This window comes from Enterobacter sp. 940_PEND, from assembly GCF_001059415.1.
Lineage (GTDB): Bacteria > Pseudomonadota > Gammaproteobacteria > Enterobacterales > Enterobacteriaceae > Enterobacter > Enterobacter cloacae_M.
Genome location: NZ_JUMS01000088.1, coordinates 1 through 57,671 on the forward strand (window position 1 = coordinate 1; position 57,671 = coordinate 57,671).

A 57,671-nucleotide genomic window follows, 5' to 3' on the forward strand; every position below is an offset into this window, starting at 1 on the left:
ACTTTCAAATGACTCTGAATCTCCTTTTTGCACCAGGCATCATGCATTTCTGTAACGAGGAAGCCTTTGTAGGCCGGGTAAGGCGCAGCCGCCACCCGTAAACAGAAACCAGAAGCCTACATCGGCGGCAAACGACGCTTCACCGGCGAACTCTTCACAATCGACGTATTGCACTGGGCATGCTCCGCCAGGCCGTCCAGCAACCCATCCAGCTGCTCTATCGATCGCACCACCAGCCTAATCACAAAGCAATCTTCCCCGGTGACTTTGTCGCTCTCAATACACTCCGGCATCGCCTGAATGTATTTATCCACCTTATGCAACAACCCCGGCAAAGGCCGCACGCGCACCAGCGCCTGAAGCGTATACCCCAGCGCCGCCAGATTCACCCGTGCGCCATACCCCTGAATCACACCGCGCTCTTCCAGCCTTTTCAGGCGTTCTGCCGTGCTGGGGGAAGTCAGACCGATGCGTCCGCTGAGCACCTTCAAAGACATGCGCGCATCTTCGACCAGACAGGCTAAAATTTGTCGGTCGATATCATCGAGAAGGTATTCCATCCTTTTCACCTAATTTTAAAAAGCCATCACTGCATTTCACCTTATCTCATCCCTGTAAAACCCGACAGCTATTTTCGACAATAGCGTCATACAATCAGGAGGTGGATAATGCGTGATTTCCATAAAGGCGTCTGGCAAATGAGCCTGGCGATGTTAATTTCCGGCTCTATCGGTGCGTTTGTTTTACTCAGCGGTCTGCCGGTGACGGAAGTGGTGTTCTGGCGCTGTCTTATCGGGGCAATGGCGCTTTTTATTTTTATCCGGGTAAGTCAAAAGCCCTTCAGTCCCCTCACCCGCACCACGCTCCTGCTGGCCATTCTCGGTGGCGTAGCGCTCGTAGTGAACTGGCTGCTGCTCTTCGCAGCCTATGAGCGGATCTCCATTGGTCTTTCGACGGTGGTCTATAACACCCAGCCGTTTATGCTGGTCCTGATGGGAATGTTTTTAGGTGAACGCGTCAGCCTCGTGAAATGGGGCTGGCTGTTCCTCGCCTTCGGCGGCGTGGTGATCTTGCTCTCCAGCGAGCTGACCGGCGCGCACGGCAGTGAATGGCTCGCCGGAATCGGCCTGGCGATGGCCGCGGCTTTCTTCTATGCGGTCACGGCCATTATTGCCCGCAAGCTCAGATCCGTTGCGCCGCAGCATATTGCCTTTATCCAGGTGCTGACGGGCGTCGTGATACTTTTGCCGTTTGCCAGCATGCCGTCATTTTCCGGTGATTTCCCCTGGTCGATCCTGCTGACGCTGGGCATCGTCCATACCGGCATTATGTACCAGCTGCTCTACAGCGCGATCCAGAAGCTGCCTACGCCCATTACCGGCTCCCTGTCGTTTATCTATCCGGTGGTGGCGATCGTTGTCGATAATCTGGTGTTCGGACACTCGCTGAACCTGACGCAGCTCGCTGGCGGCGCGCTGATCCTGTTTGCTGCCGCGGGCAATAACCTGGGCTGGGGCGAAAAAAAACCCCGCGAGTGCGGGGTGAGTGTCAAAACGGTGAATTAGCGACGGGCGCGCACAATCTGGTATTTGCGCGTAAGGTACTCCACCGGCGCGCTCCAGATATGCACCAGACGAGAGAACGGGAACAGCACAAACAGCGTCATCCCCAGCACCAGGTGAACGCGGAAGATAAACGCCACGCCGTCCAGGTGCGCGGATGCTCCGCCGTGGAAGGTCACCACGGACTGCGCCCAGCCGACCAGCTTCATCATTTCGCTGCCGTCCATGTGCTGTGCCGAGAACGGAATGGTCAGCAGGCCCAGCGCGCACTGCACCATCAGCAGGGAGAGGATCAGGATGTCCGCTGCGGTGGTAGTAGCACGCACGCGCGGGCTGAACAGACGACGTTTCAGCAGCAGCAGGCCACCGACCAGAGTCATCACGCCGCAGGCACCGCCGGCGATCATCGCCATCTTCTGCTTCACCTCAATCGGCAGCCACGCTTCATACATCCAGTGCGGCGTCAGCATCCCCAGGAAGTGACCGGCAAAAATCCCCAGAATACCGATGTGGAACAGGTTAGAGCCCACATGCATCCCTTTGCGATCCAGCATCTGGCTGGAGGCCGCACGCCAGGTGTACTGGCCGTAGTCGTAACGCAGCCAGCTTCCCACCAGGAACACGGTGCCCGCGATATACGGGTAAATGTCAAAGAAGAACATATTCAGGAAGTGCATTAGTGCCGTCCTCCGTTAGAGATATTCAAATATTGCGGGGCAACCGCGCCGGAAAAACGACGCTGGTGAGCGGAGATTTCAGACTCGCCGCAGTTCTGGTCAGCAAAGAATTTCACCTGCTCTTCTTCCCAGACCGCATCCAGCGCTTGTGGCGTATCATCGCGGGCTTCATCCGCAATTTTCTCCGCCACTTTTTCACTGTCGACCGAGGCGTTGGCCAGCTTCACCAGCAGATCGAACAGCACCGCATAGCGGCTCTCCCGCTGCTGAAGACGCGCCCCGAGCAGCGCCAGGATCGGCGCGATGTCCTGCAGACCGCCCAGCGCCTCTTCTTTCGGCAGCTGCGCCAGGTACTCCAGATACAGCGGGAGATGGTCCGGCAGCTCGCGGCTGTCGAGCTGCAGGCCGTGCTGTTCGTACTGGGCCATCAGGTCCACCATCGCCTGACCGCGGTCACGGGATTCACCGTGAACGTGTTCAAACAGCAGCAGCGAGGTCGCACGACCCCGGTCAAACAGCTGGCTGTAGTCCGACTGGGCATCCAGAAGGTCGCGCGCCAGCAGATCGCGGAGGAAAACACCAAGCCGCTGGGCATCGTCTTTATCCAGGTTTTCAGATGACGCGAGTGCATCAAAGAGTTCCTGCTGATGCTGCGCAAGCGCAGCATCCGGGTACTCGAGCAGACGCGAAACAATGACGAGTTCAATCATTGGTGCGGCTCCGTTTTGCTGGTCACATCCATGGCATCGATGCGACGGCTGTTGAACAGGTTGAATTTGCTGTCTGACCCGTGGCAGCCGTCGCCAAAGGTAAAGCCACAGCCGTTTTTCTCCGGGAAGGCTTCGCGAGCCAGCTCACGGTGGCTGCTCGGCACCACGAAACGGTCTTCGTAGTTAGCGATCGCCAGATAGCGGTACATCTCCTGCGCCTGCGCTTCGGTCAGACCGACCTCTTCCAGCGCGCGGGTATCGGTCACACCGTCTACGGTTTCCGCGCGTTTGAAGTGACGCATCGCCAGCATACGCTTCAGCGCGAGCAGGACCGGCTGGGTGTCCCCTGCGGTCAACAGGTTCGCCAGGTACTGAACCGGGATACGCAGGCTTTCCACGTCCGGCAGGATGCCGTTGCTGCCCAGCTCGCCCGCGTCAGCCGCAGACTGAATTGGCGACAGCGGCGGCACGTACCAGACCATCGGCAGGGTGCGGTATTCCGGATGCAGCGGCAGCGCGAGCTTCCAGTCCATCGCCATTTTGTACACCGGTGACTGCTGCGCCGCGTCAATCACGCTCTGCGGCACGCCGTCTTTCAGCGCCTGCTCAATCACCTTCGGATCGTTCGGATCGAGGAACACGTCCAGCTGACGCTGATACAGATCTTTCTCGTGCTCGGTGCTCGCGGCGTTTTCAATCGCGTCCGCGTCATACAGCAGCACGCCGAGGTAGCGAATACGGCCTACGCAGCTTTCTGAGCAGACGGTCGGCATTCCGGCTTCAATACGCGGGTAGCAGAAGATGCACTTCTCAGATTTACCGCTCTTCCAGTTGAAGTAGATTTTTTTGTACGGGCAGCCGGTGATGCACATGCGCCAGCCACGGCACTTGTCCTGGTCGATCAGCACGATACCATCTTCTTCACGCTTGTAGATGGCGCCGCTCGGGCAGGTCGCCACGCACGCCGGGTTGAGGCAGTGTTCGCACAGGCGCGGCAGATACATCATGAAGGTGTTTTCGAACTGGCCGTACATCGCCTTCTGCATATTCTCGAAGTTCTGGTCTTTGGCGCGTTTCTCGAACTCGCCGCCCAGAATCTCTTCCCAGTTTGGACCGCTGGTGATCTTGTCCATGCGCTGACCGGTGATCAGCGAGCGAGGACGGGCGATCGGCTGGTGCTTGCTTTCCGGCGCGTTGTGCAGGTTCTGGTAGTCGTAGTCAAACGGCTCGTAGTAATCGTCGATGCCCGGCAGATGCGGGTTAGCGAAGATTTTACCCAGCAGCATCGCGCGGTTGCCCATGCGCGGCTGCAGCTTGCCGTTGATTTTGCGGATCCAGCCGCCCTTCCACTTCTCCTGGTTTTCCCAGTCGGTCGGGAAGCCGGTGCCCGGCTTGCTTTCCACGTTGTTGAACCAGGCGTACTCCATACCTTCGCGGCTGGTCCAGACGTTTTTACAGGTGACCGAGCAGGTATGACAGCCGATGCATTTATCCAGATTCAGCACCATGCCGACTTGTGAACGAATTTTCATTTTACGCTCTCCTGTACCTGGTCATTACCTTCGCCGTCTAACCAGTTAATATTCTTCATTTTACGTACCACCACGAACTCATCGCGGTTCGATCCTACGGTGCCGTAGTAGTTAAAGCCGTAGGCCAGCTGCGCATAGCCACCGATCATGTGGGTCGGCTTCGGCGTAATGCGGGTCACGGAGTTGTGGATCCCGCCGCGCTGCTCGGTGATCTCTGACCCCGGCAGGTTAACGATACGTTCCTGAGCGTGGTACATCATGGTCATCCCGGCCGGTACGCGCTGGCTCACCACCGCACGCGCCGTCAGGGCACCGTTGCTGTTGAACACTTCGATCCAGTCGTTATCTTCAATGCCCAGATCTTTGGCATCCGTTTCGCTCATCCAGACAATCGGACCGCCGCGCGACAGCGTCAGCATCAGCAGGTTGTCGCTGTAGGTGGAGTGGATACCCCACTTCTGGTGCGGCGTCAGGAAGTTCAGCGCCTTCTCTGGGTTACCGTTCGATTTCGCGCCCATAACTGCGGTCACGGAGCGGGTGTCGATTGGCGGACGGTAAACCAGCAGGCTTTCACCGAAGTCGCGCATCCACTGGTGATCCTGATACAGCGACTGACGGCCGGACAGGGTGCGCCATGGGATCAGCTCGTGAACGTTGGTGTAGCCCGCGTTATAGGACACATGCTCATCTTCCAGGCCGGACCAGGTCGGGCTGGAGATAATCTTGCGCGGCTGGGCCTGAATATCGCGGAAGCGGATTTTCTCTTCCTCTTTATTCTTCGCCAGGTGCGTGTGATCGCGTCCGGTAAACTCGCTCAGCGCCGCCCAGGCTTTCACCGCGACGTGGCCGTTGGTTTCCGGGGCCAGGGTCAGGATCATCTCTGCCGCATCAATCGCCGTGTTCAGCATAGGCTGGCCTTTCGCCGGGCCGTCCGCTTTGGTGTAGTTGAGCTTGCGCAGCAGATCCATTTCGCTCTGGGTGTTCCAGGCGATCCCCTTCCCACCGTTACCGATTTTCTCCATCAGCGGGCCGATAGAGGTAAAGCGCTCGTAGGTTGCCGGGTAGTCGCGTTCAACCGGAATAATGTGCGGCGCGGTTACGCCCGGGATCAGGTCGCATTCGCCTTTTTTCCAGTCCTTCACGTCCAGCGGCTGCGCCAGCTCGGCGGCGGAGTCGTGCTGGATTGGCAGCGTCACCACGTCGGTCTCTTTGCCGAGGTGCCCTACGCAGACTTCGGAGAATTTCTTCGCGATGTCTTTGTAGATATCCCAGTCGCTTTTTGATTCCCACGCCGGGTCAACGGCCGCAGACAGCGGATGAATAAACGGATGCATATCCGAGGTATTCATGTCGTCTTTTTCGTACCAGGTCGCGGTTGGCAGCACGATATCGGAGTACAGACAGGTGCTGGACAGACGGAAGTCGAGCGTCACCACCAGATCCAGCTTGCCGTCGAGACCGTTGTCTTTCCACTCCACCTCTTCCGGCTTCACGCCGCCCTGCTTGCCAAGATCTTTCCCCTGGATGCCGTTTTCGGTACCGAGCAGGTATTTCAGCATGTACTCGTGGCCTTTACCGGACGAGCCCAGCAGGTTGGAGCGCCAGATGAACAGGTTGCGCGGGTGGTTTTTACCGTTCTCCGGCTGTTCCGCCGCGAAGCGGATTGAGCCATCCTTCAGCGATTTCACGGTGTAATCCACCGGAGACATGCCCGCCTGCTTCGCCGCTTCCGCAATGCGCAGCGGGTTAGTGCCCAGCTGCGGCGCCGACGGGAGCCAGCCCATGCGTTCCGCACGCACGTTGAAGTCAATCAGGTGGCCGCTGTAGCGGGATTTATCCGCCATCGGCGAGAGCAGCTCCTGCGCGGTGACCGTTTCGTAGCGCCACTGGCTGGAGTGGTTATAGAAGTAGGAGGTGCTGTTCATATGGCGTGCCGGACGCTGCCAGTCGAGGGCAAACGCCAGAGGCTGCCAGCCGGTCTGCGGACGCAGTTTCTCCTGGCCGACGTAGTGCGCCCAGCCGCCGCCGCTCTGACCGACGCAGCCGCAGAAGATCAGCATGTTGATCAGACCGCGATAGTTCATATCGAGGTGATACCAGTGGTTCAGACCCGCGCCGACGATGATCATCGAACGCCCGTGCGTCTTGTCCGCGTTTTCTGCAAACTCACGTGCGATACGGGTAATGTGCGCGCGAGGCACGCCGGTAATCTGTTCCGCCCAGGCCGGAGTGTAGGCCTTCACGTCGTCATAGCCGGTTGCGCAGTTTTCATCGCCCAGACCGCGCTCCAGACCGTAGTTCGCCATGGTCAGGTCATAAACGGTGGTGACAAGCGCGGTAGAGCCGTCGGCCAGCTGCAGGCGCTTAACCGGCAGCTTGTGCATCAGGACGTTTTTCAGTTCAACCTTGTTGAAGTGCTCGGAACCTTCACCGCCGAAGTACGGGAACCCGACCTCGGCGATCTCATCCTGGCTGCCCAGCATGCTGAGGCGCAGCTCAGTCTCTTCGCCGGTGGTGCCGTTACGTTGCTCAAGGTTCCACTTGCCCTTCTCGCCCCAGCGGAAGCCGATAGAGCCGTTTGGCGCCACCAGCTCGCCGTTGCTGTTATAGGCAACGGTTTTCCACTCAGGATTATTTTCCTGGCCCAGCGAATCCACCAGATCGGCTGCGCGCAGCGTACGTCCTGCGGCATAGTACCCGTCACGCTCTTCCAGCATGACCAGCATTGGCATATCGGTGTAGCGGCGAACGTAGTCGGTAAAGTACTGGCTTGGCTTATCAAGATGGAATTCGCGCAGCATGACGTGGCCCATCGCCATCGCCATCGCGGCGTCGGTACCCTGTTTCGGTGCCAGCCACAGATCGCAGAGCTTGGCGATTTCCGCGTAGTCAGGGGTTACCGCCACGGTTTTGGTGCCTTTGTAACGGACTTCAGTAAAGAAGTGCGCGTCCGGCGTACGGGTCTGAGGAACGTTTGAACCCCAGGCGATGATGTAGCTGGAGTTGTACCAGTCCGCGGATTCCGGCACATCGGTCTGCTCGCCCCAGGTCTGCGGAGACGCCGGCGGCAGGTCGCAGTACCAGTCGTAGAAACTCAGGCAGGTACCGCCGATAAGTGACAGATAGCGCGCGCCGGAAGCGTAAGAGACCATCGACATCGCCGGGATCGGCGAGAAGCCCGCGACGCGGTCCGGACCGTAGGTTTTAACGGTGTAGACGTTGGAGGCGGCAATCAGCTCGTTTACCTCTTTCCATGAGGAGCGAACGAAACCACCGCGACCGCGAGCCTGCTTGAAGCTTTTTGCTTTGTCAGCGTCTTCTATGATGGACGCCCAGGCATCCACCGGATCGCTGTGCTGCACTTTCGCCTCACGCCACATTTTCATCAGACGCTTGCGCATCAGCGGATATTTCAGACGGTTAGCGCTGTAGAGATACCAGGAGTAGCTGGCACCGCGCGGGCAGCCGCGCGGTTCATGGTTTGGCATATCCGGGCGGGTGCGCGGATAGTCGGTCTGCTGCATTTCCCAGGTCACCAGACCGTTTTTTACGAAAATCTTCCAGCTGCATGAGCCAGTACAGTTCACGCCGTGGGTCGAACGGACGACTTTGTCATGCTGCCAGCGCTGACGGTAACCGTCTTCCCAGTCCCGGTTGGTATCCAGAACCTGGCCGTGCCCATCGGCAAAAGTTTCGCCCTTCTGTTTGAAGTAGCGAAACCGGTCCAAAAATTTGCTCATCGGGTATCTCCTGTGTGGAGCCTGTGGCTCTCTAAATCGACATTGCTGATTTGCAGCGAAGGTAACGCCCTGAAAGAGGGGGAGAATTGATAACGATCAAGACGAGGAGGGACTTTTCGGGGAGGGGTTATACCAAATACCACCAAAGCGGTATCTTCAAAAAATTTATATCAATATGAAATATATAGTTATTTTTAATTTATCGTACAAAAAACCAGTCAACATTTAACATCTCAGGTATTAAGGGGTAGACCCATCTGCAAAGCGATGGCGATCACAGTGCCGCCGCAGGCGTCTGCCGTAAAAGCCGTAAGTATGTTGTAACTATTATGCTGAAAAAAAACGCGGCCCGAAGGCCGCGTAAACGGATAATCACACTTACTTATTTTTCTTGGTATTACGGCCATATACCAGCCACGTAATCACGACGCAGGCGATATAGAAGACGAGGAAAACTTTCATGGCGCCGGCCGGTGAGCCGGTCAGATCCAGAGAGATACCGAACGCTTTCGGGATAAAGAAGCCGCCAATCGCGCCGATGGCAGAGATAAAGCCCAGCGCTGCGGCCGTATCCGTCGCCGCTTCGCGCATGGCCTGCTCTTCGCTCCCGCCCTGCGCCTTCACGCGATCCATGGTCAGCTTACGGAAGATCACGGAGATCATCTGGAAGGTGGATGCACTCCCCAGCCCGGCCGTCAGGAACAGCACCATAAATACGCCGAAGAAGGCGATGAAGTTACCACCCTGTCCGTCGGCGGGCAGCGTCAGGAACAGCAGCGCGCAGAAGACTGCCATCACGACGAAGTTGACCAGCGTCACGCGGGTACCGCCCAGGCGGTCAGAGACCATGCCGCCCAACGAGCGAGCAAGGGCGCCAATAAATGGACCGAAGAAGGCGAACTGCAGGATCTGCACGCCCGGGAACTGCGTTTTCGACAGCATCGCGAAGCCCGCCGAGAAGCCGATAAACGAACCGAAGGTTGCCAGATACAGCAGCGCCATCACCCAGAGGTGTCCACGCTTCAGCACCGGAAGCTGCTCGCTCAGAGACGCTTTCGACGCGGACAGGTCATTCATAAAGAACCAGGCTGCGAGGGTGAAGATCACCAGGAACGGCACCCAAATCCACGCTGCGTTTTGCAGGTACAGATAAGAACCATTCGCCTGCTCAACGCCACCGCCGCCAAAGGCCGCAAAAATGGAGACCGAGATCGCCAGCGGGGCAATGAGCTGCATCACGCTAACGCCCATATTCCCCAGGCCGCCGTTAATACCCAGCGCGCCGCCCTGCTTCGCTTTCGGGAAGAAGAAGCTGATGTTCGCCATGCTGGAGGCGAAGTTCGCGCCCGCAAAACCGCACAGCAGGGAGATAATCACAAATACGCTAAACGGCGTAGAGGTATCCTGCACCGCGAAGCCGAGCCACACGCAGGGGACGATCATGATGCCCGTACTGAACGCCGTCCAGCGACGACCGCCAAACACCGGCACCATAAACGCGTAAGGTACACGCAGCAGCGCGCCGGACAGCGACGGCAGCGCGGTCAGCATGAACAGCTGATCGGTCGTAAATGTGAAGCCGACTTTCGGCAGGTTTACCGCCACCGCGCTAAACAACATCCATACGCAAAACGCTAATAACAAGCACGGCACGGAAATCCACAGATTCCGGCTAGCTACACGATGGCCGCGCTGTTGCCAGAACGCCGGATCCTCTGGACGCCAGTCAGTAATAACGGCACCATTTTCCCTTTCGGGAGCGGATGAGTGACTCATAGACACCTCTGATTCTCGAATGATGCTGCAAACATTAGGGTTTTAGGGCGGCGGTAAGTTGATATAAATCAAAGGAAAAGTGGGAGGATTTGCGGCGCAAAAAAAGGTCTTATCCTTAGTGAGTAGGCAAATTCGGTAAAAAAGACGTGGTTTTTCACGGCACTGAAGGTTCCTGGCTACCTCCACCTCCTTCCCCCTACTCCGTTGGCAATTTAGGGGTAATCCTTTATTGGTATGGGTATACTCCAGGGTATGCACCAGAATAGCGCCATTCCTGCAAGCAGGCCACGTCAGGAGCACGCCACCTCTATGTTAAAAAGATGTTTATCTCCGCTGACGCTCGTGAATCAGCTCGCTCTGATTGTTTTGCTGTCCACCGCCATCGGCGTGACCGGCATGGCGATCTCCGGCTGGCTGGTACAGGGCGTACAGGGTAATGCGCATGCCATCAACGAGGCAGGCTCGCTACGCATGCAGAGTTATCGCCTGCTGGCGTCGGTCCCCCTGACGCAGGACGATCGGCCCCTGATTGATGAAATGGAGCGCACGGTCTTCAGCCCCGAGCTGGAAAACGCCGCCATCCGCGCCGGTCAGCAATCCCAGCTTAACGCCCTTCAGGGCTACTGGCACACCCAACTGCAGCCCGGGCTGAAACAGGCGCGAAGCACAGAAACCGTTGCGCAAGACGTCGCGGGGTTCGTCTCACGTATTGATGCGCTGGTCTCCGCTTTTGACCAGACAACCGAATTACGCATCGACCGGGTGGTGATGGTGCACCGCGCAATGGCGCTGTTTATGGGGCTACTGCTGATCTTCACCATCGTCTGGCTCCGCGCGCGGCTGCTGAACCCGTGGAAACAGCTGCTTGCAATGGCCCGCGCGGTGACCGCACGCGATTTTACCCAGCGCACGCACATCAGCGGGCGCAACGAGATGGCCATGCTCGGCCAAGCGCTCAACACCATGTCGGCAGAGCTCTCCGAGAGCTACGCGGTGCTGGAACAGCGCGTTCAGGAAAAAACGGCCGGACTGGAGCAGAAAAACGAGATCCTCTCCTTCCTGTGGCAGGCCAACCGTCGTCTGCACATGCAGGTGCCGCTCTGCGAGCGTCTCTCTCCGGTGCTGAACGGCCTGCAAAATCTGACCCTCCTTCACGACCTTGAGCTGCGCGTCTACGACGTGGAAGACGAAGATAACCATCAGGAATTTACCTGTCAGTCGGATATGTCCTGCGATGACAAAGGCTGCCATCTTTGCCCTCGCGGCCTGCCGCCTCTGACGTCCGGCGGCACCACCCTGAAGTGGCGCCTGACCGACAGCCACACCCAGTACGGTATTCTGCTGGCAACGCTGCCAGCCGGGCGTCACCTGAGCCACGACCAGCAGCAGCTGGTTGATACGCTGGTCGAACAGCTCACGGCCACGCTGGCGCTCGACAGGCATCAGGAAAAGCAGCAGCAGCTGATCGTCATGGAAGAGCGCGCGACCATCGCCCGCGAGCTTCACGACTCAATTGCCCAGTCGCTCTCCTGTATGAAAATGCAGGTGAGCTGCCTGCAGATGCAGGATGCGGAGATGCCCGAAAGCAACAAGCAGCTGCTGAGCCAGATCCGCAACGAGCTGAACACCTCCTGGATACAGCTGCGCGAGCTGCTGACTACCTTCCGTCTGCAGCTGACCGAGCCGGGGCTGCGCCCGGCGCTGGAATCCAGTTGCCAGGAATTTAGCGCCCGACTTGGCTTCCCGGTGAAGCTGGATTACCAGCTGCCGCCGCGGCTTGTCCCTTCCCATCAGGCGATTCATCTGCTGCAGATCGCCCGCGAAGCGCTGAGCAACGTGCTTAAACACGCTGAAGCAACAGCGGTCACGGTCACCGTCAGCCAGCACGACAATCAGGTCAAACTGACGGTTCACGACAACGGCCGCGGCGTGCCGGAAAATGCCGAACGCACTAACCACTATGGTTTAATTATTATGCGAGACCGCGCCCAAAGCCTGCGCGGTGATTGCCAGGTTCGCCGGAGAGAGACGGGCGGCACGGAAGTTGTCGTCACCTTTATTCCCGAGAAACCGCTTACAACTGCTCAAGGAGAAACCCATGACTAATCAGGAACCGGCATCCATCCTGCTGATCGACGACCATCCGATGCTGCGTACTGGCGTGAAACAGCTGGTCAGCATGGCACCCGATATCACCGTGGTGGGCGAAGCCAGCAACGGTGAACAGGGCATTGAGCTTGCCGAATCCCTCGATCCCGACCTGATCCTGCTCGATCTGAATATGCCCGGCATGAACGGTCTGGAAACCCTCGACAAGCTGCGGGAAAAATCGCTTTCCGGGCGCATCGTCGTCTTTAGCGTGTCGAACCATGAAGAGGATGTGGTCACGGCGCTGAAGCGAGGGGCGGATGGTTATCTGCTCAAGGATATGGAGCCGGAAGACTTGCTTAAGGCGCTGCAGCAGGCCGCGGCGGGCGAGATGGTTCTCAGCGAAGCCTTAACGCCGGTGCTGGCCGCCAGCCTGCGCGCCAATCGCGCCACCTCTGACCGCGACGTCAGCCAGTTAACGCCGCGCGAGCGCGATATTCTCAAACTCATTGCCCAGGGGCTGCCTAACAAGATGATCGCCCGCCGCCTGGACATCACCGAAAGCACGGTTAAAGTGCACGTGAAGCATATGCTGAAGAAAATGAAGCTAAAATCCCGCGTTGAAGCCGCGGTGTGGGTGCATCAGGAACGCATTTTTTAAGGATTACTCCTCCGGCAGAAGCTTCCAGCGCGGGTCGTTGTCGGGCAATGCGACCAGCGGCTGCACGACGGTCAGCACGATCTCATTGGACGAGACGCGCTGGCCTTTCTCATCTTCCACCACCGCCGACAGGTGCCAGCGGTTTGTTGCCCCTTCACCGTCATTCCAGGCAGGCATAATCACACTCCAGCCGTCGCTGCTGTTGCTTTTGGCCGGCGACGTCAGGCTCAGCGCCTGCGTATCCCCCTGCCAGTGGATCTGACGAATGCCGTTCGCGCTGCGAACCTGAAGCTTCAGCATAACGGTCTCGCCCCCTTTCAGATCCCACGGCGGCGTTGCAAGCCAGACGGACAGCGTTTTACGCTGGCGGAACTCCATCACCGGCAGGCTATTGCGCTCCGGCGAGTCGTAGCGGCTTCCGCGCAGGGAGCGCGTGGCGGCGACTTCACCGGCGGAAAGCTGCTTCACCAGCGGCACGCCAAAGCGATAGTTGAGCTTCAGCCCAAGGTTATTCTGGCTCTCGCCACTTTCGCCCTGCTTGTGCGCGGCGGTCAGGGTGACCAGCGGAACGGGGGTATAGTTAAGCCCCAGATTCACCGCCACCGGATTGTGATAGCCCGTTCCGCTGTTGAAGAGATCGACGTTATCGCCAAAGTATTGCTCGAAGCTCACGCTGGTATTCAGATGATGGAACCACGGCAGCCAGGCTTTAGCGGTGACGTCATATCCGCGCGCCATACGCTGCTCCTGGACGTCGGAGCGGTCGCGCCAGCCGGCAAAGGGCTGATAATAGTTCGCTGACAGGCGCAGATTTTCCCCCCACGCTTCCGCGCCCAGCCCGGCACGCTGCAGATTTTCATCCAGGAGGTTATCGTAAAAGGTGTTGTAACCCAGCAGCCATTTCCCGGCGATCCAGCGCTGACCAATTCCTGCGTTACTGACCAGGCCATCCGTCTGCTGGGTCAGGCCAAGCTGGCTCCAGCTCAGATAACGGTTGTTATCGTTCCAGGGGATAAACCAGCTCCCGCTGCTGCCGTTAAATTTGCCATCGTTATCCACCAGTAGGTTCACGCTGGCGTTCCCCCAGGGCGAAAGCCAGGATTCAATCTGCTGGTTCACTTCGCCGCTCACCGCGTCGCGCACCTGGCCAAACGCAAACTGACGCGCCTGCTCGCCCGTTGTCAGGCCGTTGTCGGTCATGCTGGCTTCACCAAAGGCTTTCGCCATTTCGGCCAGGTGTTTTTCCCCCTCCCCGGTTGGGGCGGCCATACCGAGGTCAGGCAGATTATCCCCGTCATTATCAAAGGGATTTTGTGCCTGCTGGATAAAGGAATTCGGCGCACCGTGAACGGCTCCGACCGTAAGAAGGGGGAGTAAAAACAGCAAACGAATGCGGGACGATACAGCCATCAACGTCGTCAATAAGAACCTGTGTTTATGAATAAACTCTTATTATGTTAACGCGATAAGCCCTGAAATGCAGTCCTGGCGGACATTTCAGGATTATCCTGAAACAGCCCTTTCAGCTCCGGCACGCAGGAACCACAGTTCGTACCACAGCGCAGCGTCGCCCCCAGCGCGTTGATGGAATCACACCCTCCGACGATCGCCTCCCGTATCGTATTCTCCCCGACGCTGAAACAGCTGCAGATGATGCGTCCCGGATCCGCTTCCTTCCCGACGCTCTGTCCGTTCAGCAAGGCGTGACGTTCTGAGGCCAGCACGGGTGGGGATTGAAAAGCGGCTTCAATCACCGTATGCGCCAGCGCCGGTAACGCAGTGCCCTCCCAGAAGCCCAGCATCAGCTGGCCTTCATGCCAGGCCAGCACGCTGCTGCGTTCGCCGGTTTGCGCAACGTGCAGCTGCCAGCCCCGGACGCCGGCGTAATCCATTACCCACGACAGCAGCGGTTGATCGCCCGCCACCGTCAGGCGTGAGGCTTTACGCCACCAGTAAGCCGAAGAGGGCATTTCCGGCCATTCCCGGGCATAGAGTTCCCCCTGCCAGGCGGGCTGCCACGGCAGAATTCTGACCGCGGTTTGTTTACTCTCCGGCTGGCCAGAAACCGGATCGCAGCGCCCTTCCACCAGCGCATTCACCTTTCCCTGGCGGGAAAACTCAGCGTTCCAGTGCATCGGGGCAAACGCCTCGCCTTCCCGTATCCCGTCATTGATTCGTACTCTGACGACCATCACGCCGCGCGGCGAGCTGATGCGCGCCAGCTGGCCGTCGCACAGGGAAAACCGAACCGCGTCTGCGGGGCAAACCTCAACAAACGGTTCGGCGATATGCTGCATCAGTCTGGCCACGTATCCTGTTCGCGTCATTGTATGCCACTGATCGCGGATGCGTCCGGAGTTGAGAATCAGCGGGTACAACGCGCTGACCGTCGCACCGTGCGACAGAGGGTTAACGGGAACGATGTTTCGGCGCGGAAAATTCCCCGTCGGCCACTGATAAGGCTCAAGCTGATCCCACTCCTCACGGGTTAGCGCAGCCAGTTCATGAAGATTAAATGCCCGCGCGCCGTCATTTTCAAAGGCCGTCAGCGCCGCATGTTCGCAAAAAATCTCGTGCGGATGTTGCCAGGCAAAGGCCTCGCCGTAGCCCAGCCGTTTCGCCATCTGCGCGACGATCCACCAGTCCGGCTTCGCTTCGCCCGGCGCGGGCAGAAACGCGCGCTGGCGTGAAATGCGCCGCTCGGAATTGGTCACCGTCCCGTCCTTTTCTCCCCAGCCCAAAGCCGGAAAACGGATATGGGCGAACCGGCTGGTGTCGGTATCGTTCATCACCTCAGAGACCATCACCAGCGGGCAGCCCGCCAGCGCCTGACACACCGCGTGGCTGTCCGGGAGCGACACGGCAGGGTTGGTGCCCATAATCCACACCGCCTTCACCTCACCGCGGGCAATCGCGTCAAACAGCTCCACCGCCATCAGGCCCGGCGTCTGCGCCAGCCGTTCCGTTCCCCAGAAACGCGCCACCCGCGAAAGATCGTCCGGCTCAAAGTTCATGTGTGCCGCCAGCTGGTTCGCCAGTCCGCCAACTTCCCGTCCGCCCATCGCGTTTGGCTGTCCGGTCAGCGAAAACGGGCCGCAGCCCGGACGGTTGAACTTCCCGCTGGTAAGATGAACGTTAATGATGGCGTTACACTTGTCGCTGCCGCTGGTGGACTGGTTGATCCCCATGGTGTAGAGCGTGATGGCCCGGGGCGCCGTCATAAACCAGTCGTAAAAGGTGCCAATATCCTGCGGCGAGAGGCCGCAAAACGCCGCCACGCGCTCAACGGGCCACTCATCCGTTCCCTGAATCACATTAAGCAGACCGACAAACAGCCCGGAGTCGCTGCCGGGGGCGAGCGCCAGATGCAGGTCAGCAATATCACAGGTGGCTGTTCTGCGGGGATCGATTACCACCACCTTCATCTGCGGGTTGTCGTGCTTCGCCTGCACCAGCCGCTGATAGAGCACCGGATGCGTCCAGGCCGCGTTCGAGCCAGCCAGCACCACCAGATCGCTGTTTTCCACATCCTCATAGCTGCACGGCACCACGTCTTCGCCAAAGGCGCGCTTGTAGCCCACCACCGCCGAGGACATACAGAGCCGGGAGTTAGTATCGATGTTTGCCGCACCGATAAATCCTTTCATCAGCTTGTTGGCGGCATAGTAATCCTCGGTCAACAGCTGGCCGGAGGCGTAAAACGCCACCGCCTGCGGTCCCCATGTGTCGATAATCTCCCGCAGACGCTCCCCCGCCGCGTTCAGCGCCTGCGCCCAGTCCACCTCAAGTCCGTCAACAGCGGGGCGCAGCAATCGCCCCTGTAACCCCGTCGTTTCCCCCAGGGCCGATCCTTTCACGCACAGGCGACCCAGGTTCGCAGGATGGGTTTCATCTCCCCGAACGCTGACCGCTTCACCTTCCACGCTGGCAACTACGCCGCAGCCGACCCCGCAGTAGGGGCACGTTGTCCGGGTTTCCGTCATGAAGCCTCCGCACGCATTACCAGGGCGTCGCTGCCAACCCATACCTTGCCGTTTTCAATTTTCACCGGCCAGGCGCGCACCGCGGGTTCGCCGTTCTCTACCTGACAGCCGTCGCGCAGGCGAATGCGCTGCTTATACAGCGGTGAAATCACCACCGGCTCGCCCGACGCATCGCCAAGAATGCCGCGTGAAAGCACGTTCGCCTCGCCGCCCGGCTCCCGATCGTCGAGGGCGTAAACGGTTTTGCCAAAGCGGAAGAGCGCAATCGGCTTACGTCCAAGCCGCGCGCCGATGCCCGCCTGCTCGGGGATATCGTCGATGCCGCAGATTTCCTGCCAGCGCTTGCTTTCATCCGGCGCGGTCTCGTTCACCGTCGTGCGGAACAGCGCCAGGCGGTTGGGATTGCTGAGCGTGGTTTGCCATTCGCACTGGTAGGTTTCCACCACCCGGGCCATCTCCTGCTCCAGCTCGTGGGCGATGCCAAGGCTGTCGTTGAGGATCACCTCGCGCAGATAGTCGAGGCCACCCTCAAGGTTGTCCATCCAGGTGCTGGTGCGCTGCAGGCGATCCGCCGTGCGGATGTAAAACATCAGGAAACGGTCGACGGTGCGGATCAGCGTTTCGTCGTCCAGATCGCTGGCGAAGAGATCCGCGTGGCGCGGCTTCATCCCGCCGTTGCCGCACAGATAGAGGTTCCAGCCTTTATCGGTGGCAATCACCCCCACGTCTTTGCTCTGCGCCTCCGCGCACTCGCGGGTGCAGCCGGAGACCGCCATTTTGATTTTGTGCGGCGCGCGCAGCCCCTTGTAGCGGTGCTCAAGCCTGACCGCGAGGCCGGTGGAGTCCTGCACCCCGTAGCGGCACCAGGTTGAACCGACGCAGGATTTCACCGTGCGCAGGGATTTCCCGTAAGCGTGCCCGGTTTCAAACCCGGCCTCGACCAGCGCCTGCCAGATCTCAGGCAACTGTTCCAGAGTGGCGCCGAAAAGGTCGATTCGCTGTCCGCCGGTAATTTTGCTGTACAGGCTGTAGCGTTTCGCAATCTGGCCGATGGCGATCAGCCCGTCGGCGGTCACTTCCCCTGCGGGCATGCGCGGCACGATGGAGTAGGTGCCGTCCTTCTGGATGTTGGCGAAGTAGCGGTCGTTGGTGTCCTGCAGCGGCAGGTGTGCCGGTTTCAGCAGATACTCGTTCCAGCAGGAGGCGAGCACCGATCCCACCAGCGGCTTGCAGATCTCACATCCGTGCCCCTGTCCGTAGCGGCTGATAAGCTGGTCAAAGGTGCGGATATGGTTGACGCGCACGAGGTGGTAAATCTCCTGGCGCGAGTACGGGAAGTGCTCGCAGATGTCCTTTTTCACCTCCACGCCCTGCTCCGCCAGCTGGAACTCCATCACCTGCTTCACCAGCGCGCTACATCCCCCGCAGCCGGTCGCCGCTTTGGTGCACTGCTTAACGGCGCCGATATCCGTCGCGCCCGCGCTCACCGCCCGGCAGATATCGCCTTTGCTGACGTTATGACACGAACAGATCTGCGCGCTTTCCGGCAGCGCCGCCACGCCGAGCGCTTTTGGCGCGCTGCCTGACGACGCGGGTAATATCAGCGTTTCCGGCTCTTTTGGCAGGGCTATCCCGTTAAGCATCATCTGCACCAGCGTGGCGTATTCGCTGGCGTCACCCACCAGCACGCCGCCGAGCAGCGTTTTGCCGTCGTGGCTGACCACGATTTTCTTGTAGATTTGCTGCGGACCGTGCGTCCACTGATAGCTCAGCGCCCCCGGCGTGCGCCCGTGAGCGTCGCCGAACGAGGCCACGTCCACGCCCAGCAGCTTGAGCTTAGTACTCATATCCGCGCCGGTGAAGGTTTTATCCTCTCCCGCCAGCGCGGCGGCGGCCACCCGCGCCATCTGATAGCCGGGCGCAACCAGCCCGAAGATTTTCCCCTCCCACAGGGCGCATTCACCAATGGCCAGCACGTCCGGATCGGAGGTGCGACAGCCGTCGTCAATGCAGATCCCGCCGCGTTCGCCGATAGCCAGCCCGCTGCTGCGCGCCAGCGCGTCCTGCGGACGAATGCCGGCAGAAAAGACCACCATGTCCGTTTCCAGCTGTTCGCCATCGGCAAAGCGCAGCACCAGCCCGCTGTCCGCCGTGGCGATCTCCGTTGTCGCTTTACTGGTGTGAACGCCGACGCCCAGCGCCTCAATTTTCTTGCGCAGCATCGCCGCGCCGTCGTTGTCGAGCTGGACCGCCATCAGGTTGGGCGCAAACTCAACCAAGTGGGTTTCCAGCCCGAGCTGCTTCAGGGCATTCGCCGCCTCCAGCCCGAGCAGGCCGCCGCCAATCACCACGCCGCGGCGCGAGCCCGCCGCATGTGCAGCAATGTTGTCCAGGTCGTCAAGGGTGCGGTAGACAAAACAGCCCGGCAAATCGTTGCCCGGCACGGGCGGCACGAACGGGTATGAGCCGGTCGCCAGCACCAGCTTGTCCCAGTGGGTTTCGTGCCCGCTGGCGGTGCGCACCACGCGCGCGTCGCGATCGATAGCGACGACCTGCTGCGACAGGCGCAGCTCAATGCCGTTGTCGACAAAGAAATCCCCTTCCACCAGCGAAAGCGACGCCGCGCTGCGGCCGCCAAAATATTCCGACAGATGCACGCGGTCGTAGGCGGCATAGCGCTCCTCGCCAAAGACAACGATCTGATACTGCTGATGCAGATTGCGGTTCACGCAATCTTCGAGGAAATGATGGCCGACCATACCGTGCCCAACCACCACCAGAGTAGGTTTTGTCATAGCATTGTGTCCTGCAACCTGCGGTTGCGTAGTGAAACGATCGAACAGCCAGTCCGCGTGGGCGGGCGCAGCCGTTGCCAGTAAATCGGTAAATGTTGCCGCGCTGCGGCAGTCGCCCATCAGCAGTACGCCAGCCAGCGCCTCTTGATTGATCAGTAAACGGCGATAGTGACGGGTCAGCGGATCCCATGCGCTCCAGACCACGTCGCCCTCCTGCACTGCCGCGCGACCGAGACTGAACAGCTCCACGCCGGTCACCTTGAGGCGCATCCCGCTGTCGGTCAGGGTAAACGGCGCGGTGACGTCTCCGGCCAGCCGGGCGGCAAGGATATCCGCCTGCGCCAGACAGGGGGCGACCAGGCCAAACGTCTGGCCGTCAATTTCGCAGCACTCGCCAATGGCGTAGACGTCCGGCTCGGAGGTTTGCATCTGGCGATCCACCACGATGCCGCGCGCGCAGCGAATGCCGCTGGCCTGCGCCAGCGTGACGCTGGGCTGCACGCCGGTCGCTAGCACCACGCGCGCGGCGGCGATACTGCGTCCGTTAAGCAGCGTCACGCTATCTCCGTTCACCGCTGCGATGCCAGAGACGAGCTCACAGCGCACGCCCCGCGCCGCCAGCGCCTCTTCCAGCAGCATTCCCGCCTGCCGATCCAGCTGCTGCTCCATCAGCCACGGACCGCGATGAACAAGCGTGACCTCGTCACCTGAACGCGCCAGCGCAGCCGCCGCCTCAACCCCGAGCACGCCGCCGCCCAGCACCACCGCCGGACCGACGATCGCCTGAATGGCCCGGGTATCTGCCAGGGTACGGAACGTGAAGACATGCGGCGCATCGCAGCCGGGAATTGGCGGAATAGAGGGCGTTGATCCGGTGGCATACACCAGCGCATCCCAGCCCAGCGTGCGGGCGGTGGTTTGCACTTCCCGCGCGTCCACGTTCACGGCGAGCGCCTTTTCGCCCCGCAGCACCGTCACGCCGCGCGACTGGTACCATTCGTCACCCTGAAGGCAGATGTCTGCAGCCTGCTTTTCACCGCCCAGCACCGGCGAAAGCTGGATGCGGTTATAGGCATGCTCCGGCTCATCACCGATGACGGTAATTGCGAAACGATCGGCAGCACGCCCGGTGAGCGAGGCAATCAGCCGCGTGGCCGCCATGCCATTTCCGATAATGACCAGTCGCATCAAAGCCCCCTCGCTACGCCGCTTTTGGCTGCTTTTCATAGAGGAAATGCAGGATCTGCTGGCGCATGTGGTGATAGCGGCTGTCGTCCGCCAGCTGCACCCGGTTGCGCGGGCGCGGCAGGTCAACGTGCAGGATCTCCCCGACGGTCGCCGCCGGGCCGTTGGTCATCATCAGCACGCGATCGGAGAGCAGCACCGCCTCGTCCACGTCGTGGGTAATCAGCACGATGGTGGTGTTCAGCGCCTGCTGGATCTGCATCACCGAGTCCTGCAGATGGGCGCGCGTCAGCGCATCCAGCGCGCCGAAGGGTTCATCCATCAGCAGGACTTTCGGCTTCATCGCCAGCGCGCGGGCAATCCCGACGCGCTGCTTCATGCCGCCGGAGATCTCCCCCGGGCGCTTGTGCAGGGCGTGCCCCATCTGCACGCGGTCGAGGTTGTGCTCAATCCACTCCCGGCGCTCCGCCTTGCTCATGCTGTGGCGAAACACGTGATCGACCGCCAGGGCCACGTTGTCGAAGCAGGTGAGCCACGGCAGCAGCGAATGGTTCTGGAATACCACCGCGCGCTCCGGGCCCGGCCCGGCAATTTCGCGGTTGTCGCAAATCAGCCCGCCTTCCGTCGGCAGCGTGATCCCAGCGATAAGGTTAAGGAGCGTCGATTTACCGCAGCCGGAGTGCCCAATCAGGCTGACGGTTTCGCCCTCATGGATATCAAAGGAGACGTTCTGCAGCGCCAGAAATTCGCCGCTGGCGGTGGAAAAACGCTGGCTCACGGCCTGGACCTGGATTAATGGTTTCATGTTCGCTCCTTATTTTTCCTGCCAGCTAAAGCGACGGGCGATCAGCATCAGCCCCTGCTCCAGCAGCAACCCGACCACGCCAATGATGACGATGGCGATGAGAATGTTTTCGACGTTGAGGTTGTTCCACTCGTTCCAGATCCAGAAGCCGATCCCTAAACCGCCGGTGAGCATCTCGGCGGCGACGATCACCAGCCAGGCGATGCCGATGGACAGACGCACCCCGGTCAGCACCGCGGGCAGCACCGTCGGGAAGAGAATGCGGCGCATGATGGTCCACTCGGAAAGCTGCAGCACCCGGGCGACGTTAAGGTAGTCCTGCGGAATACACCGCACGCCTTCGGCGGTGTTGATCACCATCGGCCAGATGGAGCAGATAAAAATGGTCCAGCTCGACGCGGGCTCCGCTTTCTGAAACAGCAGCAGGCCGATGGGCAGCCAGGCCAGCGGGCTAACCGGGCGTAACAGCGCGATCAGCGGGCCGAACATGCGAGAGAAAAAGGTGAAGCGACCAATCAGGAAGCCGAGCGGGATCCCGGCGAGCGCGGCCAGGCCAAACCCCACCGCCACGCGCTGTAATGAGGCGAGCACGTTCCAGCCGATGCCCATGTCGTTTGGCCCGTCGCGATAAAACGGATCGGCAAACAGGGTGATGGCGGAATCGAGCGTGCTGAGCGGCGTCGGGAAACCTTTGCTGTTAATCGCCGCCAGCTGCCAGAGCACCACCAGCAGTCCCAGACCGAGAAACGCCGGGATGATGCGCTGAAGGATCGCATTAATCCGACGCGCAAACGTCGGCGTACGGCGGCGAACCTGCACCGAAGGCAGGAGAAACACCTCTCCACTCTCCGGCGTCTCGTGTGAATTCGTCTTTTGCAGATGCTGCATAATCAGGCCCCTTTACGGTGAATAGCGAAACGGCTGGCGTATCCTTCCGGATCGGTACCGTTCCAGACGGTGCCGTCCATCAATGTGCTGCTGCGTAATGGTGAAGTCGGTGTGCTGATGCCCCCCAACGCCGTGGCGGCATCCTGCCAGACCGCGGTCTGGTTAATGCGCTGTGCAATACCCGCGTAGTCCGGCGCGGATTTGAGCAAGCCCCAGCGGCGGAACTGGGTTAAGAACCACATGCCGTCTGAGAGATATGGGTAGCTGACGGCCCCCTCGTTGAAGAAGCGGATCGGGTGCGCGTCCTGCCAGCGCTGGCCCAGGCCGTTGTCGTACTCGCCGAGCATGCGGCCGGTGAGATACTGTTCCTTGCAGTTGAGCCACGCCCGGCGGGAGAGGATCCTCGCGGTCTCGCGCTTGTTTTCCGGGGAGGCTTCGATCCAGCGCGCCGCCTCCAGCACCGCGCTGACCAGCGCCCGCGCGGTGTGCGGGTTTTTCTCCACCCAGTCGCGACGCGTGCCGAGGATTTTTTCCGGATGATCGGCCCAGATGGACTGCGACGTGGCGGCGGTAAAACCGATGCGGTCGTTGATGGCACGTGCGTTCCACGGCTCGCCGACGCAAAAGCCGACCATGTTGCCAACGCGCATGTTCATCACCATCTGCGGCGGCGGCACCACTACCGTGCGCACGTCGTCAAAGGGGTTAATGCCCGCGCTGGCCAGCCAGTAGTACAGCCACATGGCGTGCGTCCCGGTCGGGAAGGTGTGCGCGAAGGTGTAGGTGCCGGGCGCCTGCTGCCCAATCAGCTTTTTCAGCCCATCGAGATCGCGAACGCCCTTCTCCGCCAAATCGCTGGAGAGCGTGATGGCCTGACCGTTCTGGTTGAGGGTCATCAGGTTAGCCATCTGCTGCGACTTGCCGGCGATGCCCAGCTCCAGGCCGTACAGCAGGCCGTAAAGAATGTGTGCGGCGTCCAGTTCTCCCGCCACCAGCTTGTCGCGCACCGCCGCCCAGCTCGCCTCTTTGGTGGGCACGATGGTAATACCGTATTTTTTATCAAAGCCTTTCAGCGCTGCGATAACCACCGGGGCGCAGTCGGTCAGCGGGATAAACCCGATGCGCACCGTTTCCTGCTCCGGTTTATCCGAGCCTGCCGCCCATGCGGCCTGCATGATACCCGGTAACAGCATTGCACCACTCGCCAGCACGCTGGCCTGCAAAAAACGCCGTCTCGACAAATCCGCCATGACCACTCCTGAAAAAAAACCAAAAAAAAAAGCGCCCACGATGCCGAAGCACCAGTGGACGCCTTTATCCCGAAGACGCATGCGCCGCCGTTGGCGCATCGTCAAAAATGGTTAATCTGATAATGCAAAGTGAATGCCAGGTTTTAACCCGCTTTTTCCGGGGCGCTAACCGAACTCCCCTCGCCTGCACGCACCTTAATCAGGCATAAAATGCCCGCTGACCGTGCAGCTACTCCTTTGGTATTATCTGCCATAAATTCTTCACCATCAGCAGCGCGCGGGCGATATCCACCATCCTTTGGTTCTTGTCCATCGCCATTTTGCGCAGCGCCGTCCAGGCCTGTTCCTCACTCATATTCTGGTGGGTCATCAGCAGGCTTTTCGCTTTATCAATGACTTTGCGCTCTTCAAGCGTGTCGCGCAGCGATGCAAGCTGGCGCGAGAGCTGTTCTATCTCGCGCGCCTGCTGGCGCACCAGGGTGAGCAACGGTTTTTCCGGATACTGTATCAGCGGATCGTCCTGCTCATCGGCGGGAGGCACGTACTCATCGTTACGGTAAATACGCTCGTCCACCGCCGTCATCAGATCGGCGATGAGCGTCTCCTCCAGCGTGCGCAGATGCTCAAGGCGCGCGGTTTGCAGAGCAAACCAGGCCAGAGCGGTAAGGCCATCATCCGCGGCAGGCTGGCGGGTGCAGGCCACGCGCCGGAGTTGCTCCGTTTCAAGATCGGGCTGACAGTGCAGAGAAAAGGTGGTCTGGACGTCAGCGGAGCTGTGTGAGAGAAAAATTTCAAAGCAGGCCTGCTGCCCGTCGATGCGGTCAACCAGCCTCTGGCGAGTCACATCATCGAAAAAGCCCTGCGTGAAGCCAATCGCTCCCAGGGCCCGTTCCTGTCCCGCCAGCTCTTTCCCCTGCATCAGGCTATAAAGGGCAACAAAACGCCCGGCGATTTGCGGATCGTCAATGCTGTCATTGAGCTGCGGTACGATACTGAGCAGATGGCGAAGCATGCGGGAGTAGTGTTCCATCGCCTGCGGCGCCGTTACCGTTTGCTGAATAACACCGTCGCGCAGCGCGGGAAGCATATCAAGGCTCAGGAGCGCGCCGCCGATGCGTTCACAGACCGTACTTCCCGGGATCGGCGACTGTTTTTCAAGAATGTCATAAAGTGCAGCGAGGTTTTCATCCACCAGCGCCCGGCTGGCTTTGCATTCAGGAGCGTAGAGCTTACCCTGTGAACAGAGCCAGACGTTGGACGCCCCACGCTCGCACTGTAACATATGCACCAGTTGGCTAATGCCGTGCACAAGCACGCCAAGCTGTGCCAGCTTGCTGAGCTGCTCCCGGCGCATCATCCTTGCGCGCTCGAGCCATTCGCCAGCGCCTGGCGAAATGCCAGCCATTAATGTCATGCTTACTCTCCAGAACAGCTAAACTTGGAAAAGCTAAGCAATATTCGTGCCTTTATAAGAACAGGAGTCAACATGCAAAAGATTGTGATCGTCGCCAACGGTGCGGCTTACGGCAGCGAATCCCTTTTCAACAGTCTGCGCCTGGCGATTGCGCTGCGTGAAAAAGAGAGCGACCTGGCGTTACGACTCTTTTTAATGTCGGACGCGGTCACCGCGGGGCTGAAGGGTCAAAAACCGGCAGAGGGCTATAACATTCAGCAGATGCTGGAGATCCTCACCGCGCAAAACGTGCCGGTGAAGCTGTGCAAGACCTGCACCGACGGCCGCGGCATTACCGGTCTGCCGCTGATTGATGGCGTAGAGATTGGTACGCTGGTTGAGCTGGCCGAGTGGACGCTGTCCGCCGATAAAGTATTAACTTTTTAATAATAAACCCGTAAAAATATTATTTTCTTATGGACGCGGTTTCAGCATCAAGTTTACCTGCGGGGTTGCCGATAGGCATGGAAACAACACAGCAGGTATTTCACTTATGTTCAGATCGATTCGTGCACGCATCATCGCGGCGACGGCAGGCTGTCTGGTCGTCGCCCTTCTCCTTAATACCGTTATCAACTTCCAGGTCACGCGCCAGGATAACCAGCAGTCCCAGCGCGATATCCTGACCAGCACCAGCGCCAGCCATAACATGGCGATTGCCGACTGGGTAAAAAGCAAGATGACGGTGATCGCCTCCGCGCAGACCGTTGCGCTGAGTGACGACCCGGTTCCGGTGTTTAAACAGCTTGCTCAGGCGGGTGGATTCACCAACGTCTATGTTGGCTACGCCAGCAAAACGGCGAAATTCTCTGAACCGGCGGGCGTTCCGGCGGACTATGACCCGACTATTCGCCCGTGGTATCAGCAGGTGGTCAGCACGGACGGTCCGGTTGTCACCGCGCCATACGTTGACGCGGGGACCGGTAAACTGGTGGTTACCTTCGCCGTGCCGGTGAAAGAAAATGGCACGCTCAAAGCGGTCGTGGCGGGCGATGTAGCGATGGACAGCGTAGTGGCTAACGTGCGCGGGATCCATCCAACCCCGGCCAGCAGCGGGTTGCTTCTGAACAGTGACGGCAGCGTGATTGCCGCTAACGATCCTGCCCTCACGCTGAAACCGTTTGCTGAGACAATCAAGGGCATTGATTTTGCTGCGCTGAAAAGCGGTAACCCCGTCGACGGAACGCTAAACGACGCTGAAAAAACCTTCGTGGCGACAGCCGTGCCTGGCACAAACTGGCTGTTAGTCGTCGCGCTCGACAGCGGTGACGCCACCTCCGGCATGCGTTCCCTGCTTAAAGCCTCGGGGATTTCGCTGGTGATCCTCGCACTGCTGAGCGCCGCCATTGTGCATTTCCTGATTGCCCGCCTGCTCAAGCGTTTGTCCGACATTCGCGACGCGATGCACAACATTGCTAACGGCACTAACGATCTGTCCCAGCGCCTGCCGGACAGCGGCGAGGACGAGGTCGCGCAAATTGCCCAGGCCTTTAACGCCTTCAGCGATAAACTGTCGGTGGTGATGGTGCAGCTCCGGGATGCCAGTGAATCGGTGAAAAACGCGGCGCAGGAGATAGCCGCAGGTAACCAGGATCTTTCCGGACGTACCGAGCAGGCGGCATCCAGCCTGCGCGAGACGGCCAGCGCCGTGGAGCAGATCACCGCCTCCGTGACGCAGTCGAATGAATCGGCGGCAGAAGCCAACGACCAGGCGAGCAAGGCCTCAGCGGCCGCGGCGCGCGGCGGCGAGGTGGTATCCCAGGCGATCAGCACCATGCAGTCTATTGAAGTCGCGTCGGCAAAAATTGGCGATATCACCAGCGTGATTGACGGCATTGCTTTCCAGACCAACATTCTGGCGCTGAACGCCTCCGTCGAGGCGGCGCGTGCGGGTGAGCAGGGGCGCGGGTTTGCCGTCGTAGCAGGCGAAGTGCGTAACCTGGCGAGCCGTAGCGCTCAGGCGGCGAAAGAGATCAAATCCCTGATTGACTCCACCACCGACAGCGTGGCAACAGGCTCCCGCTACGTACATCTGGCGGGGGAAAGCATGGATGAGATCCGCTCCAGCATCGGCAGCGTCTCTGGCATCATGCGCGAAATCTCCATCGCCACCAGCGAGCAGATGAAAGGGATTCATGAGATAAACCACGCGGTGACCCATCTCGACAGAATGGTTCAGCAGAACGCCGAACTGGTGGTGGAATCCGCCGCCGCCGCGGGTGCCCTGCAGAGCCAGGCGGGCGACCTTGCTGAAACAGCCGGGCATTTCCGCATTTAATCTTCTTCCGGAGCGCGTTTAGCGGGTAAAACGCGCGCCAGCCTAAATTTTGAGGAATTTTGTCATTTTTGTTTAATCGTTATGCCATTTTTTGATCAAAATCAGCATCCCACCCCCTCCCCTTTGGTGTTATGCCATGAGTGAATTGTGAACAACATCACGCTCGGATATGGCAGCAGGGAGAGCGTTGTTTAAGACTACGGGGTAAAAAAATGGCACTGGTAAAAACAAGTTTGAAACTGTTTGGTGGGGATACGGTAGTGGTGCGTTGCTCAGAACGCTGTCGTATTCATCTGATGAGTTCGAAAGCGCAAAAACAGTCCCAGGCGGATATTCTCACCGTACAGGACGATAAAGCCTGGCTTACCGTGCCGTATACCGGGACGTGGGATGTGCTGATCGATAGCCACAGCCAGTCGCTGGAGCATTCCGTCAGCTACGTGGCAGCATAAGTTTAAACGCCCGGCAAGCCGGGCGTATTGTCAGGCAAAACCCTGTCGCAGCGTGCTGTTGAGCGGGTTCCCTTCCAGCAGCGCCTTCACCTTCACCACCAGCTCATTCAGACAATCGTCCTTCATGCCGAGGCGTGTCAGCTCCTGATCGAGGGAGAACAGATACTGCGCGTTGGTGCCCAGCGGCCCGCTGGCGGCGGCAATCAACGGGGCAATCACCTGCGTGCGGGTATCCGCTTCATACAGCGGATGGCGCGGATCCATAATAAACACCAGCGCGTTGACGGTGCGTCCGTCGTCCAGTTCCAGCTTGCACCAGCTCGGCATATAGCAGCCGGTGATCATCTCGCGCTTCCAGAGCAGCGTGAGCTCCTCTTCCAGCGTGGCATCCGGCAGGCGATACGCCACGCCCGTGGTGCGCCCGCCCTCTTTCAGTGCAAGCATGCGCCCGGGCTGGCACGCGCTGCCGCGTCCGGCCGTCAGGCGCAGGCAAAACGCGCGATGCCAGCCAGGCAGCGTTCCCGTTGCCGATTCGACAAATTCCAGAGCCGGGTTCCACATCAGGGAGCCGTAGCCAAAAATCCATACCGGGCCATCATCCGGGCGGCAGGCAAGCGTGGCAGCGAGTGACGCCGCACGTTGTTCAGCTGACCAGAGAAGCGATTCCTCAATAGCACCAAATGCCGTCTTACAATCTGCCTTCATTAAGAAATCACGCGTTAACACTTTCCACCTCCGCCACTGCATGCTTCCTTGCGACATCTGTAATTCGCCTTCCCGGCATTCTGTGCTGGTCATTTTGCCAGCAGTCGAATAACGATAAGCAATTAGCGGACCAGTTGCAATACAACGGAAGTTCAACCGCCTGAAAAGTCAAAATGAAGGCAGCGAATCATTTCACGACTATTTCTTTTTATGCCATTTATCGTCGTCTCCTTTCTCATATTCATGTTTTACTGCGGCCCAGGCGACTTTGTGGGCCGTCTCTTCACGGCTGGCATCATCCCGGCGATCGTCCTTGTCTTTGTACTGATCCCAGGCGCTGTTGAACGCCTCTTTGTAGATATCCTGCGCGTGGGCGGGCAGCACGTTTTGCACGTTATCCGGTAATTCACGTTTCGCTTTATAGGGCATCACTAACCTCTCTTTTGGTTAAAGAGATAAGTGTGGACGACGATATGCCATGGTGCCACCCGACAATAATTTATGAGTGCATTATATTTTTAATTGACTGTTATTTAATGGGTATTCAACAAAAACACGGCATTATGGACATCAGAAATGAAAATAATGAAAAAGGGTAAAATTAAGTAAAAAACAAAGGGTATTTAACAGAGTTCTGTTAATTTAATGACCTCAAAAATCTATCTATAATTACAAGCACCTGCATTGATGGAGAAGCACATGACAGCAACACACGAGGCGGTAAAGACCCGCCACAAGGAGACGTCACTCATTTTCCCGGTTCTGGCACTGGCTGTGCTGCTCTTCTGGGGAAGCAGTCAGTCACTGCCAGTGGTGGTTGGTATCAATATTCTGGCCCTGGTCGGCATCTTAACCAGCGCGTTTAGCGTCGTTCGCCACGCGGACGTCCTGGCCCACCGTCTGGGCGAGCCTTACGGATCGTTAATTCTCAGCCTTTCCGTTGTTATTCTCGAAGTCAGCCTGATTTCCGCCCTTATGGCGACCGGCGATGCCGCGCCGACGCTGATGCGCGACACGCTCTATTCGATCATTATGATTGTAACGGGCGGCCTGGTAGGCTTCTCTCTGCTGCTGGGCGGGCGCAAATTTGCGACCCAGTATATGAACCTGTTCGGCATTAAACAGTATTTGATCGCCCTCTTCCCGCTTGCGATTATCGTGCTGGTCTTCCCGATGGCGCTGCCGGGTGCAAACTTTTCCACCGGGCAGGCGCTGCTGGTCGCACTGATTTCCGCCGCCATGTACGGCGTGTTCCTGTTGATTCAGACCAAAACGCACCAGAGCCTGTTTGTGTACGAGCATGAAGATGACGGCGACGATGATGACCCGCACCACGGCAAGCCGTCTGCCCACAGCAGCGCGTGGCATACGGTTTGGCTGATCGTGCATCTGATTGCGGTGATTGCCGTCACCAAGATGAACGCTAACCCGCTGGAGACGCTGTTAACCGAGCTGAACGCGCCGGTGGCGTTTACCGGCTTCCTGGTGGCGCTGCTGATCCTGTCGCCGGAAGGGCTGGGCGCGCTGAAAGCGGTGTTGAATAATCAGGTGCAGCGCGCAATGAACCTGTTCTTCGGCTCCGTACTGGCGACGATTTCACTCACCGTACCGGTGGTGACGCTGATTGCCTTTATGACGGGCAACGAGCTGCAGTTTGCGCTGGGCGCGCCGGAGATGATTGTGATGGTCGCCTCGTTGCTGCTGTGCCAGATTTCGTTCTCAACCGGGCGTACCAACGTGCTGAACGGCGCGGCGCATATGGCCTTGTTTATTGCGTATCTGATGACGATATTTGCGTAATTTTATCCGGTGCGGGCTGATGCCCTCACCCCAACCCTCTCCCCCAGGGAGAGGGAGAAAGCATAAAAAAAACCCGCCGAAGCGGGTTTTTTTATTATTTGCTGGTATCCAGCTCGTCGAAGCTCTTCACCAGATCGTCAATCGCTTTGATCTGCTTCAGGAACGGCTCCAGCTTGTCCAGCGGCAGCGCGGATGGGCCGTCGCATTTTGCGTTATCCGGATCCGGGTGCGCTTCAATGAACAGGCCGGCCAGACCGGTTGCCATGCCGGCGCGCGCCAGCTCGGTCACCTGGGCACGACGGCCACCGGACGCGGCGCCGAACGGGTCGCGGCACTGCAGGGCGTGGGTCACGTCGAAAATCACCGGAGACTGGCCGGAGACATTTTTCATCACGCTGAAGCCCAGCATGTCGACAACCAGGTTGTCGTAGCCGAAGTTTGCGCCACGGTCACACAGAATGACCTGATCGTTGCCGCCTTCGATAAATTTATCGACGATATTGCCCATCTGCCCAGGGCTGACGAACTGTGGTTTCTTCACGTTGATCACGGCACCGGTTTTCGCCATCGCCGCAACCAGGTCGGTCTGGCGAGCCAGGAATGCCGGGAGCTGAATCACATCCACCACGTCTGCCACCGGCTGCGCCTGAGAGGCTTCATGCACGTCGGTGATCACTTTTACGCCAAAGGTCTGCTTCAGCTCCTGGAAAATTTTCATTCCCTCTTCCAGGCCCGGGCCACGGTAAGAGTTGATGGAGGAGCGGTTGGCTTTGTCAAAAGAGGCCTTAAACACGTACGGGATACCCAGCTTCTGGGTCACGGTCACGTAGTGTTCGCAGATACGCATGGCGAGATCGCGGGATTCCAGCACGTTCATGCCGCCAAACAGTACGAACGGCAGGTCGTTTGCTACCTTGATATCACCAATGCTAACCACTTTTTGTTTCATAGGATCGCCTTATTCAGGTGTGAATCGGAATTAAGATTAATGCAGTGTAATTTGTTTGTGCGAGATCGCGTTGATCTGCGCACGAATCATTTCGCTAATGGGGTCTTCCGGACACTGCTCGACGAAATAATTCAAATCATTCAGCGCCACGTGTTCACAGTCGAGCTGCGCGTAGATCAGCCCGCGATCGCGAATTTCGTACGGATCTTCCGGGTTGAACTGCAGCAGCACTTCGCTGGCGCGCAACGCCAGCTCCATCTGACGCTCTTCCATTAACGCAGACTTCAGCGTATCCAGCAGCTTGCGGATCACTTCTGCGTTATCCGCCTCGTCGAGATCTTCGTTGAAGAGTTCAGCCACCGGGCTGATATTGCCTTTCAGCCACACGTCCAGCGTATGTTCATCCAGCGTGTCGCCGTTGAAGGGATTAATGAGCCACATTTCACCGTCCAGCCACTCAGCGCGCAGGATCATTTGCGTCGGGAAAATGACCGGGACTAGCGGAATATCCAGACGGTGCGCGACCCACAGCAAAATAGAACCCAGCGCCACGGCGCTGCCCTGACGATTTTTTAAGACCTGGTCCAGCCATAACGCGTCAGACAGGCGATACACGCCCCGCGTGTCGCAGAAACCCCATTCGCCGTAGAAAAGCTCCAGCAGCTTCTCTAATTGCCAGTCTTGCGGGCGAGCCTGATTAATCTCTTCACGCGCCAGGCTGACCAGATTCTCCAGCTCATCGTAGACAAACTGCGACGTAAAATCGTCGCGAATCATCTCAGAAATCAGGATCATGCCATCGCAAAGCGGCACTTTATTAAATTCGAAATCGGCTAAGGACCTCATGACTTACCCCAGTAACGGTATTCTTGTGGTGGCGAGTTTAATGATGATGTACAGCACCACCAGACCCAGCAGAAAGGCGATAAACCCGACCTGCTGGCTGCGCGGACGACGACGCCCAAGCGCGATAAAACCCAAAACGATGTAGATGATAACGCCAAACAGCTTTTCAGTCAGCCATGCACCTTTATCAGTAAATGGCAGATAGCCGGTCTTCCACATGAGCCCGGCACCGGAAAGGAGCAATAGCGTGTCGATGCAGTGCGGCGCGATACGCACCCAGCGGGCATCCGTCAGCGGATTGTTGCTGTAGCGCCACCAGTAACGGACGATGAAAAAGCTGATGGTCAGCGCAACGGAAATGAGGTGGACGGTAATGAGCACGGTAAAGAGGCTCATAGCCACTGCCCCAGCGTCAGACGTTCGTTGCCGCCGTAGTCGCGGCAGGTTTCGACAGCGGCGTAGCCAGCTTGCGTAAACAGTGCCCGCACGGCTTCTCCCTGCGTCCAGCCATGTTCCACGAGCAGCCAGCCGCCGGGAAGCAAATGTTTTCGTGACGTTGTCACAATGTGATCGAGATCGGCTAATCCCGCGTTGCCGGCCACGAGCGCCGTCAGCGGTTCGAAGCGCACGTCTCCCTGCGCAAGGTGCGGGTCATGTTCGTCGATGTAGGGAGGATTGCTGACAACCATCGCAAATGAGCGATTCTCCAGCGCGGCAAACCAGCTGCTTTGCAGCACCGTCACGTTGCGAAGCCCGTGACGTTCCACGTTACGCTGCGCCAGCGCCACCGCATCGGGCATTACATCCACCGCCGTCACCGCGCAGTCGCGCCGCTCGGTAGCGAGCGCCAGCGCGATAGCCCCTGTCCCGGTACCGAGATCGAGAATGCTGCAGGCCGCCGCCGGTAAACGCGCCAGCGCCTGCTCTACAAGACACTCGGTGTCCGGACGCGGGATCAGCGTCGCCGCCGAGACGTAAAGCGGTAACGACCAGAACTCACGCTCACCGACAAGGTGCGCCACCGGCTCGCCGGTTTTACGGCGGGCAAGCAGCGCGGCGAGCTGCGCTTCCTGTTCCGCGGTCAGTTCGGTTTCGCCAAAAGCCAGCAGATACGTGCGGGCTTTACCCGTCACATGCTCAAGCAAAATTTCGGCGTCGCGTTTCGGGCTTTCGCTTTCTGAAAGCTCACCGGCCGCCTCACGTAACCAGCGCTGAAAATCCATTATTCCTGCTCGGACAGCGCCGCCAGCTGGTCGGCCTGGTATTCCTGCACGATAGGCTCGATCAGCATATCCAGCTTCCCTTCCATCACCTCGTCCAGACGGTACAGCGTCAGGTTGATGCGGTGGTCGGTTACGCGCCCCTGAGGGAAGTTATAGGTGCGGTTACGGTCGCTGCGATCGCCGCTGCCCAGAAGGTTACGGCGCGTAGAGGCTTCCGCCTGCTGGCGTTTCGCCATTTCGGCTGCGTGGATACGCGCGCCCAGCACGGACAACGCTTTGGCTTTGTTTTTGTGCTGTGAACGCTCGTCCTGACATTCAACGACGATGCCGGTCGGCAGGTGGGTAATACGGATGGCGGAATCGGTGGTGTTAACGTGCTGACCGCCCGCGCCAGAGGAGCGGAACGTATCAATACGCAGGTCCGCCGGATTGATATCCGGCAGTTCAGCCTCCGGCAGCTCCGGCATCACCGCAACCGTACAGGCGGAGGTGTGAATGCGGCCCTGAGATTCGGTGGCCGGTACGCGCTGCACGCGGTGACCGCCGGATTCAAACTTGAGACGACCGTACACGCCGTCGCCGCTGATCTTGGCGATAACCTCTTTGTAGCCACCATGTTCGCCTTCGTTGGCGCTCATGATCTCCACTCGCCAGCGACGCGATTCGGCGTAGCGGCTGTACATGCGGAACAGATCCCCAGCAAACAGAGCCGCTTCGTCACCGCCGGTACCGGCGCGCACTTCCACAAACGCGTTACGCTCATCGTCCGGATCTTTCGGCAGCAGAAGCACCTGAAGCTGCTGCTCCATCTCTTCAGAACGCGCTTTCGCATCCTGCAACTCTTCCTGCGCCATCTCGCGCATTTCAGGATCGTCGAGCATCATCTGCGCGGTTTCGATATCTTCCTGAACCTGTCGCCAGTCGGTAAAGCATTTAGAAACATCACTTAACTGCGCGTATTCACGCGAGAGCGCGCGAAAACGTTCCTGGTCCGCAATGGTCCCGGCATCCCCGAGCAGCGCCTGTACTTCTTCATGGCGCTCGTGCAGAGCTTCCAGTTTAGCGACGATAGAAGGCTTCATAGGCGTAAGTGCACCTTGTCTTAGAAAATGGGTATAGGGCGCTATTCCAGCCCGAGGCTGTTGCGCAGAATAGTCAGGCGTTCATCATCCCCGTCACGGGCAGCCTGCTGAAGAGATTTGGTTGGTGCATGGATCAGGCGGTTGGTCAGTTTCCACGCCAGATCCTGCATAATCGCATTTGCGTCGCCGCCCTGTTCAAGGGCCGCTAACGCTTTGGCAGTCAGGTCATCACGCACCTGCTCCGCCTGCCCGCGGTACTCGCGTATGGTCTCGCTGGCGCTTTGCGCGCGCAGCCAGGCCATAAACTCACTGGTTTCCTGCTCGACGATGGTTTCCGCCTGAACCGCCGCCGCTTTACGCTGGGCAAGGTTGTGCGAAATGATGCTTTGCAGGTCATCCACGCTGTAGAGATAGGCGTTAGGCAGCTTGCCCACTTCCGGCTCAACATCGCGCGGGACGGCGATATCCACCAGCAGCATCGGCTGATTACGGCGGGACTTGAGCGCACGCTCCACCATCCCTTTTCCGATAATCGGCAGCGGGCTGGCGGTTGAGCTGATGATAATGTCCGCCTCTTTTAGGCGTTCATCGATGTCGCTCAGGGCAACCACCTCTGCACCCACTTCATCCGCCAGCACCTGCGCGCGTTCGCGGGTGCGGTTTGCGATAATCATCTTTTTCACTTTATGCTCGCGCAGATGGCGCGCCACAAGTTCGATGGTTTCGCCCGCGCCCACCAGCATCACGGTAACGGTAGAAAGGGATTCAAAGATTTGGCGTGCAAGGGTGCAGGCCGCGAAAGCAACAGAAACCGCACTGGCACCAATGTAGGTTTCGGTTCGCACACGCTTTGCCACGGAGAACGACTTCTGGAACATGCGCTCCAGCTCGCTGGCCTTCAGATGCCCTTTTTGCGAATCCGCAAACGCTTTTTTCACCTGTCCCAGAATTTGCGGCTCGCCCAGCACCAGTGAATCCAGCCCGCTGGCGACGCGCATCAGATGGCTGACGGCATCGTTGTCCTGATGCCAGTACAGGCTGTTGCGCAGCTCGTCTTCATTGAGATTGTGGTAGTCGCATAGCCAGCGGATCAGCGCTTCGTGCAGGTTGTCCTGCTCTTCCACGCTTAAATACAGCTCGGTACGGTTGCACGTCGAGAGCACCACGCCACCCTGCACCATAGGCTGTGCAAGCAGGCTGTCCAGCGCCAGGTCAAGCGTATCCGGCGAAAACGTCACGCGTTCTCGCAGCGAAACCGGAGCCGTTTTGTGGTTGATGCCGAGTGCTAATAGGGTCATGTTGAGCGGGAGTAGTACCAGCGTTAATAAGGTTAGCAGAACGCATCATACAGGATGCGCGAGATCAATAAAAGGGACTGCCCCCTTTCGGAGTAATAGGTTACACAACCCTTTGAGATAATTTGAACGTAGACGGTAGCCCCCTTCGACGCTAGCATTAACAGTTATAACTGCAACGTATCTCAAGGATTTGTCCTCATTATGACCCGACTGATTCGCCTGCTGCCGCTGGCAGCACTGGTTCTGACCGCGTGTACCGTCACCCAACCAAAAGGCCCGGGCAAAAGCCCTGATTCACCGCAGTGGCGTCAGCACCAGCAGGACGTCCGTAATTTGAACCAGTACCAGACCCGCGGCGCTTTCGCTTATCTCTCTGACGAACAAAAAGTTTATGCCCGCTTCTTCTGGCAGCAGACGGGACAGGACAACTACCGCCTGCTGCTGTTGAACCCGCTGGGCAGCACCGAGCTGGAGCTTATCGCCAAGCCGGGCGAAGCGCAGATCACCGATAACAAAGGCCAGCACTATACCGCGACCGATGCCGAAGAGATGATTGGCAAGCTGACCGGGATGCCAATCCCGCTCAACAGCCTGCGCCAGTGGATCCTTGGCCTGCCGGGGGAGGCAACTGACTACACCCTTGACGACCAGTACCGTCTGAGCCAGGTGAATTACACACAGAACGGCAAAACCTGGAAAGTGGTGTACAGCGCCTATGACAGCAAGAGTAAACCGTCGCTGCCATCAAACATGGAGCTGACCCAGGGCAGCCAGCGTATCAAGCTGAAAATGGACAACTGGATCGTTAAATGATGACCCACTGGCCCTCTCCGGCAAAGCTGAACCTGTTTTTATACATTACCGGCCAGCGTGCTGACGGGTACCACACCCTGCAGACGCTGTTTCAGTTTATTGACTATGGCGACACGATCTCTATTGAACTGCGCCAGGACGGGCAGATTTGCCTGCTAACGCCGGTCGAAGGCGTGGCGCATGAGGACAACCTGATCGTGCGCGCCGCGCGTCTGCTGATGAAAGCCGCGGCGGAATCGGCCCGTCTGCCCGCGGGAAGCGGTGCGGATATCCGTATCGAGAAACGCCTGCCGATGGGCGGCGGTCTGGGCGGTGGATCATCCAACGCCGCCACCGTGCTGGTTGCGCTGAATCACCTCTGGGGCTGCGGGCTGTCGAAGGACGAACTGGCAGCCCTCGGCCTGACGCTGGGGGCGGATGTCCCGGTGTTTGTGCGCGGTCATGCGGCCTTTGCTGAAGGCGTGGGTGAGATTCTCTCCCCGGCTGAACCGCCGGAGAAGTGGTATCTGGTTGCCCACCCTGGCGTGAGTATTCCGACCCCGGTCATCTTTAAAGATCCTGACCTGAAAAGGAATACCCCGGTTCGGTCAATAGAAACGTTATTAAATTGTGAATTCAGCAACGATTGCGAGGATATCGCAAGAAAACGTTTTCGCGAGGTTGATGCGGTGCTTTCCTGGCTGTTAGAATACGCGCCGTCGCGCCTGACTGGTACAGGGGCCTGTGTCTTTGCTGAATTTGACACCGAATCCGCCGCTCGTCAGGTGCTTGAGCAAGCGCCGGTTTGGCTGCATGGTTTTGTAGCACGTGGGATGAACACCTCCCCCCTACAGCAGACCATTCTGGCGCAGACTGAGTTTCGGTGACAACGTCACCCTGTTCCAGACGTTGCATCGCGCTCTTTAATACACCGCCTGGATAGCCTTCGTTTGGCCCGCACAGTTTGCGGCGAACGCTATCCACCACTGGACGCATGCCTGAGGTTCTTCTCGTGCCTGATATGAAGCTTTTTGCTGGTAACGCCACCCCGGAACTAGCACAACGTATTGCCAACCGCCTGTACACTTCCCTCGGCGACGCCGCCGTAGGTCGCTTTAGCGACGGCGAAGTCAGCGTACAAATTAACGAAAATGTACGCGGTGGTGATATTTTCATCATCCAGTCCACCTGTGCTCCAACGAACGACAACCTGATGGAACTGGTTGTTATGGTCGACGCCCTGCGTCGCGCTTCCGCAGGCCGTATCACTGCTGTAATCCCTTACTTCGGCTATGCCCGTCAGGACCGTCGCGTCCGTTCCGCGCGTGTGCCAATTACAGCTAAAGTTGTCGCTGACTTCCTGTCCAGCGTCGGCGTTGACCGCGTACTGACCGTTGACCTGCACGCAGAGCAGATCCAGGGCTTCTTCGACGTTCCGGTTGATAACGTATTCGGCAGCCCAATCCTGCTGGAAGACATGCTGCAGCTGAACCTGGATAACCCAATCGTGGTTTCTCCGGACATCGGCGGCGTGGTACGTGCCCGTGCTATCGCTAAGCTGCTGAACGATACCGACATGGCGATCATCGACAAACGCCGTCCGCGCGCTAACGTTTCTCAGGTGATGCACATCATCGGTGACGTTGCTGGCCGTGACTGCGTGCTGGTTGACGACATGATCGATACCGGCGGTACGCTGTGTAAAGCAGCTGAAGCGCTGAAAGAGCGTGGTGCCAAGCGCGTGTTCGCTTACGCGACTCACCCGATCTTCTCCGGTAATGCGGTAAACAACCTGCGCAACTCCGTCATTGACGAAGTGGTGGTATGCGATACCATCCCACTGAGCGACGAGATCAAAGCACTGCCAAACGTGCGTACGTTGACCCTGTCCGGGATGCTGGCCGAAGCGATTCGTCGTATCAGCAACGAAGAATCCATCTCAGCAATGTTCGAACACTAATCGAACACGGCCGAAAAACCCGCTGCGGCGGGTTTTTTTGTCTCCGGGTTTTATTTGTATGATTAATGCCTCCTTCACCTGCCATTCATATGACAGATGATGCGCATACGGATGATAGATAATTGTGAAAAACGTAGCCTCCTCACATGTTCTGCCCTTTCGCGCCCTCATCGACGCCTGCTGGAAAGAGAAGTACACCTCGTCACGCTTTGTCCGTGACCTGATTGCCGGGATCACCGTCGGCATCATCGCCATCCCGCTGGCGATGGCGCTGGCGATTGGCAGCGGCGTTGCGCCGCAGTACGGTCTGTACACCTCGGCCGTTGCCGGGATCGTCATTGCCCTGACGGGCGGTTCGCGCTTCAGCGTCTCCGGCCCGACCGCCGCCTTCGTGGTGATCCTCTACCCGGTTTCGCAGCAGTTTGGTCTGGCAGGCCTGCTGGTAGCCACCCTGATGTCCGGCGTCTTTTTGATTTTGTTTGGTCTGGCCCGCTTTGGTCGCCTGATTGAATATATTCCCCTTTCCGTGACGCTGGGGTTCACCTCGGGGATTGGTATTACCATCGGAACCATGCAGATCAAAGATTTCCTCGGCCTGCAGATGCCCCACGTACCGGAGCACTACCTGCAAAAAGTGGGGGCGTTGTTTATGGCGCTGCCGACGGCCAACCTGGGCGACGCCGCCATCGGGATTGTGACGCTGGGTACGCTGATCGTCTGGCCTCGCCTCGGTATTCGTCTGCCGGGCCATCTGCCCGCGCTGCTGCTGGGCTGCGCGGTGATGGCGATCGTCAATATGCTCGGTGGTCACGTCGCGACTATCGGCTCGCAGTTCCACTATGTTCTGGCGGACGGTTCACAGGGTAGCGGTATTCCGCAACTGCTACCGCAGCTGGTGCTGCCGTGGGACATGCCCGGCTCCAGCTTCACCCTAAGCTGGGATTCCCTGCGAGCCCTGCTTCCCGCCGCGTTCTCTATGGCAATGCTGGGGGCGATTGAATCCCTGCTCTGCGCCGTCGTTCTGGACGGCATGACCGGCACCAAACACAAAGCCAACAGCGAACTGGTCGGTCAGGGATTAGGCAACCTCGTCGCGCCGTTCTTCGGCGGTATTACCGCAACGGCAGCCATCGCCCGTTCTGCGGCCAACGTCCGCGCAGGTGCGACCTCACCGGTTTCGGCGGTTATCCACTCCGTGCTGGTGATCCTCGCCCTGCTGATCCTCGCCCCGCTGCTCTCCTGGCTACCGCTTTCCGCCATGGCCGCCCTGCTGCTGATGGTGGCATGGAACATGAGCGAGGCGCACAAGGTGGTGAACCTGCTTCGTCGCGCGCCGAAAGACGACATCATCGTGATGCTGATCTGTATGTCGCTGACCGTACTGTTCGATATGGTTATCGCCATCAGCGTCGGGATCGTGCTGGCTTCCCTGCTGTTTATGCGCCGTATTGCGCAGATGACGCGCCTTTCCCCGGTTAACGTCGAGGTGCCTGACGATGTGCTGGTGCTGCGCGTGATTGGCCCGCTGTTCTTCGCCGCGGCGGAAGGTCTGTTCAGCGATCTGGAGTCCCGCATCGCGGGCAAACGGGTTGTGGTGCTGAAATGGGATGCCGTACCGGTGCTGGATGCAGGCGGCCTGGATGCCTTCCAGCGCTTTGTGGCACGTCTGCCGGAAGGCTGTGAGCTGCGGGTGAGTAACCTGGAGTTTCAGCCGCTGCGCACCATGGCGCGCGCGGGCGTGCAGCCTATCCCTGGCCGACTCTCCTTCTACCCTAACCGTGAAGCCGCGTTAGCGGATCTGTGAGTCTCATGATGCAGAGAAACGTCTCTGCATCATCACCCCGATCGCCTGCTGGAGCCATGCAAGCACGGCAGGCGTCATCCAGGTTCCTTTCATCAGGTGCGGCTCCTGCTGCATGGCTGCGCGAAACTTTTGCTGAGTTTCCGGGCTGGTGCCCGCGTAAGACTGGAACAATGCCAGCCAGTTTTCAGCCAGCTTTTGCGCCTCCTCCGAGGCAGGATCGATATTATCCCGCTGCGCCTGATGCAGTTTCGCCACCAGCGGCGGCCACTCCATCATGCGGTCAAAGTAGTGTGCCCGGGTAAAGGCCATCTCTTCGGCAGTGAGATACTTCTCCCATATGCAGAGCTTAGACTCAGCAAACGCGCGCGTGATGTAATCCGTCATCTCCGGCGTGATGCCGGTCTGCGCCTGCATCTGCGGTTCAACGCTGTGCATCTCGTTCAGCCGGGTGAGAAACTCCGGCTTGCCCGCCGTGTCCTGCTCCAGGCGTTCCATCCAGCGCGTCGCCAGATCCATCGCCCGCGCGTCAGTCGCGGATATATGTTGCTCCAGAAGCGTCTTAGCCTCTGCAACCAGCCCTGACCAGATAGCCGCCAGCGCATCCTTCTGCACCGCAAACGGCAGCTGCTGTAATTCTTCTTTGCTAAACCAGCGATCGTACATATTCATTAACTCCAGAGTCTGTAGCCAGGATTCCAGATCCGGCGTCGCATCGTCGAGAAGCCCGGTCCGCAGATCCACCAGCCGGTCGCGCAGCGTATGTATGCTGCGCAGCTGTTTATCCAGCAGCGTGATTTGCGCATCGAGTAACTCGGTTAACGACAGCGACTCCTGTTCCAGGAAATCCCTGATTTCAGCAAGTTCCAGCCCCGCTTTTGCCAGCGCCTGGATCATGTGCAGACGCTGTACATCCGCCAGGTTGTAAAGCCGGTAACCTGCCGCGCTTCTGGCAGAAGGCAGCAACAACCCTGTTTGCTCATAGTGGTGCAATGTCCGCACGGTGATCCCGGCGCGTTTCGCCAGCTCACCCACCTGAATCAACATAACTGCTCCTTTTTCTTTGCCAGTGGCGCCACTCTGGAGCCTTACGTTACGTGAGGGTCAACCCTTGATGCAAAAAAAACGACTCCCGCGGGAGCCGTTTCGGCGTTCTTTATCACAGCACTAGCTGTGCTTATGCTGGTCGCGACGACAGCGTTTATCGTAGTGGCGCACCCACCAGTATTTATCGCAGACTTCCTCATGCCCGCTCACGCGCGCGCCGGCGAGCCACAATACCGCACCAACGAAGATGCTCAATATCGCGCCGTGCGCGAAGTATTGCGGGAGGTCAATCTGAGGTAACTGGTTTAAAATGGAATAACCTACGCCGGCTACCATCACGAACAGCCCCAACCCCATCAGCACGTTACCGAGTAACGAAGCGTTTTTGCGTTTCATGTGTCACCTCCGGAACTTTGGGTTGTCAGGGGAAAAGCCCCTAATCCTTGTGTGTAAAGTATAGACAACGCCCCTTTTATGAGTTGCGTGAATGATCACAATTACAGATAAGTCCCAAACAAAAGTTTACAAATAAGGCTTTGAACAGCTTGAAATTCTAATTGTTCAAATCAGAAATTATTCGTATTTCGCCGAGAAGATCGCAGAATTTTGTCAAGCGGCGCGCCAGACAGTAAACTACGCGCCAGATCTGGAACCCATTAGGAATTGAATCGTGACGATTAAACTGATTGTCGGCCTCGCCAACCCGGGCGCAGAATATGCGGCCACCCGCCATAACGCCGGGGCATGGTACGTCGATCTGCTGGCCGAGCGGTTACGTGCTCCCCTGCGTGAAGAACCTAAATTCTTCGGGTATACCTCACGTATCAACCTTGCTGGCGCGGATGTTCGCTTACTGGTGCCCACCACCTTTATGAACCTGAGCGGTAAAGCGGTGGCAGCAATGGCAACGTTTTATCGCATCAATCCGGATGAAATTCTGGTCGCACACGATGAGCTGGATCTCCCGCCTGGCGTAGCAAAATTCAAGCTGGGCGGCGGGCACGGCGGCCACAACGGCCTTAAAGACATCATCAGCAAGCTGGGCAATAACCCGAATTTCCACCGTTTGCGCGTAGGAATCGGCCATCCGGGCGATAAAAACAAAGTTGTCGGTTTCGTACTCGGTAAGCCCCCGGTTTCTGAGCAGAAACTGATTGACGAGGCGGTAGACGAAGCGGCGCGCTGCACCGAGATCTGGCTGGAAGATGGGTTAACCAAAGCGACAAACCGCTTACACGCTTTCAAAGCGCAATAATCCGCCCGATCCGGCTTTTTTACCGCGCGTCATGCGGGTTACGTGTATAATAGGCGTAGTTATTTACTTTTCATCAGTCGGTTATCTTTAACGGATTGATTATCAAGATATTAAGGTGATTTAGAAATGGGATTCAAATGCGGTATCGTCGGTCTGCCAAACGTGGGCAAATCCACCCTGTTTAACGCGCTTACCAAAGCGGGTATCGAAGCGGCGAACTTCCCGTTCTGTACCATCGAACCAAACACCGGCGTTGTGCCAATGCCGGACCCGCGTCTGGACCAGCTCGCGGAAATCGTGAAGCCGCAGCGCATTCTGCCAACCACCATGGAATTCGTGGACATCGCGGGCCTGGTAAAAGGCGCGTCCAAAGGTGAAGGTCTGGGTAACCAGTTCCTGACCAACATTCGTGAAACCGAAGCGATCGGCCACGTTGTGCGCTGCTTCGAGAACGACAATATCATCCACGTTAACAATAAAGTGGATCCGGCTGACGACATCGAGGTCATCAACACCGAGCTGGCGCTCTCTGACCTGGACACCTGCGAACGCGCGATTCACCGCGTGCAGAAGAAAGCCAAAGGCGGAGACAAGGACGCGAAAGCGGAACTGGCTGCGCTGGAAAAATGTCTGCCGCAGCTGGAAAACGCGGGCATGCTGCGCGGGCTGAAAAACCTGACTGAAGAAGACAAGGCGGCGATCAAATACCTGAGCTTCCTGACCCTGAAGCCAACCATGTACATCGCCAACGTTAACGAAGACGGTTTCGAGAACAACCCGTACCTGGACAAAGTGCGCGAAATCGCAGCAGCTGAAGGTTCTGTGGTTGTGGCGGTTTGCGCTGCCGTTGAATCCGACATCGCCGAGCTGGACGACGCTGACCGTGAAGAGTTCATGGCCGAGCTGGGTCTGGAAGAGCCGGGCCTGAACCGCGTGATCCGCGCGGGCTATGAGTTGCTCAATCTGCAGACCTACTTCACCGCTGGCGTGAAAGAAGTGCGTGCGTGGACGATTCCTGTAGGTGCGACTGCGCCTCAGGCGGCCGGTAAGATCCACACCGACTTCGAGAAAGGCTTTATTCGTGCGCAGACTATCGCGTTTGAAGACTTTATCACTTACAAGGGTGAGCAAGGCGCGAAAGAAGCAGGCAAGATGCGTGCGGAAGGGAAAGATTACATCGTTAAAGATGGCGATGTGATGAACTTCCTGTTTAACGTTTGATTTGTTTTGAATGAAAAAATCCACGCTTTGGCGTGGATTTTTTTCATAAATTACCGACTTTACGCCCTCTTGCGCAAATAGAAATCAAGGTATTTTTTAGGTCTATCCTGAAACGCACGCTCTTTGCCGTAGTTATAAGCATCGTTAAAATATTTATACGCTTCATCGAATTGATTCAACTCGTAACAGACCATGCCGAGGTCGATTGATGGTGCAGTGTCTATATCCGATCCACGTGTGCGCAACGTCGTCTCTCCCCATCTCTTCGCCTCATCGTAATCGGCGAGATCAAAATATGCGCTGTACATGCACGCAGAGATCCAGTTGGCAAATTCCGATTTAAACTTTGGCTCAGGAAGAGCTTGCCATGCTTTTTGGTATTGCTCTAAAGCTTCGGAGTATTTTTGGTTGTCGTGTAACTCGTTTCCTTTTTCTACAAGAGATGTAATACTTTTTTCATCGAATTTATAGCATACGTTTTTCATATGTTTATTCATTATCATTCGAAAAGAGACCTCCTTGCCTATATAAAAGGGATATAAGCGATAAATGCCTTCAGAAGCATGGAGGTCTCTAAAAGAGTAAGTTTTTATTGTTAACTAACCAAAGAAGAAATATTTAAAAGCTTCTGCCTCAACATCCTTAAGCTTGCTATTTAGCATTAAATCGATATCTTCCAGAAAGTCCTCTCTGAAATTAAAATCATCATCTGTAGCATCACCATCATATTTACTTTGTTCTATCTCAATGGCAGAACAAAAAGCATCCAAAAAGTCGGCTAACGAATTGGAAATAATGAAATTTCTTTTTTGAATACTACCATAAACAGGAGATGCAATATTTTGGGTATCACAAAAAAGAACATCTCCATTTCTTTCAGCAAAGATTACATAATCATCGTGCCAAGCCGTATCATTTTGAACTCTCCAGCCTGATAACATTTCTTTTAGCTCTTGGGACTCAACAATCTGTATAAAGAAGGCACCATCAAATGTTGGGTGGTCATTTAAAATCAAATGGCTATAAAAAATCGAATTTCACCATTTAAATTTACAGGAAAAGAAATTTCATTCTCATCGTCTGTATGGACTATCTCTCCCATATTTAAATCATTCATTTTGAATTTGTTAACAAAGTCTTGGATAGTATTTTTTATATGCATTATTCCTCTTTAAGAGTTAACATTATTGGCTACTCTTAAAATTACTATGACCCATAGTTGAAAAATGTACCCATAATCCAAAGAACTTCTTCGCGCCATTAAAAAAGAAAAACAAAGAATCAATAATGGCACGACATCCTTTAATATTAAGGTAGTTTATTGCCCTTTCTTTTACGATTTGAGTCTATTTCGTAGAAATAATCTTCACAGAAAACGTCTAAAGCATTTTCCAGTGGAACAAGTTTCAACCCCCGGAAGCCTTTACTTTCTATAACTTCCTTGACCTCTTGTTTAACAATGATAAAACCACCTAACAATGTGTCGTTCAACGAAAGTATATCATATTCAAGCGCATCATCATTGAATTCAATTTTAAAAGGTATGATATCTCCGAACTTATCCTCTTCGAGAATAGATTTATCCTCATCTATAACATCGCCGCCTGGAAAATATACATATTTAAAATCATCCCGAAGAACTTGACCATTCCCAATCGAAACTGGTGTTAAATCTCGGCCAAAAAAAACATTGTGCTTATAATTTTCAAAAATTGAAAATAAAGACTTATCCATCAAGTGTCCAAAGTCTTTTTTATAATAGTCAAATTTCAAAGCCCCAACATTTTTATTGCACAACAAATAAATACGGTCTGGGCATGCATCGTCTGTTATTCGATAAGGGAAGGAAAATGCAGAGCCTTCTATTTCCCAGTTTTCATTGATCTGTAATCTTTCATCAACCATGCCCTGTAAATTTCTTGGCATGAGTGATGATTCAAAGTCATTCATGATCACATAATAGGACATTAATTCATTCTCCTGCATTTTGTTGTGGGAACATGACCCATCCAAATTTTATTCTTCATATCAATCTGGATCCGCCTTATAGCTATCCTCGCCCCTTTAGCATCCAATCTTCCAGAATTATATCGTTGCTCAACACGAGCAATGCGCTGACGGACAATGTCACTATAGTTATGATGATTACTACTATGGAAAACATCCATACCTTTCCCTGCATCTTGTTTCATCGCTGATGCACTACCTGGAACATGAATACCATTAAATGCAGAGTTCATGTCTTTTCCGATACCAATATTATTGAAGAATGATTGGTTCTCTTTCCACACCTCAACGGGTATAACATGGTGAGCAGAAAGTCTATCACCAACTTTACCAGCCATAGCTTTATCTAATATACCGCTATTAGATAGCCCCCACGGATCCACCCACCCCAGCGCATTCGGCGCATACTGGTAAAGGTTTATCCCCCCCGCCAGCCCTATCGGGTCCTGCTGCGTAAACCTTCCGCAGTCCGGGTCATAATACCGGAACAGATTGTAGTGCAGCCCTGTCTCGCGGTCCAGGTATTGACCCTGCATGCGCAGGTTCTGAGAATATCCTGATACCTGCGTCTCGCTTTCCCGCAGCAGCTTGCCCCAGGCGCTGTTCACCCCCTCCCAGCGCACCTGCCCTTCACTATCCGTCATCCGCTCCGGCGTGCCGTTGGGCTGGCAGTGGAACCAGAAGATCTCCGGATCATCCACGCCATCGATACGCGCCAGCGGATCGTAGCTGTCCTGATCGCTGTAGACGTAGGTCAGCGGCACATCCCCGTGCACCTCCTGCAGCAGACGGAACCCTTCCCAGACAAACCGGGTTGTGACCAGCTTGCCGGTTGGCTGTCCGCCCAGCATCTGGCGTCGCGTTTTGCTGATGCGGCGACCGAGCGGATCGTAGCGGAAGCTGACCTGCGTCTGCGGTTTATTGCGGTCCCGCGGCTGGCTGATGACCTCCGTCAGGCGATGTTCGCCGTCGTAGCGGTAGTGCCAGCGGGTCTGGCCGTTATCTTTTTCCACGGTGCGGCCGTGGATGTCATAGCGCCAGCGAATGCCGTTCAGCTGTGTCAGGCGGTTGTGCGTGACCTTCTCAGCAGATCCTTCCAGCGGGTTACCGGCAGCGTCCCAGCGCCACTGCTCCTGTCCGGGCAGCGTGCCGTCCTGAACGAGCAGACGCCCGGCGCTGTCGTACTGCCAGCGGTACCAGCTGAAGGGGTTATCGTCCCGCTCTTCCCGCACCAGGTTATTGCGGTAGTCGTAATCCCAGCGGCGGGACCAGCGGCGCGGCGACGGGCGCTGGGCATTGCCGGTAAAGACATCACGGCGATGCAGTCGGCCAAGACGATCGTATTCGCTGCGGGTGGTCAGCAGCCCCTGGGTGCGGCTGGTCTCCCGGTGGAGCTCGTCGCGGGTAAAATCAGAGACCGACAGCTTATCAAGAGCAATGCTGAGCAGATGCCCGCTGCCGTAGTAGAACTGCTTCAGCTCGCGGCCGTCGGGAAGCGTGACGGAGGTGCGGTTGCCCAGCGCGTCATACTCCCACGCCAGCTCGCCGAGCTCGCCCGCTTCGCGCGTCACGCGACCGAGTGCGTCATACTCAAAGGCGAGCTCCTGCTCTGCCTCGGTGGTCCACGCGTCGGCTGCAAGCGCAGGATGCAGCCCAATCCGGCTTAACAGCCCGGACGGCGTGTAGTGATAGCGGGTCTGCCCCTCCGGCGTGGTGCGGGCGACCAGCTGGCCGCTCGCACTCCAGGCGAAGGCGTGGGTGATGGCCTCCGGATGACCGGCGGCAAACGTGCGCGCTATCGTGCGCCCGCATGCGTCGTAGCGATACTGCGAGACTACGCCATCGAGCCCCACCTCTTCCAGCAGCAGCGAGTCCGCGCCCCAGCGGAACAGATACGCTTCGCCGTTTTCGTTTTCCAGGGCAATCAGACGCCCGCGGCTGTCCCAGCGGCGACGGACCTCTTCACCCTGAGGATTACGGGTGGCGGTTAAGCGCCCCGCCTCATCGTATATGAACTCGCTCTCTTTACCGTCGGCGCCCGCATGCTTCACCGGCAGGCCACGTTCGTTCCATCTGAGCGATTCCGTCCAGCCTTCCGGGCGATCGAGCTGCACCGGACGCCCTGCGGCGTCGTAGCGATATCGCGTCTCTTCCCCGTCGGCGCCAGTCTCGGCCACCAGCCAGCCCAGCGGGTGATAGCGGTAGCGGGTAATACACCCGGAACAGTCCGTCGAACGAACGATCTGCCCGGCCTCGTTGTACTCCTGGTAGCGGCTGTTTCCGGCGGCATCAACCTCTTCAACGACCTGGCCGAACGCGTCCCGGCGCAGCTGCGTGGTCTGCCCCATCGGGTCCACCACGCGCTTAAGCCCGTGATGTTCGTCGTACCAGAACCGGGTGGCGCTGCCGTCGGCTTCGATTATGGCCGCAGGAAGCGCGCGGTGCTCCAGCCAGGTGGTAGTGCGGGTATTGCCGTCGACGTCGATCTCCTGAACCCGGTTGCCCATGTCGTCGTAGACGAAGGTAACGGCATTGCCGAGCGGATCGATGCGACGCGTCAGAAGCTCGTTCTCGTCCCACTCGTAGCGCCAGTTTTCACCGCGCTCGTCCACGTAGCGGACAATCAGGTTTTGCGCGTTCCAGTAGTGGCGGCGCGTCTGGCCGTCGTAGTGCTCGACGGTCGTCAGCCCGGCGGCTAAATCGTAGCTAAAGCGGCACCCGTCGCCGGTGCTGGTGCGGTTTTCCACCACGCGCCAGTGATCGAATTTTTTCCAGCGGTATTCGCTCTCCAGACCGCCCGACATCCGGTGCCAGACCATCAGCCCGTGCTCGTTATAGCGGTATTCACGCGTCACCACGCCGGAGGCGTCCGTCGCGCTCGCCAGCTGGCCGCGCGCGTCGTAGCCCCACTGCATCAGCTGCCAGGTTTGGTTGCCGTCGAAATGGCTGGCTGCGGTAACCCGCTGCGGGAAACGTTCATCGTCATAGCGCAGGGTGACGTCTATCGCCCGCGGCTCGTCGTGAAGACCAACCAGCCTGCCGTGCTCGTCCCACTCCGTCATCAGCGCGTTGCCGTATTCGTCGCTGAGGGAGGCCAGACGCAGGATAGATGGATTCGCCCGGGTCGGTTTATACAGACGCCACACCGAGCCGTCATCATCGGCAATCGCCACGTCGCCGTTCTCATTGCGGCGGATGATAATGCCTTCGCTGATGCTGTAAAACGCGCGGTCGACAGGGGGCAGCTCGAAGCTCAGCTCGCGCCCGGTTTCGTCGAACCAGGTGGCGTTGTTGTCCTCCAGCGTGAGATAGCTGTCAAAGGTCGTTGCCCAACCCTGACCGAACAGCCCTTCCCGGGTGGTAAGGCTGTTGTAGCTGCGCTGCCAGCGAAGCGGAAAGCGCCCCGGCAGCGAGAAGTCGAGCTCGTCGTCGTCATTCAGCACCTTCACGCCGGTGGCGGCGTGAACAGGGTGCGAGGAGCCAAACACGGCATTCACCGCCATATCGGCCAGCATCCCGCCGCCGGCTGCCGCCAGCGCGCAGGGCATGTTTTTCAGGATCTTGCCCGGACGCCCGCGCAGCAGGGAGAGCGCAATCATCCCCAGCGCCAGACCCGGCGTTTTACCGCTTTTGATATCGCGGACCGTGAGCGTGTCCCCGCCGATGATCACGTTCGGGGAGACGTCGTCGGAAACTGTGCCTTCGCAGGTGGTGCGATCTTTCGCACGCACCGCGGGCTGCCCGTTGATAAAGACGCTTTTAGAGCCTTCCGCCAGATACTGCGGCCCGGAGTGCTTTTCGCACGCCACCTTGTCTTCTTCCAGCGGCGAGGTTCCCGCGGCGGCAGAGGCCACGCTCGGCTGCCACATTTCGCTACCAAACTGACCGGCTGCGGATAGCAGCATGCCCGCGTAATCGGCAAAGCTGCCCGGCGACTGCGGCTCAGGAGACGGCGTATCGGCGGGCGTCAGCGTGCCTGCCGCGCGCGCGGCGGGGATTGCGTTGGTGAGAACGTTACTGGAACCGGTAGTGATTTTACCCGCAGGCGACGGCGGGAAAAGCGCATTGCCTAACCCCTCAGCGGCGTTGCTGATATCGTCGGTGATACCCGCCACGTTCGCCAGCACGCCACCGATAATCCCGCTTAACAGACAGCTTGATCCAATTGCCGCCACGCCCGCTGCGGCCGCCCCTGCTCCCAGCAATGGCGCCGCTACGGTTGCTGCTGCGCCTACCGCCGCGCCGATCACCGCATAGGCGGCACCTTCCGCCACAATGCTGGTGATGTCAGCAAAAATGCTGGAGTGAATAATCTCGTCGCCCTTACGGGCCGCGTTGTTATCGCTCATGCCTTACACATTCCGGTTGTCGTTTAGCGTCAGACTCTGCTTAAGCGCGCTCCAGCGCACCTCGTCCTCTTCGGTGAACGCCCTGAGTGCCGAGAGGGTAAAAATCATCAATACCGGTTTGCCCGGCGTCTGCACAGCCAGCTGTTTTTGCCACAGGCGCTGCCCGTTACGTTCAAAGGTGGTCTCAACTTCTAGCCCGTTAATTTTTCCGTCAGGCCCGGCTTTTACGTTCCGGAATTCGCTCTGGGCAATTTCGCCCATCTGAGGACGCAGCACATCCCACTGGCGGTGGAACTCTTGTTCGTAGTCGCTGCCATCGGGAATCACGCCGCGGCTGACCACCACGGACAGCCCGCTTTCGTCATCGCGAATAATATTCATGCTGTTATCCTGCCAGGCAGCAGGAAAAAGGGAAAACGAACCTTCCTGGAGGGTGTATTTCATAAGTGAACTCGGGATGATTAATATTGTGAGAAACAAAAAGGCCAATCCATGCTGGCCCTTTGGCTGGCTGTTTTATTATTTACGCCATTGACCTGACTGTTCGACTAAATCTGGCTGCCTTTGCTGACAACCAATTTCGCGGGCTCATACGTCACGGTATAAACGATCTCGCCATTCTTGTACGTTGAGCCGATTATTTTACCTGCGGAATCGTGCAACGTTTTTCCCTTTAAGGAGATCGTACTGTTATCACTTTTGCGCACGCCGAGATAAACCATCTGGTCACATTCACCCTCGAAACGCCCGCACTTGTTTATCAGAGAGATAGTGAACTTTTCGGTGTCCAGTTTTCTGGTTTCAGCGTGATGAACCGAAGCGGCTTTACGTAACGTATAACGCAGCGGAGTATAATCATTTCCTTTTTGTGGAGGCGTTACCAGACGCCATTCCATTTCACTCTCCTTTATTGCCAGAACAGCACGTCCGCCTGGGCCGCCAAACGATGAGTTGAATTCAATATTGGCACGATTGCCAGCGATAGTACCGGTAAGATTACGCTCATCATCTTCCGGGCAATCTATGCGGTTTCCTTTCTGGGATATATAGCAATAAGACCCGGTGATACGGTTGCCTGATTCAGCTAACCGCAGGGTTAACGTCGAGTCGCTCCCGGATTCTCCAGCCCACTCCCCGTCAAACGCGAGGCCTGATTGGCTGCTTTTTGCAAACTGCATCGTATTGAATCTGGCGGCCCATTGCTGAATATCGGCATGAATAACCGGGCTATTATCAGATGACCGATATTGTATAACGTCCGACTCCGGAACCACCCAGGCCGCAAAGATTTTGCCGTCAGGATTGATGACCAGCGCTGACGCATTCTCCTGGTAGAGATCCTTTAGCCAGCCTTCAACAAACAATCCGCCGCCTGCCGCGGTATGCGGTTCACCGAAGACATCAAAGTTATCAATAAAGGTCTGGTAATGATTTCCCAGCAGCGTCCTGAGACTGTCTGTCACTTCGCTGTCGTTAACGATGCGGCTAACCGTATCGAGCTTATTGTATTGCGATAATTCAAGCGCCGATGACGTTTCAACAATGCCTGTCAATAAAGGGGTGAACAATACGGCTGTCAGATACTTTTTGGTCATAAATTATTCTGAAGAGCCATTGTTGTAATTCATGGTTATTTTCAAAACGTTGCCGTCTTTCATCTCAAACGAGAGCGCTTTTTTACCCAACTCGTAGGTAATCCACTGTTCCCCCGAATCATTGTCGACCTGACCGGTACCGTATGCGCTGTTCAATTCCTCTCTCGTTGAACCCACATGGATACCACGCGGCGTTGCGAAGCCTTCGGCAGTCACCGTAATTTGAGACACGATATAATCATCAACGCTTCTTTCCGCTTTATCCCACCAGAGATTAGAACTGAATATTTCTAACCCAGCCCTTAGATGCTGGAAGAATTTATAATTAGTTCCGTCAAAAGGAACCTCACCGGTAAAACTGCCTTCCACCGGCACGTCAAATTTAAGCGCGATATTAGAAGCCCATCTGTCGCCCAGGGCGATGGACTGGTCTTTGACCTTCACGGAAAAATCCTGTTTTGTCAGAACGGGCGGCATAGCCTCTGCCAAAACCACAATGCTATTCAGACAACTAAACATCAGGGAAAAACAAAGAAATATAGGCGTGTGTTTTTTCACGTTTATCGTCACTAACTTGATGTAAATTACGCTTTTCACGAATACTGCAAACCGGCAGCGAAATACCCGTGCCGGCATGAAAACACAACACTTATTAACGATCGTAACGCGACATAACGACTCTATTTAGGCATTCCTGGTTCATTACCGGAAAACTAAATGCCCATGCAAGTCCTCTCTCATCAGCAACGGTTCGGTATCCAACTGATTGTCCTGCGGTATTCCCACGAGGAATGTTAGAAATTTTAACATCAGGGAAATGATTTTTGACTTGTTCGAGCGTAATGCAAGGCTGTTCGATTACAAACGAGACAAGTGAAACACTATTATCTCCGTTTCCCCATAAACGAACATCTAAATCGCTGATACGTGTTCCATCAGATAATGTGAATGGAACTGACGTATAACGGTCTTTCACTTCTGGATTTTTTTGGACCAGTGGTTGATGGAAAAGTTTACTGACATCCTCGGTCTGTTTTCCCCAGACTGTTTTGAGTTCTTTAACAATATGCCATAACGAATCTTGGTTCATGTTTGTTTGTCCTGCGTAAGAAAAAGATGAAAATAGTGGGAGCAAAAAGAGGATGGTATTTTTTGTCATTCTACTTACCATAGAAACCCCCGTAATAATCGCTGTAATTGAGATCGGTACCCGAAGCTATTTCGCCTTTACCGTAGACTTTACCTATAGCTTTTGCAGCGTCAACCCGCGACAGCTCTCCATTTACCATTTTATCATAGGCTGCATTGTAAGCTTTGAGATTTTCCGGGCTTCCTGCTATATCAATATCAATACCGCCATTTCCCAGAATTTCACGCTGTATTTTGATATTATTCAAGGTTGCACCACCTTCATCCATAAGCTGGCTGTTAACGAAATTTTCTTTACTAGAATAGTCCGCTGCAACAGGATATGTTGCATGCCCTGCTTCATGAGCCAGTGTTTGTACTGTATTGGCCGTGTCTTCCATGTGTTCGGGATCCATAACGATCAGTTTATTATCCGAATCAGTATAACTTCCCCCTCCAGTCGCACCTGGTTGAATCGCCCATCCCTTGTCTTTCAAATCTTTTAGCTGAGTTTGAAGGGTCGGTGACTTGTTGATTTGTTTAACAACATCATCATTGAAAGGCATAACGTCTGAGCTATTCGGATTATTTTTATAAACATAATTCCCTTTCAAAGGCGGGGCTGTTGTTGACGCCGACGCTGGAGCAGGTTTCGATTGGCCTGCTGCTGGAGCCGCAGCAGGGGCAGGACGACTAGCGCTCTCTTGCGGTGAAAACTTCGCCTGCACCGCCGCATCAATATCCCCTTTATGCCCTGATCCCGGCGCCGTTGTGCCCGGCCTGGTGCCAGAGGTATTCAGATGCAGCTTACCGCCCGTGGTGATATACCCATCCCCTTCCACGAAGAAGTTAAACTCTTTGCCGATGAGGTTAATCTTGCCGTTAGCATTCAGCTCAATAGCGCTCTCACCGGAGACCAGCCGCAGCTTCGTCCCGGAAGCAATAACGTACTGCTCCACCGCCGCGTCCAGCTTGCCTTTCCCCGTCAGGATCTCGGTTCCGCCTTTCACGGCCTGAGTTTGGTTCGCTTCCACGCGATGCAGCTCGTTTTTCTTCACGTAATGGCTGCGCGCCCCGCCGACGCTGTGCGTTTCATCGTTCTTAACGCTGGTGTCCATGTTGCGCTCGGCCTGGATCCACACCTGCTCTGCGCCCGCCTTGTCCTCAAAGCGCAGGGCGTTGGCGTTGTCGACGGAACCGTCTTTCGTGCGGCTCATAAAGCCCATCTGCGTCGCCGCAGCCGGCAGCGCCCACGGCGGCATGCTCGCGTCGTTGTACACGCGCCCGGTGATAATCGGACGGTCCGGGTCGCCGTTGATAAAGTCCACCACCACCTCGTCGCCGACGCGCGGGATTTGCACCCCGCCGTAGCCCTGGCCCGCCCACGCGCTCGACACGCGCACCCAGCAGGAGCTGGTGTCATCGCCCTTCGCCAGACGGTCCCAGTGGAACTTCACCTTCACGCGACCGTATTTGTCCGTCCAGATACTCTCGCCGTTCGGCCCCACAACCTTCGCGGTCTGCGGGCCGTAGGTGCGCGGCCACGCCGTGGTCTGCGCCGGACGGTACACCACCGCCGACGGAATCACCGTGAAATCGGTACGGTGAATGGTTTCCCCCTCGCCGCTGGCGTAGCGGTTCTCTTCGAAGTGGTAACCCGCCGCCGTCACCAGATACTCGCCGTTGTCGCTGAAGAACGGCGCGTTGGTTAAGGTGAAGGTGTGGCCCGGCGCAATCCCCGCCGCCGTGGCGGTGGCCTGAATCTGCTGATGCTCAACCTGCCAGCGCTCCTGGCGGATACGGGCATAGAACTCCCCGTGGCCTTTGTCCACAAAGCGCCCCGGCCAGTCGTACACGTCGATGCTGCCCGGCTTCGGCGACGCCGGGTTCTGCTGGGCCTGGAACAGCCACGCGTTCGGCTTGCGGAAGTCATAGTCGTCGAGGCTGTATATCCCCGGCGTCACGCTGTCCTCCAGCGCCCACTGGCTGATGCCCTCTTCGTCCGTACTGCCGCCCGACGGCGTCTGGTGGTAAGGAATGACCTCATAGCCGCTGAACGGCTGATGCTGGGTGGCGGCGTCGGTGAGCACCAGGGTGTGCTTGTCCGCCTCATGGCTGAAGTGATACGCAATCCCCTCCAGCTCCATCAGGCGGCTGATGAAGTCCAGGCTCGACTCCTGATACTGCACGCAGTAGTCCCACACCCGGTAGCTGCCGGTGAGTTTGTCCTCAACGTTGACCTGATGCTCACCCAGCAGGGTTTTGACAATCTGCGGCACCGTCTGCCCCTGGAAGATACGCAGGTTACGGTCGCGCTTCATCGGCCACAGGTCCGGCTCCACCGTCATCTGGTACACCGCATAGCGGGTGCCCGTCAGTTCGACGGCGCTGACCGCCACGCGGGTAATCTTGCCGTTAATATAGCGGGACGTCAGCAGGTTCTGCGTCGGGATGGTCACCGTGACCGGCTGGCCCAGCAGCTTACTGCGGTCGATGCGCGCGTCCGTGCCGAGCACGGTCAGCGTCAGCGCGAACGACTCGGACATCGCCTCGCGGCCCGTCAGTTTCCAGAACAGAAGCCCCTCCACCGGGAGCTGAACGGTAATTCGGTTGAGCATAATCTTTATTCCATCTAGCTTATGCGATGCAGAAAAGAGGTTCGCATCTGTGACTGAGCGTAATTCTAAGGGTTCACCAGCCAGGTGCCCGGTTTGGTGATATCCAGCGTCTGGCTACGGGTTCTTCCGTTGCCCTGGAGTTCAATCTTCACCTCACCGGCCGGCAGCTTGAGCGATGCATAGCCGTTTGTCGCCGGACGCAGCGCTTTTGGCTCGCCGTTCACTTTCAGCGTTTCGCCGTCGAGGATGCGGATATAGACCAGCGCAACAGGGCTCTCGACAGGCGGCGGAGTCTGCTGGGCCGTCGCCTGCTCGTTAACCTTCGCCGTTTCCGGCTTCACGTCCGGCGCGTTTGCGGCGGTTTCAGTCGGACGCGTCTCTGCCGGTGGCTGTGCAGCCTGCTCGGGAGCATCATTCCCGCTGCTGAACAGCATCGCCCCGGCGACAACGCCCACCAGCACGCCTGCGGCAACCATGCCCGGGATCTTATAGCTACGCCAGTCGAGCAGCGAAGCCGGCTGTTCCTCCTCCACCGGTACCAGCATCGTGCCGGGCTTTTTCGCCGTCAGCACGTCGTTGATACCGGCGACCGGCATCTCAATCAGCGCGGCGAACTCGTCGATGGACTGCGGACGGTCCTCCATGTGAAGCGCCAGCGCGCGGTCGATGGCCTGGAGCAGCGGAATGGAATAGCCCTGCGGCATGATTTCCACCAGCGGTTTGCAGGTATCCTGAATTGAGCGCACCACGCTGACCGGCGGCGGAGAGCCCACAATCAGGGTACGCAGCACCGCGCCGAGGGCGTAAATATCCGTCCACGGGCCCTGCTCGCTTTCGTTGTCGTCGGTGTACTGCTCGATCGGCGCAAAGCCCGGGCGCAGCATGGTTTCCGTTTCGTCGGAGAGGTTACCGATGGTGCGGCGCGCGGAGCCGAAATCAAGCAGCACCGGCAGGCCGTTATCCTGGATCTGAATGTTATCCAGCGAGATGTCGCGGTGCAGATAGCCTTCGTTGTGGATGGTCTTGATCGCACCGAACAGCATCGGCAGCGTGCGGCGGATCCAGGCTTCGTTGATCAGCTCCGGTTTTTCTTCACGAAGGCGCGACAGCGTGGTGCCGCTGTAAAACAGCGTCCCCATGTAGGCCGTGTCGTTTTGCACCCAGAAACGCAGGACGTGCAGCAGGTTCGGGTGGTTAAAGCGCGCCAGCAGACGGGCTTCCTGGATGAAGCTGTTCAGGCCTGCGGAAAACGCTTTGCCAAAGCGCTCGCTGCGCAGCACAAGGGTCATGTCGTCGCCGCGCACGGCGAGCGACGAAGGCATAAATTCTTTGATAGCGATAGTGCGTTCGAGCTGGTGATCCCACGCGCGATAGACGATGCCAAAACCGCCGCCGCCGATCACCTCTTTGATTTCAAACTCGTTGAAGCGGTACCCGACCGGGAGCGCGTTTGGGACAGTCCGATTGTTATCATTATCCGTCATCTTTTACAGTTCTCTTGATGATTATTACGCGGCAAACTGACAGTGAAACTCGCCCTGCTCGCAGGTGACGTGCAGACGTCGGTACTGCTCGTCGCTGCGGCTGGCGGTAAGTAAGATCTGGCTCATCTGAGGCAGCAGGGTGTTGGTCAGAATAGCATCCACCATGCGGCCGCCGGACTCCACCTCGGTACAGCGCTGAACAATCTGTTCCACCACGCTGTCGTCAAACTCAGAAATAATGCTGTGATTCTCTTCCAGACGACGCTGAATGCGCCTGAGCTGCAGGCGAACAATCTGCCCCAGCATCTCGTCGCTGAGCGGGTAGTACGGCACCACCAGAAGGCGGCCCAGCAGCGCCGGTGGGAAGACCTCCAGCAGCGGCTGGCGCAGGGCGCCGCTTAACGCATCAGGCTCCGGCATCAGCTCCGGATCGGCGCACATTGCGCTAATCAGGTCGGTGCCGACGTTGGAGGTCAGGATAATAATGGTGTTACGGAAATCGATGTGGCGCCCCTCGCCGTCTTCCATCCAGCCTTTATCAAAGACCTGGAAGAAGATCTCGTGGACGTCCGGGTGCGCTTTTTCAATTTCGTCCAGCAGCACCACGCTGTACGGACGGCGGCGGACGGCCTCGGTCAACACGCCACCTTCACCATACCCTACGTACCCCGGAGGC

47 protein-coding genes (1 of these 47 running past the window's edge) are annotated in these 57,671 nt (G+C 57.4%); 13 read left to right on the plus strand and 34 right to left on the minus strand.

The window, feature by feature from the left end:
- Window positions 1-116 precede the first annotated feature (116 nt).
- Window positions 117-560: an Lrp/AsnC family transcriptional regulator gene (locus ADJ24_RS12045; protein WP_023312105.1), complete on the minus strand. Its 444-nt coding sequence runs from the start codon at window positions 558-560 to the stop codon at window positions 117-119.
- Between the two features lie 108 nt (window positions 561-668).
- On the opposite strand from ADJ24_RS12045, the gene ADJ24_RS12050 reads away from it, so the two are divergent.
- On the plus strand, window positions 669-1,565 hold the full coding sequence (locus tag ADJ24_RS12050; protein ID WP_023312106.1) for a DMT family transporter: 897 nt from the start codon (window positions 669-671) through the stop codon (window positions 1,563-1,565).
- Here the strand turns inward: ADJ24_RS12050 and narI are convergent.
- From narI to ADJ24_RS12075, 5 genes are all read right to left on the minus strand, one after another.
- Entirely contained in the window at window positions 1,562-2,239 is a 678-nt protein-coding gene (narI, locus tag ADJ24_RS12055; protein ID WP_023312107.1) for a respiratory nitrate reductase subunit gamma, read from the minus strand. The two genes, ADJ24_RS12050 and narI, sit on opposite strands and share 4 nt — an antisense overlap.
- Window positions 2,239-2,949: a nitrate reductase molybdenum cofactor assembly chaperone gene (narJ, locus tag ADJ24_RS12060; RefSeq protein WP_023312108.1), complete on the minus strand. Its 711-nt coding sequence runs from the start codon at window positions 2,947-2,949 to the stop codon at window positions 2,239-2,241. The genes narI and narJ overlap by 1 nt, the downstream gene beginning before the upstream one ends.
- Complete coding sequence (gene narH, locus ADJ24_RS12065; protein WP_023312109.1) at window positions 2,946-4,481, minus strand: nitrate reductase subunit beta; 1,536 nt, start codon at window positions 4,479-4,481, stop codon at window positions 2,946-2,948. Before narH ends, narJ begins: the two co-directional genes overlap by 4 nt.
- Window positions 4,478-8,221, minus strand: coding sequence for a nitrate reductase subunit alpha (locus tag ADJ24_RS12070; protein WP_023312110.1), 3,744 nt, complete (start codon window positions 8,219-8,221; stop codon window positions 4,478-4,480). The genes narH and ADJ24_RS12070 overlap by 4 nt, the downstream gene beginning before the upstream one ends.
- A gap of 378 nt (window positions 8,222-8,599) precedes the next feature.
- Complete coding sequence (locus ADJ24_RS12075) at window positions 8,600-9,997, minus strand: NarK family nitrate/nitrite MFS transporter (protein WP_023312111.1); 1,398 nt, start codon at window positions 9,995-9,997, stop codon at window positions 8,600-8,602.
- Window positions 9,998-10,306: 309 nt separating this feature from the next.
- Between ADJ24_RS12075 and narX the strand changes: the two genes are divergently transcribed.
- Both narX and narL read left to right on the plus strand, forming a co-directional pair.
- Entirely contained in the window at window positions 10,307-12,103 is a 1,797-nt protein-coding gene (narX, locus tag ADJ24_RS12080) for a nitrate/nitrite two-component system sensor histidine kinase NarX (protein ID WP_023312112.1), read from the plus strand.
- Window positions 12,096-12,746, plus strand: a complete 651-nt coding sequence (gene narL / locus ADJ24_RS12085; RefSeq protein WP_008499531.1) for a two-component system response regulator NarL — start codon at window positions 12,096-12,098, stop codon at window positions 12,744-12,746. Before narX ends, narL begins: the two co-directional genes overlap by 8 nt.
- Window positions 12,747-12,749: 3 nt before the next feature.
- Here the strand turns inward: narL and ADJ24_RS12090 are convergent, their stop codons facing one another.
- The 7 genes from ADJ24_RS12090 to nasR form a co-directional block, all read right to left on the minus strand.
- Complete coding sequence (locus tag ADJ24_RS12090) at window positions 12,750-14,156, minus strand: YchO/YchP family invasin (protein WP_023312113.1); 1,407 nt, start codon at window positions 14,154-14,156, stop codon at window positions 12,750-12,752.
- Window positions 14,157-14,203: 47 nt separating this feature from the next.
- A complete protein-coding gene (locus tag ADJ24_RS12095; protein ID WP_023312114.1) occupies window positions 14,204-16,729 on the minus strand; it encodes a nitrate reductase in 2,526 nt (841 codons plus the stop codon).
- Window positions 16,726-20,712 carry a nitrite reductase large subunit NirB gene (gene nirB, locus ADJ24_RS12100; RefSeq protein ID WP_023312115.1) on the minus strand — a complete coding sequence of 1,329 codons (3,987 nt, stop codon included), beginning with the start codon at window positions 20,710-20,712 and terminating at the stop codon, window positions 16,726-16,728. Before nirB ends, ADJ24_RS12095 begins: the two co-directional genes overlap by 4 nt.
- Window positions 20,713-20,725: 13 nt before the next feature.
- The gene (locus ADJ24_RS12105; protein WP_021240347.1) at window positions 20,726-21,514 is read right to left on the minus strand and encodes an ABC transporter ATP-binding protein; all 789 of its coding nucleotides are present in this window, start codon (window positions 21,512-21,514) and stop codon (window positions 20,726-20,728) included.
- A gap of 9 nt (window positions 21,515-21,523) precedes the next feature.
- Window positions 21,524-22,402: a nitrate ABC transporter permease gene (ntrB, locus tag ADJ24_RS12110; RefSeq protein ID WP_023312116.1), complete on the minus strand. Its 879-nt coding sequence runs from the start codon at window positions 22,400-22,402 to the stop codon at window positions 21,524-21,526.
- Between the two features lie 2 nt (window positions 22,403-22,404).
- Window positions 22,405-23,652, minus strand: coding sequence for a CmpA/NrtA family ABC transporter substrate-binding protein (locus ADJ24_RS12115; protein WP_023312117.1), 1,248 nt, complete (start codon window positions 23,650-23,652; stop codon window positions 22,405-22,407).
- 229 nt (window positions 23,653-23,881) lie between these two features.
- Window positions 23,882-25,066 carry a nitrate regulatory protein NasR gene (nasR, locus tag ADJ24_RS12120; protein WP_023312118.1) on the minus strand — a complete coding sequence of 395 codons (1,185 nt, stop codon included), beginning with the start codon at window positions 25,064-25,066 and terminating at the stop codon, window positions 23,882-23,884.
- Window positions 25,067-25,138: 72 nt separating this feature from the next.
- On the opposite strand from nasR, the gene ADJ24_RS12125 reads away from it, so the two are divergent.
- From ADJ24_RS12125 to ADJ24_RS12135, 3 genes are all read left to right on the plus strand, one after another.
- Window positions 25,139-25,492, plus strand: a complete 354-nt coding sequence (locus tag ADJ24_RS12125; RefSeq protein ID WP_008499522.1) for a DsrE/DsrF/TusD sulfur relay family protein — start codon at window positions 25,139-25,141, stop codon at window positions 25,490-25,492.
- A gap of 106 nt (window positions 25,493-25,598) precedes the next feature.
- Window positions 25,599-27,383 (plus strand): methyl-accepting chemotaxis protein, encoded by a 1,785-nt coding sequence (locus tag ADJ24_RS12130; protein ID WP_023312119.1) that lies wholly within the window; start codon window positions 25,599-25,601, stop codon window positions 27,381-27,383.
- A gap of 212 nt (window positions 27,384-27,595) precedes the next feature.
- Window positions 27,596-27,835, plus strand: coding sequence for a DUF1883 domain-containing protein (locus ADJ24_RS12135; RefSeq protein ID WP_010432930.1), 240 nt, complete (start codon window positions 27,596-27,598; stop codon window positions 27,833-27,835).
- A gap of 30 nt (window positions 27,836-27,865) precedes the next feature.
- Here ADJ24_RS12135 and ADJ24_RS12140 read toward each other — a convergent pair whose 3' ends face one another.
- Both ADJ24_RS12140 and chaB read right to left on the minus strand, forming a co-directional pair.
- A complete protein-coding gene (locus ADJ24_RS12140; protein WP_023312120.1) occupies window positions 27,866-28,561 on the minus strand; it encodes a gamma-glutamylcyclotransferase in 696 nt (231 codons plus the stop codon).
- Window positions 28,562-28,738: 177 nt separating this feature from the next.
- The gene (chaB, locus tag ADJ24_RS12145) at window positions 28,739-28,969 is read right to left on the minus strand and encodes a putative cation transport regulator ChaB (protein ID WP_023312121.1); all 231 of its coding nucleotides are present in this window, start codon (window positions 28,967-28,969) and stop codon (window positions 28,739-28,741) included.
- Window positions 28,970-29,239: 270 nt separating this feature from the next.
- Here chaB and chaA point away from each other — a divergent pair, with 270 nt between their 5' ends.
- Window positions 29,240-30,340: a sodium-potassium/proton antiporter ChaA gene (chaA, locus tag ADJ24_RS12150; protein WP_023312122.1), complete on the plus strand. Its 1,101-nt coding sequence runs from the start codon at window positions 29,240-29,242 to the stop codon at window positions 30,338-30,340.
- Between the two features lie 94 nt (window positions 30,341-30,434).
- Here chaA and kdsA read toward each other — a convergent pair whose 3' ends face one another.
- Genes kdsA through hemA form a run of 6 tightly spaced genes read right to left on the minus strand, consistent with a single transcriptional unit; the run spans window position 30,435 to window position 35,738 of the window.
- A complete protein-coding gene (gene kdsA, locus ADJ24_RS12155; protein WP_023312123.1) occupies window positions 30,435-31,289 on the minus strand; it encodes a 3-deoxy-8-phosphooctulonate synthase in 855 nt (284 codons plus the stop codon).
- A gap of 36 nt (window positions 31,290-31,325) precedes the next feature.
- Window positions 31,326-32,135, minus strand: coding sequence for an invasion regulator SirB1 (sirB1, locus tag ADJ24_RS12160; protein WP_023312124.1), 810 nt, complete (start codon window positions 32,133-32,135; stop codon window positions 31,326-31,328).
- 3 nt (window positions 32,136-32,138) lie between these two features.
- Window positions 32,139-32,531, minus strand: a complete 393-nt coding sequence (gene sirB2 / locus ADJ24_RS12165) for an invasion regulator SirB2 (RefSeq protein ID WP_023312125.1) — start codon at window positions 32,529-32,531, stop codon at window positions 32,139-32,141.
- A complete protein-coding gene (gene prmC / locus ADJ24_RS12170; RefSeq protein ID WP_023312126.1) occupies window positions 32,528-33,358 on the minus strand; it encodes a peptide chain release factor N(5)-glutamine methyltransferase in 831 nt (276 codons plus the stop codon). The genes sirB2 and prmC overlap by 4 nt, the downstream gene beginning before the upstream one ends.
- Window positions 33,358-34,440 carry a peptide chain release factor 1 gene (gene prfA / locus ADJ24_RS12175; protein ID WP_021240360.1) on the minus strand — a complete coding sequence of 361 codons (1,083 nt, stop codon included), beginning with the start codon at window positions 34,438-34,440 and terminating at the stop codon, window positions 33,358-33,360. Before prfA ends, prmC begins: the two co-directional genes overlap by 1 nt.
- 41 nt (window positions 34,441-34,481) lie before the next feature.
- Window positions 34,482-35,738 carry a glutamyl-tRNA reductase gene (gene hemA, locus ADJ24_RS12180; RefSeq protein WP_048702562.1) on the minus strand — a complete coding sequence of 419 codons (1,257 nt, stop codon included), beginning with the start codon at window positions 35,736-35,738 and terminating at the stop codon, window positions 34,482-34,484.
- Between the two features lie 201 nt (window positions 35,739-35,939).
- Here hemA and lolB point away from each other — a divergent pair, with 201 nt between their 5' ends.
- From lolB to dauA, 4 genes are all read left to right on the plus strand, one after another.
- A complete protein-coding gene (lolB, locus tag ADJ24_RS12185) occupies window positions 35,940-36,551 on the plus strand; it encodes a lipoprotein insertase outer membrane protein LolB (protein WP_023312128.1) in 612 nt (203 codons plus the stop codon).
- Window positions 36,548-37,417, plus strand: coding sequence for a 4-(cytidine 5'-diphospho)-2-C-methyl-D-erythritol kinase (gene ispE / locus ADJ24_RS12190; RefSeq protein WP_023312129.1), 870 nt, complete (start codon window positions 36,548-36,550; stop codon window positions 37,415-37,417). The genes lolB and ispE overlap by 4 nt, the downstream gene beginning before the upstream one ends.
- Window positions 37,418-37,542: 125 nt before the next feature.
- Complete coding sequence (gene prs / locus ADJ24_RS12195; protein WP_003856663.1) at window positions 37,543-38,490, plus strand: ribose-phosphate diphosphokinase; 948 nt, start codon at window positions 37,543-37,545, stop codon at window positions 38,488-38,490.
- A gap of 124 nt (window positions 38,491-38,614) precedes the next feature.
- Window positions 38,615-40,294 (plus strand): C4-dicarboxylic acid transporter DauA, encoded by a 1,680-nt coding sequence (gene dauA / locus ADJ24_RS12200; protein WP_023312130.1) that lies wholly within the window; start codon window positions 38,615-38,617, stop codon window positions 40,292-40,294.
- Between the two features lie 3 nt (window positions 40,295-40,297).
- Here the strand turns inward: dauA and ADJ24_RS12205 are convergent, their stop codons facing one another.
- Together ADJ24_RS12205 and ychH are read right to left on the minus strand one after the other, a co-directional pair.
- Entirely contained in the window at window positions 40,298-41,338 is a 1,041-nt protein-coding gene (locus tag ADJ24_RS12205; protein ID WP_023312131.1) for a MerR family transcriptional regulator, read from the minus strand.
- Window positions 41,339-41,458: 120 nt separating this feature from the next.
- Window positions 41,459-41,734 (minus strand): stress-induced protein YchH, encoded by a 276-nt coding sequence (gene ychH, locus ADJ24_RS12210; protein ID WP_023312132.1) that lies wholly within the window; start codon window positions 41,732-41,734, stop codon window positions 41,459-41,461.
- A 274-nt stretch (window positions 41,735-42,008) separates the two neighbouring features.
- On the opposite strand from ychH, the gene pth reads away from it, so the two are divergent.
- Window positions 42,009-42,593 (plus strand): aminoacyl-tRNA hydrolase, encoded by a 585-nt coding sequence (gene pth / locus ADJ24_RS12215; protein ID WP_023312133.1) that lies wholly within the window; start codon window positions 42,009-42,011, stop codon window positions 42,591-42,593.
- Window positions 42,594-42,719: 126 nt separating this feature from the next.
- A complete protein-coding gene (gene ychF / locus ADJ24_RS12220; RefSeq protein ID WP_048702565.1) occupies window positions 42,720-43,814 on the plus strand; it encodes a redox-regulated ATPase YchF in 1,095 nt (364 codons plus the stop codon).
- A 59-nt stretch (window positions 43,815-43,873) separates the two neighbouring features.
- Here the strand turns inward: ychF and ADJ24_RS12225 are convergent, their stop codons facing one another.
- From ADJ24_RS12225 to tssH, 11 genes are all read right to left on the minus strand, one after another.
- Window positions 43,874-44,299 carry a tetratricopeptide repeat protein gene (locus ADJ24_RS12225; protein ID WP_032668500.1) on the minus strand — a complete coding sequence of 142 codons (426 nt, stop codon included), beginning with the start codon at window positions 44,297-44,299 and terminating at the stop codon, window positions 43,874-43,876.
- 114 nt (window positions 44,300-44,413) lie between these two features.
- Window positions 44,414-44,755 carry a hypothetical protein gene (locus ADJ24_RS25555; RefSeq protein ID WP_233422258.1) on the minus strand — a complete coding sequence of 114 codons (342 nt, stop codon included), beginning with the start codon at window positions 44,753-44,755 and terminating at the stop codon, window positions 44,414-44,416.
- Between the two features lie 367 nt (window positions 44,756-45,122).
- Entirely contained in the window at window positions 45,123-45,782 is a 660-nt protein-coding gene (locus tag ADJ24_RS12235) for an Imm43 family immunity protein (protein ID WP_023312137.1), read from the minus strand.
- Entirely contained in the window at window positions 45,782-50,170 is a 4,389-nt protein-coding gene (locus tag ADJ24_RS12240; RefSeq protein ID WP_023312138.1) for an RHS repeat-associated core domain-containing protein, read from the minus strand. The genes ADJ24_RS12235 and ADJ24_RS12240 overlap by 1 nt, the downstream gene beginning before the upstream one ends.
- Before the next feature lie 3 nt (window positions 50,171-50,173).
- The gene (locus ADJ24_RS12245; RefSeq protein ID WP_023312139.1) at window positions 50,174-50,614 is read right to left on the minus strand and encodes a DcrB-related protein; all 441 of its coding nucleotides are present in this window, start codon (window positions 50,612-50,614) and stop codon (window positions 50,174-50,176) included.
- A gap of 104 nt (window positions 50,615-50,718) precedes the next feature.
- Window positions 50,719-51,765 carry a hypothetical protein gene (locus ADJ24_RS12250; protein ID WP_023312140.1) on the minus strand — a complete coding sequence of 349 codons (1,047 nt, stop codon included), beginning with the start codon at window positions 51,763-51,765 and terminating at the stop codon, window positions 50,719-50,721.
- Between the two features lie 3 nt (window positions 51,766-51,768).
- Window positions 51,769-52,209 (minus strand): hypothetical protein, encoded by a 441-nt coding sequence (locus ADJ24_RS12255; protein WP_233422257.1) that lies wholly within the window; start codon window positions 52,207-52,209, stop codon window positions 51,769-51,771.
- 208 nt (window positions 52,210-52,417) lie between these two features.
- Window positions 52,418-52,924: a hypothetical protein gene (locus ADJ24_RS24245; protein WP_233422256.1), complete on the minus strand. Its 507-nt coding sequence runs from the start codon at window positions 52,922-52,924 to the stop codon at window positions 52,418-52,420.
- Window position 52,925: 1 nt separating this feature from the next.
- On the minus strand, window positions 52,926-55,511 hold the full coding sequence (locus ADJ24_RS24820; protein WP_023312143.1) for a type VI secretion system Vgr family protein: 2,586 nt from the start codon (window positions 55,509-55,511) through the stop codon (window positions 52,926-52,928).
- Window positions 55,512-55,576: 65 nt separating this feature from the next.
- Window positions 55,577-56,995 carry a serine/threonine protein kinase gene (locus tag ADJ24_RS12265; protein ID WP_023312144.1) on the minus strand — a complete coding sequence of 473 codons (1,419 nt, stop codon included), beginning with the start codon at window positions 56,993-56,995 and terminating at the stop codon, window positions 55,577-55,579.
- Between the two features lie 24 nt (window positions 56,996-57,019).
- Window positions 57,020-57,671, minus strand: the final stretch of a protein-coding gene (tssH, locus tag ADJ24_RS12270) for a type VI secretion system ATPase TssH (protein ID WP_023312145.1). 1,964 nt of this gene lie beyond the right edge of the window; the window shows 652 of its 2,616 coding nt (coding positions 1,965-2,616); the start codon falls outside the window, past its right edge; the stop codon is at window positions 57,020-57,022.

Excerpts from the sequence above, each read along its gene's own strand:
- ADJ24_RS12045 (WP_023312105.1), bottom strand. The coding sequence starts at position 560 with ATGGAATACCTTCTCGATGATATCGACCGACAAATTTTAGCCTGTCTG.
- ADJ24_RS12050 (WP_023312106.1), top strand. The coding sequence starts at position 669 with ATGCGTGATTTCCATAAAGGCGTCTGGCAAATGAGCCTGGCGATGTTA.
- narI (WP_023312107.1), bottom strand. The coding sequence starts at position 2,239 with ATGCACTTCCTGAATATGTTCTTCTTTGACATTTACCCGTATATCGCG.
- narJ (WP_023312108.1), bottom strand. The coding sequence starts at position 2,949 with ATGATTGAACTCGTCATTGTTTCGCGTCTGCTCGAGTACCCGGATGCT.
- narH (WP_023312109.1), bottom strand. The coding sequence starts at position 4,481 with ATGAAAATTCGTTCACAAGTCGGCATGGTGCTGAATCTGGATAAATGC.
- ADJ24_RS12070 (WP_023312110.1), bottom strand. The coding sequence starts at position 8,221 with ATGAGCAAATTTTTGGACCGGTTTCGCTACTTCAAACAGAAGGGCGAA.
- ADJ24_RS12075 (WP_023312111.1), bottom strand. The coding sequence starts at position 9,997 with ATGAGTCACTCATCCGCTCCCGAAAGGGAAAATGGTGCCGTTATTACT.
- narX (WP_023312112.1), top strand. The coding sequence starts at position 10,307 with ATGTTAAAAAGATGTTTATCTCCGCTGACGCTCGTGAATCAGCTCGCT.
- narL (WP_008499531.1), top strand. The coding sequence starts at position 12,096 with ATGACTAATCAGGAACCGGCATCCATCCTGCTGATCGACGACCATCCG.
- ADJ24_RS12090 (WP_023312113.1), bottom strand. The coding sequence starts at position 14,156 with ATGGCTGTATCGTCCCGCATTCGTTTGCTGTTTTTACTCCCCCTTCTT.
- ADJ24_RS12095 (WP_023312114.1), bottom strand. The coding sequence starts at position 16,729 with ATGACGGAAACCCGGACAACGTGCCCCTACTGCGGGGTCGGCTGCGGC.
- nirB (WP_023312115.1), bottom strand. The coding sequence starts at position 20,712 with ATGCGACTGGTCATTATCGGAAATGGCATGGCGGCCACGCGGCTGATT.
- ADJ24_RS12105 (WP_021240347.1), bottom strand. The coding sequence starts at position 21,514 with ATGAAACCATTAATCCAGGTCCAGGCCGTGAGCCAGCGTTTTTCCACC.
- ntrB (WP_023312116.1), bottom strand. The coding sequence starts at position 22,402 with ATGCAGCATCTGCAAAAGACGAATTCACACGAGACGCCGGAGAGTGGA.
- ADJ24_RS12115 (WP_023312117.1), bottom strand. The coding sequence starts at position 23,652 with ATGGCGGATTTGTCGAGACGGCGTTTTTTGCAGGCCAGCGTGCTGGCG.
- nasR (WP_023312118.1), bottom strand. The coding sequence starts at position 25,066 with ATGACATTAATGGCTGGCATTTCGCCAGGCGCTGGCGAATGGCTCGAG.
- ADJ24_RS12125 (WP_008499522.1), top strand. The coding sequence starts at position 25,139 with ATGCAAAAGATTGTGATCGTCGCCAACGGTGCGGCTTACGGCAGCGAA.
- ADJ24_RS12130 (WP_023312119.1), top strand. The coding sequence starts at position 25,599 with ATGTTCAGATCGATTCGTGCACGCATCATCGCGGCGACGGCAGGCTGT.
- ADJ24_RS12135 (WP_010432930.1), top strand. The coding sequence starts at position 27,596 with ATGGCACTGGTAAAAACAAGTTTGAAACTGTTTGGTGGGGATACGGTA.
- chaB (WP_023312121.1), bottom strand. The coding sequence starts at position 28,969 with ATGCCCTATAAAGCGAAACGTGAATTACCGGATAACGTGCAAAACGTG.
- chaA (WP_023312122.1), top strand. The coding sequence starts at position 29,240 with ATGACAGCAACACACGAGGCGGTAAAGACCCGCCACAAGGAGACGTCA.
- kdsA (WP_023312123.1), bottom strand. The coding sequence starts at position 31,289 with ATGAAACAAAAAGTGGTTAGCATTGGTGATATCAAGGTAGCAAACGAC.
- sirB1 (WP_023312124.1), bottom strand. The coding sequence starts at position 32,135 with ATGAGGTCCTTAGCCGATTTCGAATTTAATAAAGTGCCGCTTTGCGAT.
- sirB2 (WP_023312125.1), bottom strand. The coding sequence starts at position 32,531 with ATGAGCCTCTTTACCGTGCTCATTACCGTCCACCTCATTTCCGTTGCG.
- prmC (WP_023312126.1), bottom strand. The coding sequence starts at position 33,358 with ATGGATTTTCAGCGCTGGTTACGTGAGGCGGCCGGTGAGCTTTCAGAA.
- prfA (WP_021240360.1), bottom strand. The coding sequence starts at position 34,440 with ATGAAGCCTTCTATCGTCGCTAAACTGGAAGCTCTGCACGAGCGCCAT.
- hemA (WP_048702562.1), bottom strand. The coding sequence starts at position 35,738 with ATGACCCTATTAGCACTCGGCATCAACCACAAAACGGCTCCGGTTTCG.
- lolB (WP_023312128.1), top strand. The coding sequence starts at position 35,940 with ATGACCCGACTGATTCGCCTGCTGCCGCTGGCAGCACTGGTTCTGACC.
- ispE (WP_023312129.1), top strand. The coding sequence starts at position 36,548 with ATGATGACCCACTGGCCCTCTCCGGCAAAGCTGAACCTGTTTTTATAC.
- ADJ24_RS12205 (WP_023312131.1), bottom strand. The coding sequence starts at position 41,338 with ATGTTGATTCAGGTGGGTGAGCTGGCGAAACGCGCCGGGATCACCGTG.
- ychH (WP_023312132.1), bottom strand. The coding sequence starts at position 41,734 with ATGAAACGCAAAAACGCTTCGTTACTCGGTAACGTGCTGATGGGGTTG.
- ychF (WP_048702565.1), top strand. The coding sequence starts at position 42,720 with ATGGGATTCAAATGCGGTATCGTCGGTCTGCCAAACGTGGGCAAATCC.
- ADJ24_RS12225 (WP_032668500.1), bottom strand. The coding sequence starts at position 44,299 with ATGAAAAACGTATGCTATAAATTCGATGAAAAAAGTATTACATCTCTT.
- ADJ24_RS25555 (WP_233422258.1), bottom strand. The coding sequence starts at position 44,755 with ATGTTATCAGGCTGGAGAGTTCAAAATGATACGGCTTGGCACGATGAT.
- ADJ24_RS12235 (WP_023312137.1), bottom strand. The coding sequence starts at position 45,782 with ATGTCCTATTATGTGATCATGAATGACTTTGAATCATCACTCATGCCA.
- ADJ24_RS12240 (WP_023312138.1), bottom strand. The coding sequence starts at position 50,170 with ATGAGCGATAACAACGCGGCCCGTAAGGGCGACGAGATTATTCACTCC.
- ADJ24_RS12245 (WP_023312139.1), bottom strand. The coding sequence starts at position 50,614 with ATGAAATACACCCTCCAGGAAGGTTCGTTTTCCCTTTTTCCTGCTGCC.
- ADJ24_RS12250 (WP_023312140.1), bottom strand. The coding sequence starts at position 51,765 with ATGACCAAAAAGTATCTGACAGCCGTATTGTTCACCCCTTTATTGACA.
- ADJ24_RS24245 (WP_233422256.1), bottom strand. The coding sequence starts at position 52,924 with ATGACAAAAAATACCATCCTCTTTTTGCTCCCACTATTTTCATCTTTT.
- ADJ24_RS24820 (WP_023312143.1), bottom strand. The coding sequence starts at position 55,511 with ATGCTCAACCGAATTACCGTTCAGCTCCCGGTGGAGGGGCTTCTGTTC.
- ADJ24_RS12265 (WP_023312144.1), bottom strand. The coding sequence starts at position 56,995 with ATGACGGATAATGATAACAATCGGACTGTCCCAAACGCGCTCCCGGTC.